Annotated in this window: 48 protein-coding genes and 1 tRNA gene (2 of these 49 only partly in view); 24 read left to right on the top strand and 25 right to left on the bottom strand. The window is 60.6% G+C overall.

Annotated features, from left to right (window positions below; all coding sequences use genetic code 11):
• From pqqF to BLT00_RS09140, 3 genes are all read right to left on the bottom strand, one after another.
• Positions 1-1,484, bottom strand: the 5' portion of a protein-coding gene (pqqF, locus tag BLT00_RS09130; protein ID WP_092146389.1) for a pyrroloquinoline quinone biosynthesis protein PqqF. 958 nt of this gene lie to the left of the window's left edge; 1,484 of the gene's 2,442 nt are visible here — the first part of the coding sequence; its start codon is at positions 1,482-1,484; its stop codon lies beyond the left edge, outside the window.
• Positions 1,485-1,546: 62 nt separating this feature from the next.
• Positions 1,547-2,341, bottom strand: a complete 795-nt coding sequence (locus tag BLT00_RS09135) for a carbon-nitrogen hydrolase family protein (protein WP_092146391.1) — start codon at positions 2,339-2,341, stop codon at positions 1,547-1,549.
• 12 nt (positions 2,342-2,353) lie between these two features.
• Positions 2,354-4,036 carry a flavin monoamine oxidase family protein gene (locus tag BLT00_RS09140; RefSeq protein WP_063324094.1) on the bottom strand — a complete coding sequence of 561 codons (1,683 nt, stop codon included), beginning with the start codon at positions 4,034-4,036 and terminating at the stop codon, positions 2,354-2,356.
• 359 nt (positions 4,037-4,395) lie between these two features.
• On the opposite strand from BLT00_RS09140, the gene BLT00_RS09145 reads away from it, so the two are divergent.
• Entirely contained in the window at positions 4,396-4,761 is a 366-nt protein-coding gene (locus tag BLT00_RS09145) for a type II toxin-antitoxin system RelE/ParE family toxin (protein ID WP_092146393.1), read from the top strand.
• Entirely contained in the window at positions 4,754-5,068 is a 315-nt protein-coding gene (locus BLT00_RS09150) for an XRE family transcriptional regulator (RefSeq protein WP_092146395.1), read from the top strand. Before BLT00_RS09145 ends, BLT00_RS09150 begins: the two co-directional genes overlap by 8 nt.
• A gap of 121 nt (positions 5,069-5,189) precedes the next feature.
• Here the strand turns inward: BLT00_RS09150 and BLT00_RS09155 are convergent, their stop codons facing one another.
• Together BLT00_RS09155 and BLT00_RS09160 are read right to left on the bottom strand one after the other, a co-directional pair.
• Positions 5,190-5,651, bottom strand: a complete 462-nt coding sequence (locus tag BLT00_RS09155; protein WP_060743121.1) for an Lrp/AsnC family transcriptional regulator — start codon at positions 5,649-5,651, stop codon at positions 5,190-5,192.
• A gap of 35 nt (positions 5,652-5,686) precedes the next feature.
• Positions 5,687-8,026, bottom strand: a complete 2,340-nt coding sequence (locus tag BLT00_RS09160; protein WP_256572765.1) for a hypothetical protein — start codon at positions 8,024-8,026, stop codon at positions 5,687-5,689.
• 359 nt (positions 8,027-8,385) lie between these two features.
• On the opposite strand from BLT00_RS09160, the gene BLT00_RS09170 reads away from it, so the two are divergent.
• Positions 8,386-8,637 (top strand): helix-turn-helix transcriptional regulator, encoded by a 252-nt coding sequence (locus BLT00_RS09170; protein WP_175456234.1) that lies wholly within the window; start codon positions 8,386-8,388, stop codon positions 8,635-8,637.
• Positions 8,637-9,833, top strand: a complete 1,197-nt coding sequence (locus BLT00_RS09175) for a type II toxin-antitoxin system HipA family toxin (protein WP_092146401.1) — start codon at positions 8,637-8,639, stop codon at positions 9,831-9,833. Before BLT00_RS09170 ends, BLT00_RS09175 begins: the two co-directional genes overlap by 1 nt.
• A gap of 58 nt (positions 9,834-9,891) precedes the next feature.
• On the opposite strand, the gene BLT00_RS09180 is transcribed toward BLT00_RS09175, so the two are convergent.
• The 5 genes from BLT00_RS09180 to rpsU form a co-directional block, all read right to left on the bottom strand.
• Positions 9,892-9,968 (bottom strand) — tRNA-Ile (locus tag BLT00_RS09180).
• A gap of 15 nt (positions 9,969-9,983) precedes the next feature.
• A complete protein-coding gene (locus BLT00_RS09185) occupies positions 9,984-13,727 on the bottom strand; it encodes a bifunctional diguanylate cyclase/phosphodiesterase (RefSeq protein ID WP_092146403.1) in 3,744 nt (1,247 codons plus the stop codon).
• Positions 13,728-13,854: 127 nt separating this feature from the next.
• The gene (rpoD, locus tag BLT00_RS09190) at positions 13,855-15,702 is read right to left on the bottom strand and encodes an RNA polymerase sigma factor RpoD (RefSeq protein ID WP_063324103.1); all 1,848 of its coding nucleotides are present in this window, start codon (positions 15,700-15,702) and stop codon (positions 13,855-13,857) included.
• A gap of 67 nt (positions 15,703-15,769) precedes the next feature.
• Positions 15,770-17,728 carry a DNA primase gene (dnaG, locus tag BLT00_RS09195; RefSeq protein WP_092146405.1) on the bottom strand — a complete coding sequence of 653 codons (1,959 nt, stop codon included), beginning with the start codon at positions 17,726-17,728 and terminating at the stop codon, positions 15,770-15,772.
• 480 nt (positions 17,729-18,208) lie between these two features.
• Positions 18,209-18,424: a 30S ribosomal protein S21 gene (gene rpsU, locus BLT00_RS09200; RefSeq protein ID WP_002551877.1), complete on the bottom strand. Its 216-nt coding sequence runs from the start codon at positions 18,422-18,424 to the stop codon at positions 18,209-18,211.
• 199 nt (positions 18,425-18,623) lie between these two features.
• Between rpsU and tsaD the strand changes: the two genes are divergently transcribed.
• Entirely contained in the window at positions 18,624-19,649 is a 1,026-nt protein-coding gene (gene tsaD, locus BLT00_RS09205) for a tRNA (adenosine(37)-N6)-threonylcarbamoyltransferase complex transferase subunit TsaD (RefSeq protein ID WP_092146407.1), read from the top strand.
• An 8-nt stretch (positions 19,650-19,657) separates the two neighbouring features.
• On the opposite strand, the gene plsY is transcribed toward tsaD, so the two are convergent.
• Positions 19,658-20,227: a glycerol-3-phosphate 1-O-acyltransferase PlsY gene (gene plsY, locus BLT00_RS09210; protein ID WP_003206189.1), complete on the bottom strand. Its 570-nt coding sequence runs from the start codon at positions 20,225-20,227 to the stop codon at positions 19,658-19,660.
• Between the two features lie 74 nt (positions 20,228-20,301).
• Here plsY and folB point away from each other — a divergent pair, with 74 nt between their 5' ends.
• Together folB and folK are read left to right on the top strand one after the other, a co-directional pair.
• Positions 20,302-20,655 (top strand): dihydroneopterin aldolase, encoded by a 354-nt coding sequence (gene folB, locus BLT00_RS09215; RefSeq protein WP_003206187.1) that lies wholly within the window; start codon positions 20,302-20,304, stop codon positions 20,653-20,655.
• Positions 20,646-21,164, top strand: a complete 519-nt coding sequence (gene folK, locus BLT00_RS09220; RefSeq protein WP_057449623.1) for a 2-amino-4-hydroxy-6-hydroxymethyldihydropteridine diphosphokinase — start codon at positions 20,646-20,648, stop codon at positions 21,162-21,164. Before folB ends, folK begins: the two co-directional genes overlap by 10 nt.
• Before the next feature lie 80 nt (positions 21,165-21,244).
• Here the strand turns inward: folK and BLT00_RS09225 are convergent, their stop codons facing one another.
• The 11 genes from BLT00_RS09225 to BLT00_RS09275 all read right to left on the bottom strand — a co-directional run bounded on the left by BLT00_RS09225 (position 21,245) and on the right by BLT00_RS09275 (position 35,304).
• On the bottom strand, positions 21,245-22,471 hold the full coding sequence (locus tag BLT00_RS09225) for a multifunctional CCA addition/repair protein (protein ID WP_092146409.1): 1,227 nt from the start codon (positions 22,469-22,471) through the stop codon (positions 21,245-21,247).
• 63 nt (positions 22,472-22,534) lie between these two features.
• Positions 22,535-24,100: a SpoVR family protein gene (locus BLT00_RS09230; protein ID WP_063324107.1), complete on the bottom strand. Its 1,566-nt coding sequence runs from the start codon at positions 24,098-24,100 to the stop codon at positions 22,535-22,537.
• Positions 24,097-25,368, bottom strand: a complete 1,272-nt coding sequence (locus BLT00_RS09235) for a YeaH/YhbH family protein (protein ID WP_025215799.1) — start codon at positions 25,366-25,368, stop codon at positions 24,097-24,099. Before BLT00_RS09235 ends, BLT00_RS09230 begins: the two co-directional genes overlap by 4 nt.
• A 113-nt stretch (positions 25,369-25,481) precedes the next feature.
• A complete protein-coding gene (locus tag BLT00_RS09240; RefSeq protein ID WP_003206178.1) occupies positions 25,482-27,404 on the bottom strand; it encodes a PrkA family serine protein kinase in 1,923 nt (640 codons plus the stop codon).
• Positions 27,405-27,704: 300 nt separating this feature from the next.
• The gene (gene glpE, locus BLT00_RS09245) at positions 27,705-28,034 is read right to left on the bottom strand and encodes a thiosulfate sulfurtransferase GlpE (protein ID WP_003206176.1); all 330 of its coding nucleotides are present in this window, start codon (positions 28,032-28,034) and stop codon (positions 27,705-27,707) included.
• Between the two features lie 32 nt (positions 28,035-28,066).
• A complete protein-coding gene (locus BLT00_RS09250; protein ID WP_003206174.1) occupies positions 28,067-28,942 on the bottom strand; it encodes a symmetrical bis(5'-nucleosyl)-tetraphosphatase in 876 nt (291 codons plus the stop codon).
• Positions 28,942-29,322: a Co2+/Mg2+ efflux protein ApaG gene (gene apaG / locus BLT00_RS09255; protein ID WP_003206172.1), complete on the bottom strand. Its 381-nt coding sequence runs from the start codon at positions 29,320-29,322 to the stop codon at positions 28,942-28,944. The genes BLT00_RS09250 and apaG overlap by 1 nt, the downstream gene beginning before the upstream one ends.
• Positions 29,323-29,437: 115 nt before the next feature.
• The gene (gene rsmA / locus BLT00_RS09260; RefSeq protein ID WP_092146411.1) at positions 29,438-30,256 is read right to left on the bottom strand and encodes a 16S rRNA (adenine(1518)-N(6)/adenine(1519)-N(6))-dimethyltransferase RsmA; all 819 of its coding nucleotides are present in this window, start codon (positions 30,254-30,256) and stop codon (positions 29,438-29,440) included.
• Complete coding sequence (pdxA, locus tag BLT00_RS09265; RefSeq protein ID WP_063324110.1) at positions 30,253-31,242, bottom strand: 4-hydroxythreonine-4-phosphate dehydrogenase PdxA; 990 nt, start codon at positions 31,240-31,242, stop codon at positions 30,253-30,255. Before pdxA ends, rsmA begins: the two co-directional genes overlap by 4 nt.
• A complete protein-coding gene (gene surA / locus BLT00_RS09270) occupies positions 31,239-32,555 on the bottom strand; it encodes a peptidylprolyl isomerase SurA (protein WP_139197732.1) in 1,317 nt (438 codons plus the stop codon). The genes pdxA and surA overlap by 4 nt, the downstream gene beginning before the upstream one ends.
• Positions 32,536-35,304 carry an LPS-assembly protein LptD gene (locus tag BLT00_RS09275; protein ID WP_063324111.1) on the bottom strand — a complete coding sequence of 923 codons (2,769 nt, stop codon included), beginning with the start codon at positions 35,302-35,304 and terminating at the stop codon, positions 32,536-32,538. The genes surA and BLT00_RS09275 overlap by 20 nt, the downstream gene beginning before the upstream one ends.
• A gap of 130 nt (positions 35,305-35,434) precedes the next feature.
• On the opposite strand from BLT00_RS09275, the gene BLT00_RS09280 reads away from it, so the two are divergent.
• The 3 genes from BLT00_RS09280 to BLT00_RS09290 are packed head-to-tail and all read left to right on the top strand — an operon-like array spanning position 35,435 to position 37,897.
• Complete coding sequence (locus BLT00_RS09280) at positions 35,435-36,460, top strand: aminoglycoside phosphotransferase family protein (RefSeq protein ID WP_092146413.1); 1,026 nt, start codon at positions 35,435-35,437, stop codon at positions 36,458-36,460.
• Positions 36,457-37,128 (top strand): N-acetylmuramate alpha-1-phosphate uridylyltransferase MurU, encoded by a 672-nt coding sequence (murU, locus tag BLT00_RS09285; RefSeq protein ID WP_092146415.1) that lies wholly within the window; start codon positions 36,457-36,459, stop codon positions 37,126-37,128. The genes BLT00_RS09280 and murU overlap by 4 nt, the downstream gene beginning before the upstream one ends.
• A gap of 1 nt (position 37,129) precedes the next feature.
• Positions 37,130-37,897, top strand: a complete 768-nt coding sequence (locus BLT00_RS09290; RefSeq protein ID WP_072342471.1) for a TerB family tellurite resistance protein — start codon at positions 37,130-37,132, stop codon at positions 37,895-37,897.
• Positions 37,898-38,069: 172 nt separating this feature from the next.
• Here the strand turns inward: BLT00_RS09290 and BLT00_RS09295 are convergent, their stop codons facing one another.
• Positions 38,070-39,062, bottom strand: coding sequence for an alpha/beta hydrolase family protein (locus tag BLT00_RS09295; RefSeq protein WP_092146417.1), 993 nt, complete (start codon positions 39,060-39,062; stop codon positions 38,070-38,072).
• Positions 39,063-39,136: 74 nt separating this feature from the next.
• On the opposite strand from BLT00_RS09295, the gene BLT00_RS09300 reads away from it, so the two are divergent.
• From BLT00_RS09300 to trpE, 10 genes are all read left to right on the top strand, one after another.
• Positions 39,137-41,533, top strand: coding sequence for a PAS domain-containing sensor histidine kinase (locus BLT00_RS09300; protein WP_092146419.1), 2,397 nt, complete (start codon positions 39,137-39,139; stop codon positions 41,531-41,533).
• Positions 41,534-41,657: 124 nt separating this feature from the next.
• Positions 41,658-42,287 carry a response regulator gene (locus BLT00_RS09305; protein WP_003206156.1) on the top strand — a complete coding sequence of 210 codons (630 nt, stop codon included), beginning with the start codon at positions 41,658-41,660 and terminating at the stop codon, positions 42,285-42,287.
• A gap of 256 nt (positions 42,288-42,543) precedes the next feature.
• The gene (locus tag BLT00_RS09310) at positions 42,544-43,668 is read left to right on the top strand and encodes an ABC transporter ATP-binding protein (RefSeq protein WP_092146421.1); all 1,125 of its coding nucleotides are present in this window, start codon (positions 42,544-42,546) and stop codon (positions 43,666-43,668) included.
• Positions 43,669-43,717: 49 nt separating this feature from the next.
• Positions 43,718-44,761, top strand: coding sequence for an ABC transporter substrate-binding protein (locus BLT00_RS09315; protein ID WP_003206153.1), 1,044 nt, complete (start codon positions 43,718-43,720; stop codon positions 44,759-44,761).
• 226 nt (positions 44,762-44,987) lie between these two features.
• Entirely contained in the window at positions 44,988-46,235 is a 1,248-nt protein-coding gene (locus BLT00_RS09320; RefSeq protein WP_018607201.1) for an ABC transporter permease, read from the top strand.
• A gap of 13 nt (positions 46,236-46,248) precedes the next feature.
• Positions 46,249-47,073, top strand: a complete 825-nt coding sequence (locus BLT00_RS09325; RefSeq protein WP_063324119.1) for an ABC transporter permease — start codon at positions 46,249-46,251, stop codon at positions 47,071-47,073.
• A gap of 139 nt (positions 47,074-47,212) precedes the next feature.
• The gene (locus tag BLT00_RS09330; RefSeq protein ID WP_063324120.1) at positions 47,213-48,361 is read left to right on the top strand and encodes an iron-containing alcohol dehydrogenase; all 1,149 of its coding nucleotides are present in this window, start codon (positions 47,213-47,215) and stop codon (positions 48,359-48,361) included.
• A 78-nt stretch (positions 48,362-48,439) separates the two neighbouring features.
• The gene (rpe, locus tag BLT00_RS09335) at positions 48,440-49,114 is read left to right on the top strand and encodes a ribulose-phosphate 3-epimerase (protein WP_063324121.1); all 675 of its coding nucleotides are present in this window, start codon (positions 48,440-48,442) and stop codon (positions 49,112-49,114) included.
• Entirely contained in the window at positions 49,111-49,929 is an 819-nt protein-coding gene (locus BLT00_RS09340; RefSeq protein ID WP_063324122.1) for a phosphoglycolate phosphatase, read from the top strand. The genes rpe and BLT00_RS09340 overlap by 4 nt, the downstream gene beginning before the upstream one ends.
• A 70-nt stretch (positions 49,930-49,999) precedes the next feature.
• A complete protein-coding gene (trpE, locus tag BLT00_RS09345) occupies positions 50,000-51,481 on the top strand; it encodes an anthranilate synthase component I (protein ID WP_092146423.1) in 1,482 nt (493 codons plus the stop codon).
• A 126-nt stretch (positions 51,482-51,607) separates the two neighbouring features.
• Here the strand turns inward: trpE and estP are convergent, their stop codons facing one another.
• Complete coding sequence (estP, locus tag BLT00_RS09350; protein ID WP_092146425.1) at positions 51,608-53,515, bottom strand: esterase EstP; 1,908 nt, start codon at positions 53,513-53,515, stop codon at positions 51,608-51,610.
• 411 nt (positions 53,516-53,926) lie between these two features.
• Between estP and BLT00_RS09355 the strand changes: the two genes are divergently transcribed.
• From BLT00_RS09355 to BLT00_RS09370, 4 genes are read left to right on the top strand one after another with little or no spacing between them, the layout of a single operon-like run.
• Entirely contained in the window at positions 53,927-54,520 is a 594-nt protein-coding gene (locus tag BLT00_RS09355) for an aminodeoxychorismate/anthranilate synthase component II (RefSeq protein ID WP_063324125.1), read from the top strand.
• A gap of 9 nt (positions 54,521-54,529) precedes the next feature.
• The gene (gene trpD / locus BLT00_RS09360) at positions 54,530-55,579 is read left to right on the top strand and encodes an anthranilate phosphoribosyltransferase (protein ID WP_092146427.1); all 1,050 of its coding nucleotides are present in this window, start codon (positions 54,530-54,532) and stop codon (positions 55,577-55,579) included.
• A complete protein-coding gene (gene trpC / locus BLT00_RS09365; RefSeq protein ID WP_092146429.1) occupies positions 55,576-56,412 on the top strand; it encodes an indole-3-glycerol phosphate synthase TrpC in 837 nt (278 codons plus the stop codon). Before trpD ends, trpC begins: the two co-directional genes overlap by 4 nt.
• Positions 56,413-56,415: 3 nt before the next feature.
• Entirely contained in the window at positions 56,416-57,117 is a 702-nt protein-coding gene (locus tag BLT00_RS09370) for a lipoate--protein ligase family protein (protein ID WP_092146431.1), read from the top strand.
• On the opposite strand, the gene crp is transcribed toward BLT00_RS09370, so the two are convergent.
• Positions 57,114-57,671, bottom strand: partial view of a cAMP-activated global transcriptional regulator CRP gene (gene crp, locus BLT00_RS09375; RefSeq protein WP_060740379.1) — the 3' portion only. 87 nt of this gene lie beyond the right edge of the window; only the last 558 of its 645 coding nucleotides appear in the window; the start codon falls outside the window, past its right edge — the gene reads right to left on this strand; it ends in the stop codon at positions 57,114-57,116. The two genes, BLT00_RS09370 and crp, sit on opposite strands and share 4 nt — an antisense overlap.

Below are 57,671 nucleotides of genomic sequence, written 5' to 3' on the forward strand. Positions count from 1 at the left end.
GCCTGGCGAGCATCCTCTCGCACATCCTGCAGGTGCCGGTCGAGCCTGGATTGAAAGTCCTGCGGTGTCTGGGTCGCCAGTTGCCAGCGCAGGTACACCGCGCCTTCACGACCGTTGTCTGGCAGCGCCTGGCTGAACTGCATGGGTGAGCGTTCCCGACGCCCCCGGGAGCGGTCCTGGGCGAAGGTTCGCAAGCCGCGGTGGGCGCTGGTCTGGCCGCGTATCAGCCCGGCGCGGGGCGCTTCGCTTGGCGTTTGCAGGAACGGATTGGGTGTGGGCAGTTGCCAGGGTTCCACGACGTTATCGGCGGGGTGCAGTTGCCTGAGGATTTCCCTGAGCCTCACGAGGTCGTTTGCCAACAGCGGCCCGTCACGTCCTTCACCGTCCCAGCGGGCCACCTGCAAGGCCGATCCTGTCTCCTGCCGACGCTGCAACAGTGCGGTGAACTCCTGGCGCAACGGCGCCCAGTCGTCCTGGGCGGCAAAGAACCCCAGCCAGTCGTGCAGCAGCGGCTGGATTTGCGCCGATGCCAGAGCGTTGGCGTGCTTGACTTCGATGTGCAGCAGCGCCTGCCCGGCAAACTCATACAGCGCGGTGGCCTTGAGGCTGTCAGCCAGGCCGCGCTGACGCAACGTGGCGAGCAAGCCGCCCGGTTTGCTGGAGTTCAGCCACATACAGAGAAAGTCCAGGGCTTGAGGCGAGGCGGCCGGTAAATCTTCGAAGGCGAACAGCAGATCAAGGCAACCCTCGCGGGCCTGTTGATAACTTGTCGGGGACGATGCCATCAAACTTGGTGGTGCCGGCCTGGCAAGCGCTTCACCGCCAGGTAGGTGCCTGCCGAACTGTTCAGCCAGCGCTTTCAAGGCGTCGATGCTTTGCGGGCCGGCCAGGCTCAAGGTCATCTGGCCGCTCTGGTAAAAGCGGCGATAGAAGTCGTGCAAGGCGCTTTGGAATTCGCTTTGCGCCACCGCGAGGCTGTCGCGATTGCCGGCATGAAAACCCCGCAGCGGATGGGTCGCCGACAGGCCGTCGTGCAGGGCAAGCTGGCGCTGGGCTGCTGCATCCTGGGACCAGGCGATGAACTCGGCGTGCAGCACTTCTCGTTCGCGCAACTGATCGGCCTCATCCAGGCGTGGGTGAGTGAGCATGTCCCCCAGCCGTTCCAGTCCCTCGGCGAAGGTTGCGGGTGGCAATTCGAAGAAAAAATCCGTGGTGCGTTCGCTGGTGCGTGCATTGACCTGGCCGCCATGGCGCTGCACATAGGCCATCAGGTTCTCCCCAGCGGGAAAACGCTCGGTGCCGAGGAAGAACAGATGCTCGAGCAAGTGCGCCAATCCCGGCCAGGCCAGGGGCGCGTCATGGCTGCCAGCCGCGACTCGCAGTACTGCAGCGCTGCGCTTGAGGCCTGGGACGTGACGCAATGTCACCCGCAAGCCGTTGGCCAGGGTTTCAGTGTGGGGGCGGAGGGAGTCGGGGGCCGGCATGAGCGCTTCCAGAACAAAGATGCGCTCATGCTAGCGGATTAGGCCGCGTTCTCAATCCTCAATCAGTGTTTGTGCAGGTCGTCGTAAAGCTCAGGGCGGCGATCATGCAGGTAGTTGTAGGCCGCGCGGGAGTCGTCCATCAGTTGTCGATCCAGTTCTGCGACGATCAAGGCCTCATCCAGCCCTGCAAGCGCCGGGCGGCTGCCATTCGGCGCGGCGATACTGCTTTGGCCACAATACTGCAATTCACCTTCGTGGCCGCAGTAGTTGGCGTACGCCACGAAACACTGGTTCTCGATGGCCCGGGCCCGCACGGTGACGTCGGCGATGAACTCGTAAGGTTGCATGTTGGCGGTCGGCACCAGGATCAGCTCGGCGCCGGCCAGGGCCAGGCGTCGGGCATTTTCCGGAAATTCCAGGTCGTAGCAGACCAGGAGGCCAAGCTTCCAGCCATTGAGCTCCACGATGGGCAATGCGGCGTCGCCGGCGCTGAACATGGCGTGATCAAGGTCGCCGAACAGGTGGCTCTTGCGGTAGTTGGCCAGGCGCTCACCCTGGGGGTCGATCAGCTGCACGGCGTTGTAGATCTGCCCGTCTTCGCCGCGCTCAGGGTAGCCGTAGACAATCGCCAGGCCGGCGGCCTTGGCAATGCGGGCGATCTGTTGCGCCCACTCGCCGTTGTAGACCTCGGCCAATACATTCACCGCGTCGACGCCGATGTTGTAGCCGGTCATGAACATCTCCGGCAGCACCAGCACATCGGCGCCCCTGGCTTCCAGCGCCACCTGGTGCAGGCGGTGCAGGTTGCCGGCCGGATCCAGTGGCAGCGGTGGGCATTGGTAGAGGGCTACGCGCATCGAAAACTCCTTTTATTCGGGCAGGGCGATCGGACCGATCTCGTGGAACACATCACCAGGACCCGGGTTCTCGGCGTGAGTTTCACCGCCGAAGTGCTTCATGATTCCCCACACGGCATTGAGTGAGGTCTGTACCGCGCCTTCGACCCAGGCCGGTGTCCATGAGACGTCATCACCGGCGATAAAGATCCCGCGTTGTTCGGCCGGCATGTCGTCCTGCATGAAATGCGCATACATACGCTGGTTGTAGCGATAGTGGCCGGGCAGGGCGCCCTTGAACGCGCCGAGGAAATGCGGGTCGGCTTCCCAGGACACGGTAATCGGATCGCCGATGATCCGCGCGGCGATGTCCACCTTGGGATAGATTTTCTTCAGGGCATCGAGGGCCAGCTTCACGCGTTTTTCCACCGGGTGCGGGAGCATTTTCAGCGCGTCGCTCATCCAGGAATACGATAGGCAAATCACCCCTGGCTTGTCGTCCCCGTTGTCGAACAGGTAGGTGCCACGGGTAAGACGGTCGGTCAGGGTCATGCTCATCAGGTCGCGGCCGGTCTCGGGGTCCTTGTCCTTCCAGAATGGCCGGTCGACCATCACGAAGGTCTTCGACGATTGCATGTAGCGGGTGCGGTCCAGGGCCATCCACATTTTTTGCGAGAACAGCGCTTCTTCACATTCGATCTGGGTGGTCAGCAGCCAACTCTGGCAGGTGACCAGCACAGCGGCGTACTCGCGGGTGTTGTCCCAGACGTCGGTCACGCTGAATCGGCCATCGGCCGCACGGGCAATGCGCTTCACACCGCTGCGTGGGGCACCCAGGTGCAGTGAATTCAGGCTGGTCCCTTGCGGCCAGTGCGCGCAGCGTTCCGGCACGTGGTTCCAGATGCCGTGGGGCACCTGCTCGACGCCGCCGACCACCAGGTGCTGGTGGTCGTCGCAGTTGGTCATCACGACCCGGAAGATTTCCAGCATCGAATTGGGGAAGTCCGAATCCCAGCCGCCGGTGCCGAAACCGACCTGGCCGAACACTTCGCGGTGCTGGAAAGAGAGCTTGGCGAAGGCCTTGGAGGTGGCGACGAAGTCGTAGAAGGTGCGGTCGTCCCACAGTGGCACCAAGGTGTTCCACAGCGCCTTGAGGCGTGGCACGTCGCGGTCGCGGATCGCCTGCTGGATGTCGCCGAAGCGCGAGCCATCCTCCAGCGCATCGGCCCAGGCGTCGGCGACTTCCTGGAACAGGGCGGGGAGGTCCGCCAGTTTCTGTGCGTAGTAGGTCTGGCCTTCCAGGTCGATGACCGTGCTGCCGGAAGCGGGGGTCAGCGGGTTGGGAAATGGTTTGGTCTCCAGGCCCAGCTTGTCGACGTAATGGTAGAACGCGGTGGAGGACACCGGAAAACGCATGCCGCCCAGCTCGGCGATCACCCCTTCGGCACCATTGAACGCTTGTGAGCGCAGGCGCCCACCCATCTTCGACGCCTCGTAGACCACGGGTTTGAGACCCAGCTTCATCAGCTCGTACGCCGCCACCAGGCCGGCGATCCCGGCCCCGACAATCGCCACTTCGGTACCGTGGTTGTGGGCGGGTATGCTGCCCAGGCCAGCCGGATGCTCGATCCAGTCGTCAAAGGCGAAAGGAAAGTCCGGCCCGAAAATGGTGATGGGCTTCTTACCGTCTGCTGGGTGGCGATTGTTCTTGTTCATGGCTGACCTTGATGGGCGACTCGACGCGGTGTTCGCGTCTGAGTATAGGAAAGATGCCAGCCATTCTAGGGAGGGTGGAACACGTTAATAAGACACAATATGTCGTCGTTTTGAGCGTATTGCAGTCATTTTGATCTATTCATAAATCATAATGACGAAACCTGTCCACTGTGGGGGCGAGCTAGCTCGCGATAGCGGTGCGTCAGTCAATGAAGGTGCTGAGTGAATTAACACCATCGCGAGCTCGCTCCCACAGAAACGCGCCCTAACAATTGTCTGCGCGATCAACAGCAACAGATACCCGCCGAAACTCCTATGGTTATTCCCTTGAGGTTATATATCCTGGGTGGCATATTTGTATGAAATGGGACGTTGAATACACTGACGAATTTGAGTTGTGGTGGGACCGTCTCAGTGAGTCAGAGCAGGACTCGGTACAGGTTTCGGTGATGCTGCTCGGCGATACCGGGCCGTATCTGGGCTTTCCTCACACCAGTGATATCAAAGGTTCGCGTCATGGCAACCTTCGTGAGTTACGGGTGCAACATGCAGGTAGGCCTTATCGTGTGCTCTATGCGTTTGATCCACGACGCTGCGCCATCCTGCTGATCGGGGGAGACAAGACCGGCCAGGACCGTTGGTATCAGCAATATGTGCCTTTGGCCGAACGCCTCTATGACGAGCATTTGGAAGTATTGGAGAGAGAGGGCTTTGACCATGGCTAAGAAATTTTCCGATTTGATGGCGCGTCGTTCGCCTGACTCCCAGGCGCGTGCACAGGCTCTGTATCAGCAGTTGCGTGCAGAAATGCCGTTGCACGAGTTGCGTCAGGCACAGGAGTTGAGCCAGGAGGCCTTGGCCAAGACACTGCATATCAACCAGGCGGCAGTCTCGAAAATGGAGCGCCGTACAGACATGTACATCAGCACATTGCGCAACTACATCCGGGCCATGGGGGGGGAGTTGGAGATTATCGCGACCTTCCCGGAGGGGCAGGTCAGGATCGAAAATTTCTCCCATCCAACACCGTAACTTACGTTGTTCCCAGTGGGAGCGAGCCTGCTCGCGATAGCGTCGGTTCAGTCAGCACTTTCATGGACTGACAGACCGCCATCGCAAGCAAGCTCGCTTCCACAGGTCAAGTACGCAGGGCTTAGACTGGCTGGCCTCGATCGATCTTGCTGCTGAGGATGATCGAGGTGGTGGTTTTTTCCACGCCGTCCACGCTGCCGATCTGGTCCAGCAACTGGTCCAGCTGTTCCGGCGAGTCCGTGCGCAACCAGGCGACATAGTCGAACTCACCGCTGACCGCGCACAGTTGCTGTACCTGGGCCATGGCGCTCAAGCGTCGCAGCACGTCCTTGCCGGAACGCGGCTGGACCTTGATGCCGACGTAAGCCTGCAAGCCGCCGTCAATCACCCGTTGGCCCAGGCGCACGCCATATCCGGTAATCACCTTGGTCTTTTCCAGGCGCGCCAAGCGCGAAGTTACGGTTGTCCGGGCGATACCCAGCTGCCGGGCCAGCATGGCGACGCTTTCCCGGGCATTGATTTGCAGGGCCGCGATCAGTTGGCGGTCGATTTCGTCGAGGACGGGAGGGCGGGTGTCAGGCAAGGTGGGCTCCGGCGGGGGCATCGGTGGCGAGCATGTTACAGGCTCTCGCGTTCGAAATAGCCAATGGCGGGTAAGGTCAGCGCTCGCCAGGCAGGGGCCAGGTGTACTTGCGAAGACCTGAGCCAGAAACCGTCCTGGCACACCAGCTGTTCAGCGGGCGCTTGCAGCAAAAGGGTCAGAGGCAATGACTGTACCGAACCTGGGTCGTCATTGTCCTCTGCTTCCCAATCGCGCTCGAAACACCGTACATGCAGCTGTTCGTCGTCGAAGCTTTCAAACAGCGGCCGATTGCCCAGCCACTGCGGATGCACCCGCAACGTGTGTTCCTGGACATCCAGGAGCAGCAATTGCCAGCCTCGATAACTGCCACACTGTTCTGTCACATCGGTTGCCATGCAGGTCAGGGCCAGGTAACGGCTATCCGTCGACCAGATCATCGACGGTGCCAGATCAACCAACGCGCAGCCTGAGGCTGTCAGCAAATGGCCTCCGAGCCGGGGCGCCTGTGCACGCACCCAACTGTCGGCATATTCCGTTTCGCTGCCGAACAGCCAGGCGGCATCCTGATGGTCGGGGGCAGGCTGGATGAAGTCACCGTCGGCGTTGGCCACTTGCGGACAATCCACCAGGCGCCAAGGGGCAACGCTGTGCAGGTGTGTATCGCTCACCTGCAGCTCCACGGTGTTGTAGAACAGCCGGGATTGTTCGTCGGATTGAAAGAACGAAGGGACGCTATCGCTCTGCGGCGCGGTGATGTTGAAGCGTTGCAGTGCGCTGCTCTCCAGGTCTTGATCAAGACGTCCGGCAACCACTGCCAGGCTCAGCCGGCCGGCGCGGAAATCGAGCAGGCGGGCGACCCACATCGCGGGCCCCTGCAGCAGCTGTCGTTCCTTCAGATCGGCGACCACCCCGTGGGTTGCGACCGTCGTGGCACCGTCGAAGGGCAGCAGGGCCAGGTAACGCCCGCAATCGGAGACCCGATGATCCAACAACCAGCGGCCAGGTAATTGCCAGTCGCCGATCTGACAGCGATAACCGCCCAGCCCATCGGGATTATCGCCAAGCCAGGTCAACCGCGCGCGCACCCCGTCCTGCATCGGCTGCGTCTCGATGTACGAGTCACCGCGCTGGCCTTGGCTGTCCAACGGCATGGCGATGGTCATGCGGGTCAGCGCAAATTCGCCAACCTGCACGCGACCTTGGGCGTCATGATCGACCTGGATCTCGGTATCGCCGTGGATGCTGTCCAAGCGGTAGCCATAACGCCCGGAGCCCGGTCGCGGATAGTCAAGGTACGAGCCTATCTGCACATGGCTTGCGTCGAGACCCAGCAGCTCGTGCCAATAGAAGGACGGTTCTGTTTCGCTCTTCACCCACGGCGAGGGCAGGGCGCGCCAGCCCAGGTCCAGCTGCCACAGCCAATACTGGTCGCCGTCTGCTTGAGGGGGTTGTTCCTGGGCCAGACACACCATGGCGCGTTGATCGCTGCTCCATACCAACGGCGCATCGGCCGCCATCAACAGGCCGGACGGTTGCCCGTTGACGCTGATGGCGTAGCGCGGTGAAACCAGCGGTTCCAGCGGCTGGGCCAGGTCGCGAAATGTCGCGGGCAAGGCAATGTCGCCCCGCAGGCAGTGCTGGCCGTCCGCAGAACGCCGCTCGAAGGCATGTTGAACCTGCTCGGGATGCCAATCGGAGTCCAGCCACAGGTCGGCGAAGGCGACCAGGTGGGTAACGCTGGCCGTCTGGAGCAACTCATCCAGTCGGATTTCGCGAACGCTGTCGTCCACCAGCGGGCTATGGCGCCCGCTCAACACGCCGAGATCAAAAGCGTCCAACTCCCAGAGTTCGCTGTCGGCACAGCGGTACACCTGGCGCTGTTGACGATCGAGGACGACCAGCCCCCAGTTCTGCCGGGACGGTACGGTCGCCGCAAAATAGCGCCCGTCGCGGGAGAACATGGACGAAGAGCCAAGGCCTTGCAGGAGCACGCCGTCGGGGAACAGGTAGTCACAATAAGTGGGGCCACCCATGGCGATTTCACTGTGGTTGAACACCCGGATCGGCTCGCCTTCAGGCGTCAATTGCGGCTCGCTTCCACCCCAAGCACTGGCGCCTTTGCAGGAAACGGACGCCAAACCCAGGCGCCGCTCCCAGGCACTGACACACACCAGGCCGCCGCCGATGCTGGCGATGGCCGCCAGGATGCCCCACCACTCAGGCAAGGCCCGACCCACACTGAAACCCAGGCCGAACACGGCGCCGACGATCAACCTGCCACAGACTCGCCCGGCCGACAGAAAACCGAATCGTGCGGCAAACCCCATCAGCAGGCCGAAGAACAACACCGCCAGCAAAGCCAATGGGGGAGGCAATATCGTGACGAAAAAAGCCGGCACCAGCAGGATGCCGAGTTGCCAGAACAGTTCAAGAAACAGTCGGGAGAGGCTGGGGCTGGCGATGATGGAGATCTCGCTTGAGGAGGTTGAACGGGCCTCGCCCGTCGTTAATTCCCCAGAGTATTACTTCCAGGTGAGTCGAGGAACAAGGAAAGGGGGCGGCCAGTTGCCAAAGTTGCTATCGCGGTCAAGCAACGGAGAGCTTTTGAAGTCGATTCGGGGGACGGATGTTCCGGTGAAAGGTGAGCACGTTAACTTCGAGGGCATATCTGCTTTGATTTTTTGGGAAGTTAGGTATACGTTACATTTAATCTTATTTGTCTTGTATACATAACATGGATTATTCCCTCATCCTCATGCGTCTGGGCGAGCAGGTTCGCAAGCGCCGCCGCAATCGCGGCCTGACCCAGGCCAATCTCGCTACCTTGGCAGGTGTCACTCGGCAGAAGGTCATTGCCATCGAAAAGGGTGACCCGTCGGTGGGGATGCTTGCCTATGCACGAGTCCTGGGGGCCCTGGATTGTGAGTTCGCCGTGGTACCGGCTGCGATGCCTACGCTTGAGGAAATCCACGGAGTGTTCGACTGATGACGACCTTGCTACGGGTAGCAACACCTGAAGGTGATAGCGGGAGGATCCTCTCCAGCACTGGAGACTACCTGTTTCGTTATCGCGAAGATGCTGATGCACAGGCGGCAATCAGTTTATTGATGCCTGTGCGTCTGGATGAATACCGTCATCGAGAGCTGCACCCGATCTTCCAGATGAATCTGCCCGAAGGTTACGTCTTGGAGCAGCTACGCAACCGTCTGGCCAAGGTGACGAACGTCGACCCCATGCTGCTGCTTGCACTGTCTGGCAGTAGCTCGCCTATCGGGCGGGTGGAGGTGAGTTCACCGGAGGTCGATGCGCTTCTACTACGCCAACAATTTCCTGGAGAACGGCTGGAGGAAATCCTGGCCTGGGATGGTGCGCAGGACATTTTTGCCGACTTGGTGGATCGTTACGTTCTGCGTGCCGGGATATCGGGCGTGCAGCCCAAGGTGCTCGTTCCAGAGCGTCAGGATGGTGCTGCGCAACGGTTTACCTCGAAAACCTCCGACCTGATTATCAAGAGCGGCCGGGACGAATTTCCGGGGCTGGCGATCAATGAGTTCCTCTGCATGTCTGTAGCCAGGGAGGCCGGGATCAAGGTGCCGGAGTTCTACCTTTCCGATAATTCCAAGCTGTTCGTTATGCGTCGCTTCGATCGAGACGAGCAGCTCAACCCCATCGGCTTCGAGGACATGGCCGCATTGATGGGGCTTGCTGCGGGGCAAAAGTACAGCAAGAGCTATTCAGCCATTGCCAAAGCCATCCGTCTGTTCTGCCCGTCTGAGAAAGTGCAGGACTCCCTGGCCCATTTATTTGCCATCGTGGCCTTGAGTTGCATCGTCGGCAATGGTGACGCCCATCTGAAGAACTTCGGGCTGCTCTATTCCGACCCTACCCAGCGCGACGCGCGGTTGGCGCCTGCCTACGACATCGTCAACACCACGGCCTATATTCCAAGAGATGTATTGGCCCTTGATCTGGTCGGCAACAAGTCGCTATTTGCCTCGCGACAGGGCCTGTTGGACTTCGCTCGGGTATGTGATGTTGTCCGGCCAGAAGAAGTAATCCGCAAACAGTTGCAAGCACTGGAACAAGTGCTGGCCCGCTCGACTGAACTTTGTGAACAGGCACCGAATGTGGTCGCAGCCATCAGGCAGTGCGCAGAGCCGTTTATGAAGACCTTCGCCTAGGGCGCAAGAGTCAACAGGCTCAAGAACGTAAAAGCCGCGCAATGCGCGGCTTTTTGTATGGTGGGCCCACACGGACTCGAACCGTGGACCAAAGGATTATGAGTCCTCTGCTCTAACCAACTGAGCTATAGGCCCTCAGTAGGTCGCGGATTATAGCGACGGTTTCTCGGCTGTGCTATCCGAAAAATCCGATACGCGCACACGAAGAAACGTTGCGGCAAATTCCTCGGCGCACAGGGGCAGGCTGACGATGTAGCCCTGGATCTGTTCGCAACCTTCCTCGGTCAGGAATTGCTGTTGGGCCAGGGTTTCGACGCCCTCGGCGATAATGGTGAATTGCATGCTGCGGCCCAGGGCGATGATTGCCCGTACGATGGCCGCGTCGTGGGGGTCGTCGGGCAGGCCGCGGACGAAGGATTGGTCGATCTTGAGGATGTCCAGTGGCAGGCGCTTGAGGTAGCTCAGGGAGGAATAGCCCGTGCCGAAGTCGTCGATGGCCAATTGCACGCCGAGTTTTTTCAGCTGGTGCAGCACTGTCAGGGCCTCTTCGGCCTGGCTCATGATGAAGTTTTCGGTAATTTCCAGTTGCAATAAGCCGGGTTCGAGCTGGTGCTCTCGCAGCAGTTGTTCGATGCGCCCCAGTAGATTGGGTTGACGCAACTGGGCTCCGGCCAGATTGACCGAAAGAGGGCCGAGGCTGTCGTAGGCGTCATTCCATTCACACAGCTGCCGGCAGGCGCGCTCCAGTACCCAGTCGCCGATTTGCAGGATCATGCCGTTCTCTTCCGCCAGGGGGATGAAGTGTTCCGGCGGAACGTCGCCAAACGTGGGGTGCGTCCAGCGGATCAATGCTTCGGCACCTACCAGTTGGTTGTCGACGAGGCTGATTTTGGGTTGGAAGGATAATGACAACTCGTTGCGTTCAATCGCCCGCCGTAGCTCATGCTCCAAGGCCACTCGCTCGCTGGCCTGGGCGGTGAGGTCGCGGGTATAGCTTTCCACCCGGTTGCGTCCCTTGGCCTTGGAACGGTACATCGCCGCGTCGGCATTCTTCACCAGCGTGGCGACGTCGCAGCCGTCCTGCGGGTAGAGGCTGGTACCGATGCTGGCACTGATGAAGAACTCGTGCTCGCCGGCCTGGAACGGAGCGGCAAAACAGTTCAACAGTTTTTGGGCGATGTGCTCCGCATCGCTGGGCTGTTGCAGGCCCGGCAGCAGGATAATGAACTCGTCGCCGCCCAGGCGCGCCACGGTGTCGATGTCGCGCAACTGCTCGCGCAAGCGCACGGCAATGCCCTTGAGCAACAGGTCGCCGACCGGGTGTCCGAGGCTGTCATTGATGTGCTTGAAGCGGTCCAGGTCCAGGAACAGCACGGCACCCTGGCTACCGTTTTCCTGCTGGCCATTGAGAGCTGCCAGCAAGCGGCTTTCGAACAGCGTGCGATTCGGCAGGCCGGTCAGCGGGTCGTGGTGGGCCTGGTAGTCGAGACGGGCCTGGGCGTGTTTGAGGCTGGAGATATCGGCGAAGACCGCGACGAAATGGGTGATCTGTCGGTCCCGATTGCGCACCGCGCTGATGGTCAGCCAACTGGGGTACAGCTCGCCGTTCTTGCGCCGGTTGGAGATCTCTCCTTGCCAGTGCCCTTCGGCCGTCAACTGATGCCACATCGCGGCGTAAAACGCGCTGTCGTGCAGGCCGGAAGCCAACAACCGGGGCGTATGGCCCAAGGCTTCGGTTTCGCTGTAGCCGGTGATTTCGGTGAAGGCTCGGTTTACCGCGCTGATGTGCTGTTGCGTATCGGTGATCAGCACGCCTTCGGCAGTGCTTTCGAACACGGTGGCGGCCTGTTGCAGTTTCTCCTGCATGAGATGGCGTTCGGTGATGTCCCGGGCGATGGTCAGCATGCAGTTTTCGTTGCCGATGGGCAGCGGGCGACTGGAGACTTCGCAGAGCCGGATCTGCCCGTCGTTGCGACGGATGTGGCAGCTGAAGTCCCTGACGAAGCCGTCCCGCTTCAGCAGGTCGAGCATCTGCTTTCGCTCGTTGAGGTTGACCCAGATGCCCAGGTCCAGGGTAGAGCGGTCCACCGACAGGGCACTGTTGAAACCGGTAATGCGACTGAAGCCTTCGTTGACTTCGATCAGCAGGCCGTCGCTTTGCCGGGACAACAGCAGGCCATCGGGCGAGGCGTGGAACGCCTTGGCAAACTTCTCTTCGGATGTCTGCAATTGCTGCTGGGTTTCCTTGAGCTGGCTGATGTCCCGCACCACCACGACCAGGGCTGGCGTCGTGTCGAGGTCGAAGGGCTCGGCGGAGATCAGCCCGGTGAACACCTGGCCATTGCTACGGCGGAAGGGCATTTCCAGGTTGCGAATGCTACCGGCCTGCAAGCGCTGCAACAGGCCCGGCCCCACGCCCTGGATGCCCCAGATATTCAGTTCGGTTGCGCTGTGTCCCACCACCTCGGCGGCGCTCAGGCCGATCTGCTCTTCGAAGGCCTTGTTGACCTCCAGCAGGCAACCGTCCAACAACCGTGCAATCACCAGGATGTCCGGGCACTGGCGGAACACCGAGGCAAATTTCTGCTCCGAAAGGCGCAGGGCTTCCTCGGTGCGCTTGGCTTCGCTGATGTCGATCATTAGCCCACGCATCACCGGTTCGTGCCCGTGTTCGATGAGGCTGACAATATCGCGCACCCACAGGCAACGGCCATCGGCAGTGATCACACGATAATCGATGCAGTGGTCGCGACCCGCCAGCACTTCATGATCGCAATAGGTCTGGGCACGGATCAGGTCGGCGGGATGAATGATGTTGCGCCAGAAGCCCGGTATCAGCCAATGGGAAAGGGGATAGCCCAGCAAGTCTTCGGCGTGGGGCGAAACGTAGCTGTAAGTGAAGTCGCTGACCCTTGCCTCCCAGGCGATGGCCGACAGGCTCTCCACCAGACCACGGTAATGGTATTCACTGCTGCGCAGCTCCTGTTCCAGCTCGACCCGCCGGGCGATTTCCGAGCTGAGTCGGCGGTTGATGCGAATCACCACTGCCAGTATGCCGACCAGGAGCAGCAACGCAGGCAGGCCGTAAAGCAGCAAGTCTGACCAGAGCTGGCGGTAGTCGTGCACATTGCCGACCCACTTCTGCTGGATCTCGGCAACTTCGGCGGGGCTCATGTCCGCCATGACCTTGTCCAGGATGCCCACCAATATCTTGTTGTCTCGAGGGACGGCCATTGCCAACTGATAGCGATACGGCGTTTCCCCGCTGACATAAAGGCCTTCGAGCTTGAGTTGACGCAGGCTCCAGACGCTGGAGGCCAGATCGCCCACTACCGCGTCCACCTCGTCGGTCGCCAGGGCTTGCAGGGCTGAACTGACGTTGGGCAGCGCCACGAGGTTCAGGTCGGGGTGGTGGTTGCGCAGCAATTCATGGGGGGCATAGTTCTCCACCACGGCTATTTTCAGCCCGTACAGTTCCTTGAGGTTGTGCGGCTGGGCGCCACCGCGGTGGGCCAGGATGACGATGGGGAAATCCAGGTAAGGGCGGGTAAATGCCAGGTAGTTCTGACGCTCCGGTGTAGACATGATGCCCGGCAAAAGGTCTATCTTGCCCTGTGCGACCTGCTCCAGCACGGCGGTCCAACTGACCGGCTCGATGGGTGTGAGCTTGATGGCCAGCCGTTCACGAATGATGTCGACGTAGTCGGCGGCCAAGCCCTGATAGCGGCCCTGGTCGTCACGAAACTCAAACGGCGGCCATGAGGCATCGACACCCAGGCGCAGGTCGGGGTGGTCCTTGAGCCAGCGGAGCTCCTCGTCGGTGAGCGTCAACGCGCCAGCTGTTGCGGTCCAGGTCATCAATGACAGCAAAAGCGCGGCCGTCAGTCTGGGCATCACTGTCTCGTCATGGCTTGGTGAGGATGATTCGAGTGTAGACGGGCAACAGGGTGCTGAGGAGCGTAGCGAAGGGGATTTTATCTGTGCATAGCAAAACCCCCGGCAGGGCCGGGGGTTTTGAAGGTCACTCGTCGAGGAAGGAGCGCAGATGCTCGCTTCGCGTCGGGTGGCGCAGTTTGCGCAACGCCTTGGCTTCGATCTGACGAATCCGCTCACGGGTTACATCGAACTGCTTACCGACTTCCTCAAGGGTGTGGTCGGTATTCATGTCGATGCCGAAGCGCATGCGCAGTACCTTGGCTTCACGGGCAGTGAGGCCGGAGAGTACTTCGCGAGTCGCTTCCTTGAGACTCTCGACAGTGGCGACATCGATCGGAGACTGCATGGTGGAGTCTTCGATGAAGTCACCCAGATGGGAGTCTTCGTCATCACCGATCGGGGTTTCCATGGAGATCGGCTCTTTGGCGATCTTCAATACCTTGCGGATCTTGTCCTCGGGCATTTCCATGCGTTCGCCCAGCTCTTCCGGCGTCGGTTCGCGACCCATTTCCTGCAGCATCTGCCGGGAAATACGGTTGAGCTTGTTGATCGTCTCGATCATGTGCACCGGGATACGGATGGTGCGGGCCTGGTCGGCGATCGAGCGAGTGATCGCCTGACGGATCCACCAGGTGGCATAAGTCGAGAACTTGTAGCCGCGACGGTATTCGAACTTGTCCACCGCCTTCATCAGGCCGATGTTGCCTTCCTGGATCAGGTCGAGGAATTGCAGGCCGCGGTTGGTGTACTTCTTGGCGATGGAGATCACCAGACGCAAGTTCGCTTCGACCATCTCTTTCTTCGCGCGACGGGCCTTGGCCTCGCCGATCGACATGCGACGGTTGATGTCCTTGATCTCGGCGATGCTCAGGCCAGTCTCGGCCTCCAGCGCACTGAGCTTCTGCTGGCAGCGAACGATGTCCGGTTGCAGGCGGGCAATGGCTTCAGCGTATTTGCTCTTGCCCTTGGCCAGCGCATCGGTCCAGCTTTCGTCGACTTCGTTGCCAGGGAACTGGCGCAGGAAATCGGCACGCGGCATGCGGGCATCACGCACGCAAAGCTGCATGATCGCGCGCTCTTGCTGGCGCAAGCGATCCAGGGCGCTGCGAACACGTTCGACCAGGCCTTCGAATTGCTTGGGTACCAGCTTGATCGGCATGAACAGCTCGGCCAGTGCCAACAGCTCGGCAATCGCCTGCTTGTTGTTGCGGCCATGCTTTTTCAGCGCCTTGCGGGTGATTTCCATCTGGTCGGCCACAGCGCCGAAACGCTGTGCTGCGATGATCGGATCCGGACCGCTTTCGGCTTCTTCCTCGTCGTCGCTCGCTTCGGCGTCGTCGTCATCGGTGTCGTCGTCGGCCTTGACGGCTTTCGCGTCGATCGGTGGCGGCACTTCGGCGGCAGGCGGCGCAATGCCGTCGTCCGGATCGATATAACCGCTCAAGACGTCGGACAGGCGGCCACCTTCGGTGGTGACGCGGGTGTACTCGGAGAGAATATGGTCAACCGTGCCAGGGAAGTGCGCGATAGCGCCCATCACTTCACGGATGCCTTCTTCAATACGCTTGGCGATTTCGATTTCGCCTTCACGTGTGAGGAGCTCTACCGTACCCATTTCACGCATGTACATGCGCACGGGGTCCGTGGTGCGACCAATGTCGGTCTCGACCGCTGCCAACGCTGCGGCCGCTTCTTCAGCGGCCGCCTCGTCGGTATCGGCGTCGGCCAGCATAAGGGCATCCTTATCTGGAGCAACCTCGAATACGTTGATCCCCATGTCGTTGATCATGCGGATGATGTCTTCCACCTGTTCCGGATCTGAAATATCCTCCGGCAGGTGGTCGTTGACCTCCGCGTAAGTCAGGTAGCCCTGCTCACGACCCAATAGGATCAACTCTTTGATACGAGACTGCTGTTGCGCTTTTCCGGACATAACACCCTATCCACTGAAGGTCTTGGCGGGCAAAAAACAAGCCGAGGATTATACCTGAGCTGTGACCTCACGCGCCAGTTGAGGTCGGGTTTGATGCGCAAACATTGCGGCTGAGTAAGTCGCGCAATTGGTTTTTCTCTTCGCTGGTCAACTCGCTCTGGCGAGCTTTTCGCAGAAGTTGTTCCAGGTTTCGCTCGCGTTGGCGGGCGGACAAGCTAGTAATGGTGTCGAAAAACTGTTGTTCAAGGTTATCTCCCTCAATCAGCCATTCCTTCTCGGCCAGGGCCTTCAACAGGCGCCCCTGCTCGGTGCCGTGCCACCGTGCAATCAACTGGAAAGAGTTTAGCTTGGGGTTCTTCTGCACGGCTTCAAGGAGTGCGACCAGCAATTGCGTATTGCTGTGGTCCTCGGCGGCGAAGTGCCCGGCGTCCTCTACTTTTTCCGCCAGTTGCGGGTGATGCAGCAAGGTGCGCAAGGCGGCCAGTGTTGGTGGTTCGACGGCGGCCGGCACGCGCGGGGCACGTGGCTGGTCGCGATCGCCGCGCTTGCCGTTCTTGTCCCAGGGTTTCTTGTCCCATTTCTTGCCGCCACTGCCGGGTTTTTTCGGTGTCCATTCCTGCTGGGGGGCGTAATCCTGCTGAGGTTGATGATAGTCGGCGAAATCCGGCATCGCGTCGTAATCGATGCCCGGGTCGTAAGCCGGTGGCGCCTCCTGGGGGGCGCTGTGCACCAGTTGATTGACCGCTTCACTGTTCAGGCCGGTGATCTCGCTCAGGCGCTGGCGCATGAGTGTGCGCAGGTTGGCGCCGGGCACCTTGTCGATCAACGGTGCCGCGAGGGTGGCCATGTGGGCCTTGCCTTCGAGGGAGCGTGGATCGGCTTCTTCGGTCAATTGCTGGAAAAAATAGTCGGCCAACGGCTGTGCGTGCTGGTTGATCCGCGCACGGAACGCATCGGTGCCTTCGGAGCGCACCAGTGTGTCCGGGTCCTCGCCCTCGGGCAGGAACAGGAAGCGTGCCCGCCGGCCGTCCTGCAGGCACGGCAAGGTCGCTTCCAGGGCGCGCCAGGCGGCGTTGCGACCGGCCTGGTCGCCGTCGAAGCAGAACAGCACGTTGGGCACGACGCGAAACAGGCGCTTCATGTGCTCTTCGCTGGTGGCCGTGCCCAGGGTCGCCACAGCGTTGCGCAGGCCTTGTTGGGCCAGGGCAATAACGTCCATGTAGCCTTCGACGACAATGATTTCATCGAGGTTGCGGTTGTTCTTGCGTGCTTCGTACAGGCCATAGAGTTCCTGGCCCTTATGGAACACCGGGGTTTCCGGGGAGTTCAGGTATTTCGGCTTGTCGTCGCCCAGCACCCGGCCACCAAAGGCGATGATCCGTCCGCGCGTGTCGCGGATCGGAAACATGACCCGGTCGCGGAAGCGGTCGTAGCGCTTGCCGGTTTCGGCATTTTCAATCAGCAGGCCGGCGTCGATCATGGCGCGCTGTTGCAGCGTATCGCTGCTTAGGTGCTTGTACAGGTTGTCCCAGCCGGGCGGGGCGAAGCCGAGGCCGAAGTCCCGGGCGATTTCGCCGGTCAGGCCGCGGCCCTTGAGATAATCCACCGCAGCCTTGCGTGCCGGATGGCTTTTGAGGGCCTGGCGATAAAAATCCGCCGCCGCCGTCAGCAGTGGGTAAAGCGGAGAATCGGTCGGTTGGCGTGGCTTGTGCTGTCGACCGCTTTCCTCCCGGGGTATTTCCATGCCGGCGGCTTTGGCCAGTTCTTCGACGGCCTGGGGGAAGTCCAGGTTGTCGTGGTCCATGATGAAGCCGAGGGCATTGCCGCCAGCGCCGCAGCCGAAGCAATAGTAGAACTGCTTGTCGGGGCTGACGCTGAAAGAAGGCGTTTTTTCTTTATGGAACGGGCAGCAGGCCGTGTAGTTCTTGCCCGCTTTCTTCATTTGCAGGCGAGAGCTGGCCACGTCGACGATGTCGGTGCGGTTCAGGAGGTCGTCAATAAAGCTCTGGGGAATCAGCCCGGCCATGGCGTTCTCATCATCACTGCGCGAAATATGGACCCGAAATCGGCAGGCGTAACCGGGTCTGGGTTTGAGGCACGCTAAATCGGTGGCTCGACCGGGTCGTCTGCATCATCGCTGTCGGGAAGTGTATCTGCCGATAATCCACTGACGTTAATAACTATCAGTATTCGACTGTTTGAATGTGTTGCGCTGAGTCCGGTAACGGCTGTTCAGGCCTCGGATAGCTCATGAAGCGGACACGCAGGCAGGTGCCTTGGGCTGATCGTCGTTAGAGGAATCAGGGTGTGCTCGTCGGTAGCCTTGGAAGGCTCGTCAGGAAAGACGTGCACCGCTGGCAAAAGAGCCAGGTCTGACGCGGTGAAGCAGGTTGTCTATGTCGCGTCTGCGACATTTGACAGTGAAGCATCAAGCGTTATTCCGCAAATGCCATAAGCCCGGCTTGAAGGCCGGGCTTGGCAGAAGCTTGCTACGGACGTCTGTGTATTAGTACAGGCGTACGGCGCGGCGCTGTTCGCGCTGAACTTTCTTGGCGTGACGCTTAACAGCGGCTGCTGCCTTGCGCTTACGCTCAGAAGTCGGCTTCTCGTAGAATTCGCGGCTACGAACTTCAGCCAGAACACCGGCTTTTTCGCAGGAGCGCTTGAAACGACGCAGAGCTACGTCGAAGGGTTCGTTCTCTTTTACTTTGACGGCTGGCATCCAGAGCTACCTTCATTCATTACCGGGGTCAACATCCTCGCGGCAAAAGAGCACTTGAAGACGTCGGTTTTTAAGGGTTGCGGATGTTAACCCCTCAACGCTCGGAATGCAAAGCCTCTGATCGAAAACCGCTGGTCGGGGCACAACGCGGCGACTATTATGCGCGCCTTCGAATTCAGCCTCTACAAGGCGCAAACCCATGCTAGTACTGGGATTAGAAACCTCCTGCGACGAAACCGGTGTCGCACTTTACGACAGTGAACGTGGCCTGCTGGCCGATGCGCTGTTCAGCCAGATCGACCTGCACCGTGCCTACGGCGGGGTGGTGCCTGAGCTTGCCTCCCGCGATCACGTCAAGCGCATGCTGCCCTTGATCCGTCAGGTCCTGGCCGAAGCCAACTGTGTGCCGACCGAGATCGACGGCATCGCCTACACCGCCGGCCCGGGCCTGGTGGGCGCGTTGCTGGTGGGCGCCTCCTGTGCCCAGGCGCTGGCCTTTGCCTGGGGGATTCCGGCCTTGGGCGTGCATCACATGGAAGGTCATCTGCTGGCGCCGATGCTGGAGTCGCAACCGCCGCAATTTCCGTTCGTCGCTTTGTTGGTATCGGGCGGTCATACGCAGCTCATTCGAGTCGATGGCATCGGCCAATACGAGTTGCTCGGCGAGACGCTCGATGATGCTGCCGGCGAAGCGTTCGACAAAACTGCAAAAATGATGGGCCTCAATTATCCCGGTGGGCCGGAAATTTCCCGGCTTGCGACGCAAGGGGTCGATGGGCGTTTCGTGTTCCCACGGCCGATGTGCGACCGTCCCGGCCTGGATTTCAGTTTCAGCGGGTTGAAGACCTTCGCCCTGAACACCTGGCAGCAGTGCGTCAGCGCCGGGGACGACAGTGAACAAGCCCGTTGCGACATCTCGCTGGCGTTCCAGCAGGCCGTGGTGGAGACTTTGACCATCAAGTGCAAGCGTGCCCTCAAGCAGGCCGGGCTCAAGCGCCTGGTGATCGCGGGCGGCGTGAGCGCGAACAAGGCCTTGCGGACATCGCTGGAGAAAATGCTCGGCGACATGAAAGGCGACGTTTACTACGCCCGACCGGAGTTCTGTACAGATAACGGCGCGATGATTGCCTTTGCCGGTTGCCAGCGCTTGCAGGCCGGCCAGCACGAAAGCCTGGCGATCAGCGTACAGGCGCGCTGGCCGATGGAGCAGTTGGCGCCCCTGTGAAGCGTCATTTAAAAATGCCGTTCGCGCCCGGCGAACAGGTCGCGTAGATTGCCCCGGTGACGCCAGACGATCAGCGCAACCAGCGCGGTCATCGGTAGCAAGGCCGCCGGTTCCTGCCAGGCCAGCAACGGCAGGGTCAGCGGCGTGGCGATCAGCGCGGCCAGGGAACTGGTGCGGGTCAGGTAGAACGTCAGCAGCCAGGCACAGACAGCCAGCAGGGCGGCGGGCGGGTACAGGCCCAGCAGCATGCCGGCGGCGGTGGCGACACCCTTGCCGCCACGAAAGCGAAAGTACAGCGGGAATAGATGGCCGATGACGGCGCAGACGCCAATCCAGGCCTGTTGCTGCAACGAGAGCCCTGCGAGGCTGGCGATCAATACCGGGACAAGGCCTTTGCAGAGGTCGCCCAGCAGGGTCAGGATGGCGAGTTTGCGTCCGGCCAGGCGCAGCATGTTGGTGGCGCCGGCATTGCCTGAGCCACTCATTCGCGGATCCGGGCGACCGGTCAGGCGGCTGAGCAAAATGGCGAAGGACAGCGAGCCGAGCAGGTAGGCGAGAATCGCCAGTAACCAAAACATGCTAACTATTCCGGGCGAGGACGCCCTGATTCTAACGGCGCATTGCGCCCTTGTCGTGCTGCGGAGAAGAGTGCTTGGACAGAGTGTTTATCGAGGGCCTGGAAGTCGACACGGTAATCGGGGCCTACGACTGGGAGCGAGGCATCCGACAGTGCCTGCGGCTTGACCTGAGCTTCGCCTGGGACAACCGTCCGGCCGCCGCGGGCGACGACCTGACCCTGGCACTCGACTACGCCAGCGTATCGTCGCGCATCCAGGCATTTGCCGAACAGGCGCAGTTCCAATTGGTCGAGACCTTTGCCGAGCGACTGGCCCAGGAGCTCATGGATGAGTTCAAGATCACCTGGCTGCGTCTGAAATTAACCAAGCCTGGCGCCGTACCGGCGGCCAGTGGCGTTGGTGTGGAGATCGAGCGCGGATGTCGCTGACTCAGGTTTTTCTCGGGCTCGGCAGCAATATCGAGCGCGAAACCCATCTGTGCGCCGGTCTTGAAGCCTTGGCCGGTTTCCTGGTGGACATCCGCTGTTCGGCCGTGTTCGAGAGCCAGCCGGTGGGTATCAAGAGCGGGCCATTCTTCAATTTCGTCGTCTCGGCCTTCACGGATCTGCCGCTGATGGAGCTGGATCGTCGTCTCAAGTTCATCGAGGCGGACAACGGTCGCTATGCGCCGGACCGCAAGGGGCTGCCGCTGGATATCGACGTGTTGTTGTATGGCGAACAGGTCGGCAACTTCGATGGATTGATCTTGCCGCGTGCGGAAATCCTCAAGAACGCCTTCGTCCTATGGCCTTTGTCGTTGATCGCGCCGGATCGGATTCACCCAGGCGTCGGCAAAAGCTTCGCCACTTTGTGGGAAGAATCGCAGATCGACCAGGTGCTGGCGCCAGTGGCTTTCGAATGGCGTGGCCAGCAGCTTACGCCATCGAATCTGCTGTGAGGCGCCTGCCGTCATCGCGAGCCTGCTCGCGATGGCGGCGTTACATCCGGCCGGAATGCGAACTGACCTGAAAACGCCCGTCAGCTCGCCGCCTCCTTATAGGCCTTCAACGCCTTGAGGCGCTCGCGCTTGATCGCCTCACCCAGCTCCGGTCCCTTGAAGCCTTTCTCCAGCAAGGGCTGCACCGCCACTGCGCGGGCTGCTGCCGCAGCGCCCCGCAAATAATCAGCCTGTGGATAACTTCTGTCTTCAAGCCCTTTGCGCCCCCGCGCATCCATCTCACAGGCTGCGATGAATTCCTCGAAGCGCTGAGGACGACGGTACACATCGAAACTCTGCAGCAGCTCAAGCAAAGTGGACGCCTTGAGCTCAAGCGCGCGATGACCATGGGTGTGGTATTGGCCTACCAGTAACGCCAATTCCTGACAGTCGCGGGGCGCCTTGAAGCGCTCGTTGACCGCTTTGATCAGCTTCAACCCCGTGTGCTCATGGGCGATGTGTCGCGGCCATTCGTGTTGGGGCGTCAGGCCTTTGCCCAGGTCATGGAGCAGGCAGGCCCAGCGGACTGTCAGCGGTTGTTGGTGCAGGGCGGCTTGTTCCAGCACGCTCAGGGTATGGACGCCGGTGTCGATTTCCGGGTGATGGGCTTCAGGCTGGGGTACGCCAAACAGCGCATCGACCTCTGGCATCAGGACCTTGAGGGCCGTGCAGTCGCGCAAGACCTGGATAAATACCTGCGGCTGTTTTTCCATGAGGGCGCGGGAAATTTCTTTCCAACTGCGCTCGGCCGTCAGTGCTTCCAGCTCGCCGGACTCGCTGAGTTGGCGCATCAGTTCAAGGGTTTCGTCCGCCACCTTGAAGCCCAGCGGAGCATAACGCGCGGCGAAGCGGGCAACCCGCAGGACTCGGAGCGGATCTTCGGCGAAAGCGGGGGAAACGTGGCGTAGCACCCGGGCTTCCAGGTCGCGCTGGCCGTGGTACGGATCGGTCAGGTTGCCATGGTCATCTTCGGCCATGGCGTTGATCGTCAGGTCCCGGCGAACCAGGTCCTGCTCCAGGGTCACTTCAGGGCTGGCATGGAACACGAAGCCGCCATAGCCTCGGCCGCTCTTGCGTTCGGTGCGGGCGAGGGCGTACTCCTCGCCGCTCTTTGGGTCTAGGAATACCGGAAAATCGGCTCCCACCGGGCGAAACCCCTTGGCGAGCATTTCCTCGGCGGTGGCACCCACCACGACCCGATCGATGTCGGTGACGGGAATGCCTAGCAGGCGGTCGCGAACGGCGCCGCCGACTTTATAGATCTGCATAAAAAACCTCCGTTGGTCCGACAGGATAACCTGTGCGTCGGACGTCCGGAGGCGAAAACGGGATCAAAGATGAATGACGGCCAGGTCCAGGCGACCGTAGTCTCCTTCGGCTTGTTCGCCTCTGGGGGGTACGTGATGGGTTTTCATCACCTGGTCGCCTTGCAGGGTTTCCAAGTGGATGTCGAAACCCCAGAGGCGATGCAGGTGCTTGAGCACTTCGTCGGTGGAGTCGCCCAGTGGTTTGCGGTTGTGTGCCTGGTGCCGCAGGGTCAGCGAGCGATCCCCGCGGCGGTCAATGCTGTAGATCTGCACATTGGGTTCGCGATTGCCCAGATTGTACTGCGCCGCCAGGGTTTCGCGAATGATGCGGTAGCCGCCCTCATCGTGAATGGCAGGTACCAGCAGGTCATCTTTCTGATCGTCATCGAGGATGCTGAACAGTTTCAGGTCGCGGATCACCTTGGGCGAGAGGTACTGCAGGATGAAACTTTCGTCCTTGAAGCTGCTCATGGCGAATTTAATGGCGGACAACCAGTCCGAGCCGGCAATTTCCGGGAACCAGCGACGATCTTCCTCGGTGGGGTTTTCGCACATGCGCCGGATGTCGCGGTACATGGCGAAGCCCAGTGCGTAAGGGTTGATACCGCTGTAGTACGGGCTGTCGAAGCCAGGCTGGAACACCACGCTGGTGTGGGACGTCAGGAACTCCATCATGAAGCCGTCTGTGACCAGGCCCTCGTCGTACAGGTCGTTCATCAGCGTGTAGTGCCAAAACGTGGCCCAGCCCTCGTTCATGACCTGGGTTTGGCGCTGTGGATAGAAGTACTGGGCGATCTTGCGCACGATGCGCACGATTTCCCGCTGCCACGGCTCCAGCAGCGGCGCATGTTTTTCAATGAAATAGAGAATGTTCTCCTGGGGCTCGGCAGGGAAGCGGGCATTGTCTTTTTCGTTGTACTTGTCTGCACCTTTGGGAATGGTGCGCCACAGATCGTTGATCTGTTTTTGCAGGTGCTCTTCGCGATCCTTCTGGCGCCGGCGTTCTTCTTCGGCGGAAATCGGATACGGCCGCTTGTAGCGGTCCACGCCGTAGTTCATCAGGGCGTGGCAGGAGTCCAGCAGGTCCTCCACCGCGTCGATACCATGGCGCTCCTCGCATTGCATGATGTACTGCTTGGCGAACACCAGGTAATCGATGATCGAGCTGGCATCGGTCCAGGTGCGGAACAGGTAGTTGCCCTTGAAGAAGCTGTTGTGCCCATAGCAGGCATGCGCCACCACCAGGGCCTGCATGCAGATGGTGTTTTCTTCCATCAGGTAGGCGATGCAGGGATCGGAGTTGATGACGATCTCATAGGCCAACCCCATCTGGCCCCGGCTGTAGGATTTCTCGGTGCTGAGGAAGTGCTTGCCGTAGGACCAGTGGTGATAGCCCAGCGGCATGCCGACTGACGCGTAGGCGTCCATCATCTGCTCGGCGGTGATCACCTCGATCTGGTTCGGGTAGGTGTCGAGGGCATAACGGTCCGCGATACGGCTGATTTCGCGGTCGTAGGCCTTGATCAGCTCGAATGTCCATTCGGAGCCGGTGGAAATAGGCTGGCGCTTCTGCTCTTTTTTGGCGGTCATGTCACTAACCTGCGCTGGAAGAGTTCACGGAAGACCGGGTAGATATCCCCGGCCGAGACCAATTGCTGTTGGGCAAATGTGTCGGAAAAAGCTTCGGCAATCCGTTCGTATTCGTACCACAAGGCCTGGTGTTCGCGTGGAGTAATTTCCACGTAGGTGTAGTACTGGACGAACGGCATGATCTGGTTGATCAGGATGTCACGGCAGATCGGTGAATCGTCGTTCCAGTTGTCGCCGTCCGACGCCTGGGCTGCATAGATGTTCCATTCGTTGGCGGGGTAGCGCTCCGCCATGATCTCCTGCATCAGCTTCAGGGCGCTGGAGACGATGGTGCCGCCGGTTTCCCTGGAGTAGAAGAATTCCTCTTCATCCACTTCCCGGGCGCTGGTGTGATGGCGGATGAACACTACATCGATCTTGTCGTAGTTCCGTTTCAGGAACAGGTACAACAGGATGAAGAAGCGCTTGGCGATGTCCTTGGTGGCTTGGGTCATGGAGCCGGAGACGTCCATGAGGCAGAACATCACCGCCTTGGAGCTGGGGTTTGGCTGTTTCACCAGCAGGTTGTACTTGAGGTCGAACGTGTCGAGGAACGGTACGCGATGGATGCGGGCGCTGAGTTTCTCGATTTCCGCTTCAAGGTCCTGGATGTCGCCAAAATTGTCGGGTTCTTCGCGTTTCAGGCGGGCCAGTTCTTCCTTCACCTCGCGTAGTTTTGCCCGGCTGCTGCCCGACAGCGCGATACGCCGGGCGTGGGCTGAGCGAAGGGTGCGGATGATGTTGATGCGTGATGGATTGCCTTCGTTGCTGATACCGGCACGCACGGTCTTGAAGGTGTCGGTGCCGGTCAGGTTACGCTTGACCAGGTTCGGCAGCTCCAGGTCCTCGAACATGAACTCCAGGAATTCCTCCTGGGTGATCTGGAACACGAACTCATCCATGCCTTCGCCGGAGTTACCGGCCTTGCCGGGTCCCTTGCCGCCGCCTCCGCCCTGGGGACGGGGGATGTGCTCGCCACTGGTGAATTCCTTGTTGCCGGGGTGCACGACGGTCTGTTTGCCACCGCGACCATGGTGAAGCACCGGCTCGTCGATGTCGCGACCGGGGATACTGATCTGTTCGCCGTGTTCCATGTCGGTAATGGAACGCCGGCTGACCGCCTCTTCGACGGCCTTCTTGATGTGGTCACGGTAACGCCGCAGAAACCGCTGGCGGTTCACCGTGCTCTTGTTCTTGCCATTAAGGCGTCGGTCGATCACATAGCTCATAGGCCCCTCCGGGGGAGCTTCAAGTCGTAAGCCTCAAGCTGCAAGGGGCGTGGCGTCGAGCCATGGGCTCAACGCCGTTCCCTTACAGGCTGTAGCTAGAAGCTTGCCGCTGCTTACTGCGATTTCCGGACCCGCAGATACCACTCGGAGAGCAGTCGTACCTGTTTGTCGGTATAGCCACGTTCGACCATGCGTGTGACGAAATCGTTGTGTTTTTGCTGATCCTCCTTGCTGGCCTTGGCGTTGAAGCTGATGACTGGCAGCAGGTCTTCGGTGTTGGAGAACATTTTCTTCTCGATGACCACCCGCAGCTTTTCATAGCTGAGCCAGGTTGGGTTCTTGCCGTTGTTGTTGGCCCGGGCGCGCAATACGAAGTTGACGATCTCGTTGCGGAAGTCCTTCGGATTGCTGATGCCCGCCGGTTTCTCGATTTTCTCCAACTCCTCGTTGAGGGCCACGCGATTGAGGATTTCGCCGGTTTCCGGGTCGCGGTATTCCTGGTCCTGGATCCAGAAGTCTGCGTACAGCACGTAGCGGTCGAAGATGTTCTGGCCGTACTCGCTGTAGGACTCCAGGTACGCCGTCTGGATTTCCTTGCCGATGAACTCGATGTAGCGCGGGGCCAGGTATTCCTTGAGGAAACGCAGGTAGCGCTCGCGGGTTTCGGCCTGGAATTGCTCTTGCTCGATCTGCTGTTCCAGCACATACAGCAGATGAACCGGGTTGGCCGCGATCTCGTGAGGGTCGAAGTTGAAGACCTTGGACAGGATCTTGAACGCGAAGCGTGTGGACAGCCCGTTCATCCCTTCGTCGACCCCCGCATTGTCGCGGTATTCCTGGATCGACTTGGCCTTCGGATCGGTGTCCTTGAGGTTTTCACCGTCGTACACGCGCATCTTCGAATAGATGTTGGAGTTTTCCGGTTCCTTGAGGCGCGACAGCACGGTGAACTGGGCAAGCATCTTCAGGGTGTCGGGTGCGCAATGGGCCTTGGACAGCGAACTGTTGAACAGCAGCTTGTCGTAGATCTTCACCTCATCGCTCACTCGCAGGCAGTACGGCACCTTGACGATGTAGATCCGGTCGATGAAGGCCTCGTTGTTCTTGTTGTTGCGGAAGGTATGCCATTCCGATTCGTTGGAGTGGGCCAGCAGGATGCCGGTGAACGGAATGGCCCCCAGCCCCTCGGTGCTGTTGTAGTTGCCTTCCTGAGTGGCGGTCAGCAGCGGGTGCAGCACCTTGATGGGCGCCTTGAACATTTCGACGAATTCCATCAGGCCCTGGTTGGCCCGGCACAGTGCGCCCGAATAGCTGTAGGCGTCGGCGTCGTTCTGTGGGAATTCTTCCAGTTTACGGATATCGACCTTGCCCACCAGGGCGGAAATATCCTGGTTGTTTTCGTCACCCGGTTCGGTCTTGGCCACCGCGATCTGGTTGAGGATCGATGGGTAGAGCTTGACCACCTTGAACTGGCTGATGTCACCGCCGAACTCGGCCAGGCGCTTGGTTGCCCAGGGCGACATGATGGTATTGAGATAGCGGCGTGGAATGCCGAAGTCTTCCTCGAGGATCGCGCCATCTTCAGTGGCGTTGAAAAGCCCTAGAGGCGATTCGAACACCGGTGAGCCCTTGATGGCGTAGAAGGGCACTTTTTCGATCAGTTGCTTGAGCTTCTCGGCCAGGGACGATTTACCACCACCCACGGGGCCGAGCAGATAAAGGATTTGTTTCTTCTCTTCCAGGCCTTGGGCGGCGTGGCGGAAATAGGACACGATTTGTTCGATGCATTCTTCCATCCCGTGGAAGTCCGCAAAGGCCGGATAGCGGCGAATCACCTTGTTGGAAAAAATTCGCGAGAGCCTCGAGTTGGTCGAGGTATCCAGCAGCTCCGGTTCTCCGATGGCCAGCAACAGACGCTCCGCAGCCGATGCATAGGCACTGCGGTCCTGCTTGCAGAGTTCGAGGTATTCCTGCAGCGAGTATTCCTCCTGCCGCGTGGACTCGAAACGTTGCTGGAAGTGGCTAAAAATGCTCATGACGTCACCTCGCTCGATACGTGGAGCCGGTGTCGGATCAATCAGTCGATGCTGGACAGCCGCTGGGAACCCAGTTGCCGTTTTACCCCCCAGAATGCTTTCAAGCATGCAGGCTCTTGAAAGCTGACTCCCGATGACCCGCGCGCCGGTGTACCGGCTCTCCCCTGTTTTGGATGGCCTGAGGCTAAGGATAGTTCGGAATCGCGGAGGTAAAGGTGGAATACGTAATTAGTTATGGCAGACCGTTCGTCTGCCATCGCTCAAGCCCACGGTTCACGCGGGCTTGGACGGCATAAAAAATTATTCGTGATTGTCTTGCGCTGTTTCTGAAGGATAGGTCGCACGCCACAACTCAAAGCCGCCGTCCAGGCTGTAGACGTCGCTGAAGCCCTGGCTGACCAGATAGGCGGCTGCGCTCTGGCTGGAGTTGCCGTGATAGCAGACCACGACCGTAGGCGCATCGAGGTCGGCGGCACGGATGAAGTCGGCGATGGAATGGTTATCCAGATGCCGGGAGCCACTGATATGCGAAGCCGCAAAAGTGGCTGGGTCGCGGACGTCGACGACGACCGCGCCTTGCTCGCGCAGGGCCTGGGCCTGTTCCGGGGGGATGCGTTTGAATTCGCTCATGAGGGGCTCCTGTAGCTGAAGCGCAACGCCGGTCAAACGGCAGTGCCGGCCGGCAATGGTGCAGTGGTCGGGTGATGGGTTTTGGCGTGGCCCTGTTCATCGCAATCGCAATGCAGTTGCTCGCCAGTGTCGACGTTCATCAGGGTCATGGCGCTGCCCCACACGCAACCGGTATCGAGGGCGAAGACGCCGGGTTCGTCGGATTGGCCGCCGAGTGCGGCCCAGTGCCCGAAAATGATCTTCAGGTTACGGGTCTTGCGCTCACTGTGCTTGAACCAGGGGGCATAGCCGGGCGGCGCCGTCTCGATACCTTCCTTGCCCTTGAGATCGAGCTTGCCGTCGCGGGTGCAGAAGCGCATGCGCGTGAAATAATTGGTGATGACGCGAAGACGAGCGCTGCCGGTGAGGTCGTTGTCCCACTTGACCGGCTCGTTGCCGTACATGCCGTCCAGGTAGGGGGCGAACAGGTTGTCGTCACGCAATGCCTGTTCGACTTCGCCAGCGCACTTGAGCGCCTTGCGCAGGGACCACTGGGGCGGGATGCCGGCATGGACCAGTGCAAGGTTGCGCGCCTCGTCGTAGTGCATGAGCTTCTGCTGGCGCAACCACTCCAGCAGTTCAACGCAATCGGGGGCGTCGAGAATTTCGCTCAAGGTGTCGGATTTTTTCAGGCGCTCGATGTTCTGCCAGGCAGCCAGCAGATGCAGGTCGTGGTTACCGAGCACGCACACCAGCGACTGGCGGATGCTGTAGAGAAAGCGCAACGTCTCAAGGGACTGCGGGCCACGGTTGACCAGGTCGCCCACCAGCCACAGCGTGTCTTTTTGAGGATCGAAAGCAACGCGCTCCAGCAAGCATTTGAGCGGGTCGAGGCAGCCTTGCAGGTCACCGACCGCATACGTGGCCATTAGTGCAGGGCTCCGGGCACGGCCAGGCGAAAGGGTTTGATGACGGCGTCGAAGCGTTTGCCGTCCTCGGCCAGCATCTGGTAGGTACCCTGCATGGTGCCGACCTTGGTCGTCATCACCGTGCCGCTGCTGTAGCTGTGGCTCTTGCCTGCATCGATCAACGGCTGCTGGCCGACCACACCTTCGCCACGCACTTCTTCGACATGGCCATCGCCGTCGGTGATGATCCAATGCCGTGACAGTAGCCTGGCCGGCAAGGAGCCGTTATTGCGCACGGTAATGCTGTAGGCGAAAGCGAAGCGGTCATGCTCGGGTTGCGACTGTTCTGCCAGAAAACGGGTGGTGACGCTGACGTCGACCTGGTAACGAGGATCGGACATGCAAAAAGGCCTTAAAAACGAAGCGGGACGCGGGCGCGACTCAGGAGATCAGTCTAGGCCAAGTATCGGGTAGTAGACCAGACTGGCGTACTGCCCGATAGCGATCGTCACCCGTTCAGTTGGCGTCGACTTGCGGGGCGACCTGTTCACTGAGTTTGTCGGCCAGGCGCACGAACGCTGCCAGGTCCAACTGCTCTGGGCGCAGGCTGCCATCGACGCCGGCGGCTTCGATTTCGGTGCTGCTGAGCAATAGTTTCAAGGTATTGCGCAAGGTCTTGCGGCGCTGGTTGAACGCTTCGCGTACCACCCGCTCCAGCAGGCGATGATCCTTGGCCGGGTGCGGCAGGATGGCATGGGGCACCAGGCGGACAATGGCCGAGTCGACTTTCGGCGGCGGGTTGAACGCGCCCGGGCCTACGTTGAACAGGTGTTCGACCCGGCAATGGTACTGGACCATGATCGACAGGCGACCCCAGTCACCACCGCCAGGACCGGCGGCGAGGCGCTCGACCACTTCTTTCTGCAACATGAAATGCATGTCGCGGATCAGGCCGGCGTTGCTCAGCAGGTGGAAGATCAGCGGCGTGGAGATGTTGTACGGCAGGTTTCCCACCACCCGCAGGCTGTTCGGTGCAGCGTTCAGGCTATTGAAGTCGAACTTCAGCGCGTCGCCCTGGTGCAGGCTGAAATTGCTTCTGCCGGCGAACTGCTGGTTGAGGATCGGCACCAGGTCCTTGTCCAGTTCCACCACGTCCAGTTGTGCGCCGCTGTCGAGCAGGCCCTCGGTCAGGGCGCCTTGGCCCGGGCCGATTTCCAGCAGGCGGTCGTCGGGCTTGGCCCGGATCGAGCGCAGGATACGATCGATCACGCCGGCGTCATGCAGGAAGTTCTGGCCGAAACGCTTGCGCGCGCGGTGTTGGTATTGCTCGGTCATAAATGGGTCTCGGCCATCTGGTAGGCGGTTTCCAGCGCGACTTGCAGGCTGCCGGTATCGATCTTGCCGCTGCCGGCCAGGTCCAGGGCAGTGCCATGGTCCACGGAGGTGCGGATGATCGGCAGGCCCAGCGTCACGTTGACCGCCGCGCCGAAACCTTTGTACTTCAGCACGGGCAGGCCCTGGTCGTGGTACATCGCCAGCACCGCGTCGCAGTGCTCCAGATATTTTGGGGTAAACAGAGTGTCGGCAGGCAGCGGGCCACGCAGGTCCATGCCCTCGCTGCGCAGGCGCTCCAAAGTGGGTTCGATGATGTCGATTTCTTCACGGCCCAGGTGTCCGCCTTCGCCCGCGTGGGGATTGAGCCCGCAAACGAGGATGCGCGGCCGGGCGATGCCGAATTTTTCCTGCAGGTCGGCGTGCAGGATGCGCGTGACCCGCTCCAGGCGTTCCGGGGTGATGGCGTCGGCGACGTCCCGCAAGGGCAGGTGAGTGGTCACCAGGGCCACACGCAGCCCACGGGTAGCGAGCATCATCACCACTTGCGCGGTGTGGGTCAGGTCCGCCAGGAATTCGGTGTGCCCGGAAAAGGCAATCCCGGATTCGTTGATCACGCCTTTGTGCACCGGTGCGGTGATCATGCCGGCGAACGCACCGTCCAGGCAGCCCTGGCCGGCGCGGGTCAGGGTCTCGAGGACGAACGCGGCGTTGGCCTTGTCCAACTGCCCTGTGACGACCGGAGCACCCAGGGGCGTATCCCAGACATACAGGCTGTTGGCGGGCGCCGGGACGTCCGGCCAGGCCTGCGAGGTCACGGGCAACAGGTTGACGACCAGCCCCAGTTGCGCGGCCCGCTCAAGGAGCAGGTCGCGACTGGTGATGGCAATCAGGGGGTGTGGCTGGGCTTGCGAGGCGAGCAGCAGGCACAGGTCGGGACCGATGCCGGCTGGTTCGCCGGGGGTCAGCGCGAAACGCTTGGGTTTCACTGCGCTGCCTGGTCTGCACCAGGAAGTTTGATTTCAACGTAGGCTTCGTCGCGAATCTGACGCAGCCAGGTTTGCAGCTCTTCGTCGTATTTGCGGTTGCGCAAGACAGTCATTGCCTGCTGTTCGCGAGCCTGGGTGGTGCTGTCAGTGGCGCGGCGGCCAAGGACTTCCAGCACGTGCCAGCCATAAGGGCTCTTGAACGGCTTGGACAACTGGCCTTGCGGCGTGTCAGCCATGACCTGGCGGAACTCGGGAACCAGTGCATTGGGGTCAACCCAATTCAGGTCGCCGCCGTTGAGGGCCGAGCCCGGGTCTTCGGAAAAACTCTTCGCCAGTTCAGCAAAGTCTTCGCCCGCTTCGATGCGGTCGTAGAGTTTCTCCGCCAGGCGCTTGGTCTCGGCTTCGCTGCGAATCTCGCTTGGCTTGATCAGGATGTGGCGAACATGGACTTCGTCACGGACCTGGGTTCCGCCACCGCGCTTTTCCAGCACTTTCAGGATAATGAAGCCGCCCGGGGTGCGTGCTGGCTGGGTGATGTCGCCCACGGCCATGGCGCTCAGTTCACGGTCGAACGGAGGCGGCAGTTGAGCGGGTTTTCTCCAGCCCATGTCACCGCCTTCCAGGGCGTTGTCGCTGCCCGACTTGGCAATGGCCATCTGACCGAAATCAGCGCCTTGCTTGAGTTGCTGGTAGACATCCATTGCCTGGCGATAAGCGCTCTGGATCGCTTCGGAGTTGGCGCTTTCCGGGGTTGGAATCAGGATGTTCGCCAAGTGCAGTTCTTCGGAAAGCTGCATCTTGCCCAGGTCCGAGGCGAGGAAGTTTTTCACTTCCTGCTCCGACACCTGGATGCGTTCGGCCACACGGCGCTGACGCACACGGCTGATGACCATTTCGCGGCGGATCTGATCACGGGCGTCCTCGTAGGAGAGGCCGTCGCGAGCCAGGGCGGCGCGGAACTGGTCGATGCTCATGTTATTGCGCTGGGCAATGGTGCCGACGGCCTGGTTCAGTTCTTCATCGGTGATGCGAATGCCGGAGCGTTCGCCGATCTGCAACTGCAGGTTTTCGACGATCAGGCGTTCGAGCACTTGCTGGTCCAGCACGCCCGGAGGCGGCAGGCCTCCGCCGCGCTTGGCGATGGTTTGCTGCACTTCATGGACGCGCTGGTCCAGCTGGCTCTGCATGACCACGTCGTTGTCGACGATGGCCACCACTTTATCGATGGACTGTACCGCGGCGTTGGCCGCGGTACCCAGGAACAGCGCGCCCAGCATCAGCGGGCGCAGACAATCAGAAAGCTTGGTCTTCACGTTCACGATAACCTTGGATGCCTTTGTCGAGGAAGCTCTCTACCTTGGCGCCGGTCAGGCCGCCGAGTCCCTTCAGAACAATTTGGAGGAAGATGCCGTGGTCGCCTTTTTCGTTTTCCGGGGCGGCTTGACTGAACTCTTCGTAGTCGACCCAGTAACGGTTGATCAGGCGCAGTTTCCAGCAGCAATTGTCGTATTCGAAACCACCGAAGGCTTCCAGGGTACGGTTGCGGTTGTAGTCATACTGCCAGCGGCTGATGAGGTTCCACTGTGGCACGATCGGCCAGATGACCGAGAAGTCGTGCTGCTTGATCTTGTAGTAGTCCTTCACATAGTCCGCATCGCCCGGGCGACCATAGTCGCCACCGCCCACTTGCCATTGGCCGGTCGCCTCGTCGTAGCGGACCTGGTCGTTGCGGTAGCGGTAACCGGCATTGATGACCTTGTTCGGGTTGTCTTCCGGCTGGTAATGGAACATCGCGCTACCCGAGCGGGGGCTGCGGGTGTCCGGGTCCCAGTTGTAGGTCGCAGTGGTGCGCCAGTCGCGGTTCCAGTGGTATTCGTATTCCAGTGCGTACGGAGAAACGTCCGACTTGGCGTCTTCTCGAGTATCGAAGTCAATGCCTGGCAATTGGACTTTGCGATCCTTGAAATAAAACGCCTGGCCGACGGCGAGACGTTGGCGCTCAAAGCCGTTCTCTTCAATCCAGCGGCTGGTCACGCCCAAGGACAACTTGTTCTCGTCCCCGACACGGTCAGAGCCGGTGAAGCGATTGTCGCGAAACAACGAGGAATAGCTAAAGGTCGATTCGCTGGTATCGAAGATAGGAATGTCGCTCTGGTCCTTCTCGGGTACATAGAGATAGAACAGGCGTGGTTCCAGGGTCTGACGATAGTTGGTGCCAAACCATTGCGTGTTGCGGTCGAAGTACAGACCGCTGTCGATGCTGGCGATAGGGACACTGCGGTTTGGCGTGCTGTCGTAGCCGTTTCCAACGACGCTCTTGCCCGTACCATCCAGATCCAAATCATATTGGGTGTATTGGTACTTGAGGGACGGTTTGAGATAGCCATAGGACGCGGTCATCGGCAGGCTCATAACCGGCGCGAGGTTCATGCGATTGCCGTTAGCCCGTGCCAGGCCGCGAACGTTGGTATCCAGCCACGGCTCGACGTTGCCGTCCTCATCGGTATAGTTGCCAGTGCGCAAATCACGGTCAAACCGCACCAACTCTGTCTTGTATGCGAAATCCAGCCCATACGGGTGCTCCGGCAGAGCACCGCTGAACGTAATCTGGGGCAGGCGGTTGTACGGTGTGATCTTCGAAATCGTCGCCAACTGGTAGGCCTGTGCATTCAAGCGGGCAACGTAGTTATCCCCCCGATAGCTGACGATCCCTTGCTGATTGACGCGATCATTGGTCTCGATACCAATCTGATCGCTTTTAAGATCCTGGAAATAGTAAGGATCGCTGATCTTGGTGTAGTCGACTTCCGTCAGCACGCGCGAGTCGAGGCCGCCCTTGTGCTGCCAGTTATACATGTAGCGGGTCTTGTCGTAGTCGCTTTGCCCGCTGCGCTCATCGTCCTCGTCGTTGAGGTACGCAGCACCGAACTGACCTTCGCTGGATTTGGTCAGGTAGCGGAATTCGCCTTCCATCAACAGGCCGCGCTTGGCCATGTAGCGCGGATACAACGTGGCATCGTAGTTCGGCGCCAGGTTGAAGTAGTACGGGGTGACCAGCAGGAAGCCGGTGTCGCTGCCGCTGCCGATGGTCGGCGGCAGGAAGCCGGACTGGCGACGGTCGTCGATCGGGAAGTAGATGTACGGTGTGTACAGGACCGGGAAGTCCTTGACCCGCAGCGTCACGTTGGTCGCGGTACCGAAGCCGGTGGCCGGGTTCAGGGTGATGTTGTTGCCCTTGAGCGTCCAGGCGTTGCTGTTCGGTTCGCACGTGGTGTACGTACCGTCCTTGAGACGGATGATCGCATTCTCTGCACGCTTGGCGTACAGCGCGTTACCGCGAATACGCGACTTGTGCATCACGTATTCGGCGTTGTCGACCTTGGCTTCGCCGGTGTCCAGCTGTACATCGGCATGGTCGCCGACGATCAGTGCACCGTTGTCGCGAACGCGGACGTTACCGCTCAGCTCACCGCGGTTCTCAGCCTGGTACAGGCTGGCCTCGTCGGCCTCGACCTGCATGCTGCCCTGGCGCATGACCACGTCGCCGGCCAGCGTCGCCACCTGTTCTTCCTGTTGATAGCGCGAAGCCTTGGCGCCGAGGAAGGTAGGAGCGTCGCTCTTGGCCGTCTTGTCGTTCATGCCAGGACGGGTCGGCTCGATATAGGCACCCGAGCAGTAAGGGCCGGTTTCAGCCAATTGCGCCGGGGTAAGGTTCTCCCGTGGAACCCAATCCAGGTGACTGTAGTCTGCACTGCGCGACTTCAGGCCGCGGCCCTTGGCTTCGGTAACGAGCATCGGCTTTTCGCCGGCTTCCTCGCCCGAGCTGCTGTCGGCCGGAGCCGCGCCGCTGTCGGAAACCGCACTGCCGTCATGCACGGGACGCGGCGGCAACGCGGCGGCCGGTGTCTTGGGTGCACAGTCCCAGGCACCCGAAGCGGAGACGGAGCAGTCATACTGCTGCGCCGCGACGACGAATGAAGAGGCCAGGGGTTGCAGGGCCAGCAGACTGCCGGTGACCAGCAACGGAAATTTTTTACGAAACGCGGGGGATTTCAATGCCATCTTATTAGTCCGGGCTTCCTGCGTGCCATCTGCCCGCGGTGTGGGCCGCACGCCTCTCGATGGTCTGAAAAAGATGCTGGATAATAAAGCATGACCCGCTTGACGGCTAGCGCCGTCGGAGACCCTTGCAATGCCCGACCAAGATGTACGCTTGCAACACCTGAAAGTTTGGCTCGATGAACAACTGCCGATCCTTTTCACTCAACAGGGCTGGGGCCCCGTACCCCCGGCCACGTTGACCGCCGCCAGCAGTGACGCGAGTTTTCGGCGTTATTTCCGCTGGGAAGGCGAGGGTCGCAGTTTGATCGTAATGGATGCGCCACCGCCCCAGGAAAACTGCAAACCCTTCGTGGATATTGCTTTTTTGCTGGCGAAATCCGGCATTAACGTGCCAAAAATTTATGCCGAAGACCTTGAGCGCGGCTTTCTTTTGCTCAATGACTTGGGCAACCAAACCTATCTGGACGTGATCAACGGCGAAAATGCCGACGATTTATTCCGCGATGCCCTGCAAGCCTTGCTGGCTTTCCAGCAACTGCCAATGGTTGCGCCGTTGCCGAGCTACGATGTCGCGTTGTTGCGTCGGGAGCTGGAATTGTTCCCCGAGTGGTACGTCAAGCGCGAGCTGGGGATTGAATTGGATTCGGCCCAGCAGCAGCTCTGGCAGCAGGCCAGCGAGCTGCTGATCGACAGCGCCCTGGCCCAGCCCAAAGTGCTGGTGCACCGGGACTACATGCCACGCAACCTGATGCTCAGCGTGCCGAACCCCGGCGTGCTGGATTTTCAGGATGCCGTCTATGGTCCCGTTACCTACGACGTGACCTGCCTGTTCAAGGACGCTTTCCTCAGTTGGCCCGAGGCGCGCGTGCGCGGCTGGCTGGAGAGTTACTGGCAGCAGGCCGGCGCCCTCGGCATTCCCGTGCAGCCGGACCTCGAGGACTTCCTGCGGGCCAGCGATTTGATGGGTGTGCAGCGTCATCTAAAGGTCATCGGGATCTTCGCGCGCATTTGTCATCGTGATGGCAAGCCACGCTACCTCGGCGATGTGCCGCGATTCTTTGCTTATATAGAAGCGATCATTGCCCGCCGTCCGGAACTGGCGCCGCTCGATGAACTTCTGGGCAGCCTGCGGCAATCGGCCGGAGCAACGGCATGAAGGCGATGATTCTGGCGGCAGGCAAGGGCGAACGCATGCGCCCCTTGACCCTTACCACGCCAAAGCCGTTGATTCGCGTCGGTGGTGTTCCCTTGATCGAATACCACTTGCGGGCGCTGGCCAGGGCCGGATTCACCGAGATCGTGATCAATCACGCCTGGCTCGGTCAGCAGATCGAAGATCACCTGGGGGATGGTGCACGGTTTGGCGTGAGCATTCGGTTTTCCCCTGAAGGCGAGCCGCTGGAAACCGGCGGTGGAATCTTCCGGGCCTTGCCGCTGCTGGGCGATGAAGCGTTTGTGGTGGTGAACGGCGATGTCTGGACCGACTACGACTTCAGCGCTTTGCGCCGGCCGCTCGAAGGGTTGGCGCACCTGGTGCTCGTCGATAATCCCGAGCATCACCCAGACGGCGATTTCGTCCTGGTCGACGGAAAGGTTCACGATAGGCACGCCCCTGCCGACAACCTGACCTATAGCGGCATCGCCGTTCTGCACCCGCGGTTGTTCGACGGTTGCGCGGAGGGTGCGTTCAAGCTCGCACCGCTGTTGCGCGCGGCCATGGCCGAGGGACGCGTCAGTGGCGAGCACCTCAAAGGGCATTGGGTCGATGTCGGCACCCATGAACGTTTGGCGCAGGTCGAAACCTTGATAGAAGCGAGCGGTTGATATGTGGTGGCCAGGGACTCTGATTGGAGCCGGGGCGGGCTTTGCCATAGCCAGCATCCCGGGGGCCATGCTTGGTGCGTTATTAGGACAAGCGTTGGATAGGCGCCTAAACGTGCAAAGCTGGGAGCAGCTTCGTGAGCGTCTGGGCGGGCGCCCAGCGTTGCGCAACGATGAACTGTTGTTTGTGTTGCTGGGGCGTTTGGCGAAAAGCGATGGGCGTGTGGTCGACGGTCACATCCAACAGGCTCGCCAGGAAATGCGGGCCCTGGACCTGAGCGAATCGGCGCAACGCCGGGCCATCGCTGCATTCAACCGGGGCAAGTCTGGAGATGTCCGCCTACGCGGTTATCTGCGCCGCCTCAGCACCCAGCCGCATGCGGCGGAAGGCGTGCTGCGGGCCTGCTGGCGAATGGTTTGGGCTGATGGCAAGGCGGGCGTCGGCGAGCGTGAATTGATTGCCCGGTGGGGCAAGTGGCTGGGCTGGACCCAACAACAGGTCCAGGCATTGGCCAGCGATTACGAACCGCACAAACTGTCGCTGCCCAGCAGTGGGGTGACGTATCAGGAGGCGTTGCGTTTGCTGGGCGTTTCCGCCACGAGTGAACCGTCGCAGATCAAGCGAGCCTACCGACGATTGCTCAGTCGCCACCATCCGGACAAGATTGCCGGCAGCGGGGCAACGCCCTTGCAGGTGCGTGAAGCCACTGACAGGACTCGGGAGTTGCACAACGCCTATCGCTTGATACGGGAACGGCGGAATTTCCGGTAGCGCTACTATCCCCTGTGGCGAGGGAGCTTGCTCCCGTTCGGCTGCGCAGCAGTCGCAGTCCGGGTCTTTATGAAGAACCGCAGTGCTCGCTTTGGGGACCGCTTCGCGCTCCAGCGGGAGCAAGCTCCCTCGCCACAGGAGGGTGGGCGCCGACATCCCGAACGGGTCAGCCTTACTCCCCCGCCTTCTGCGGATTCAACCAACCCCGGACCCGACGAAACAGCTGCTCCTGCTCCGCCGCCGGGTTCGGCAGGGCCTTGAGGGACACCTGGCTGAAGGTCGAGCCTTTCAAGCGTTTGCTCGCCTGCAAGCGCTCCAGCGCCGCGTTTCGATCCAGCGGCTTGTCCATGTAGAAAATGTCGGCGGTCGCCAGTTTCAAGGTCGAGGTCAGTTCGGCCAGGGCCGGCTTGGCGGTGGCCGGGGTCTGGGCGGCCACCATCACGAAGCGTTCGACTTGTGAGGGCTGCTTTTCACTCAAGTAGCGCGCTGCCCAATAAGCGCCAGTGCCATGGCCCAGCAGCACGATACGGCGTGCGCTTTGCTGTTCGGCGTAGGCCAGGGCTGCATCGATACGGGCGAAGATGCGCTCGGCGTCGGCCTTGGCATGTTCTTCATCGGTTTGGTCGACGACGGGATCTGCCGCATCGGCTTCGCCGCCTGCGGCCTGTTCGATCGGCGCCGCAGTGGTGGCGTCCGGTGCTGCGGCAGCGGTGTCGGTCGGCTTGGTCTCTGGCGGTGTTTCTACCACACGCGGTGCAATGACGTCGCTTTGCAGGTCCGGCAGGGTGATACTCAGGCTGCTCCACTCAACATCTGGCAATTTTTTCCGCAAAGGGCCGATAGCTTGAGGCCAGTCAGCTGTTTCGCCGGCGCCGGGGATTATGATGACTGCGCCTCTGGGGTCGCCGGTATTGGCCGGTTTCCACAGTGCCAGGAAGGCATCGCTGCCGGTCTGTAACTGTTGTTGTTCCTGGGCCGGGACTCTTCGTTCAAGTGCGGTCGCCTCTTCCTGGCTACGCTCGAGCAAGGGTTGGCGCTCGACGGGTTTTTCCTCGGCAGGTTGCTGCGCGGCGGGCGCCGTTTCACTGGCCTGTACAGAAAAGGCACTTGGCAGGATCAGCGACAGGCACAATGCTGGCAACGCCAGGCGATAAACAGAGGGCATTGGATATTCCATGACCAGAAGTATTTCCGGCAGCCTAATGGGTTGGTCAGTATTTGTCAGTGCATGAGACTTCGATGATGCGTTTTTGCTGCCTGTGGGTTATCGGCTGTTTATGGCTTCCCTTGATGGCGTGGGCCGCGCCCGCACCGTCGACGCATGGGGTGCAATTGAATGCGGGACAGCGCCAATGGTTGGTGCAACATCCGCAATGGCGGGTCGGCCTGGTATTGCAGGCGCCCTATGCCCAATACGACCGGCGCCTGCAGCGTTTGTCCGGCACTAACGTCGAGTTGATGCAATGGCTGGGCAAGGCGTTGAACGTCGAGCTCACCTGGCGCAATTTCCAGGACCTGGCACAACTGGAAGCAGCGGTGCGCGCCGGCGAGGTGGACGTAGCTCCGGGCCTGACCCAATCCCCGGGCGGGCTCAAGCTCTGGCAGTTTTCCGATCCCTATATGCGAGTGCCGCAACTGATCGTCGGCGCCCAGAAGGGCGCCGAAGGGGTGGAGTTGGAAAAACTCGACAGCCAGGCCCGGGTCGCGGTGCGCATGCCCAGCGCGACGGCCGATTACCTGCGCAGCAACTACCCGACGCTGAATCTGCAAGGTGTGCCGATGGAGCGCGAGGCCCTGCAATTATTGCTGACCCAGCAGGCTCGATACGCGGTGGTCGACGAGGCACAGCTCGGGCGGTTGATGGTCGAGCCCGAATTCGCCGAGCTGGCGGTGGTGGGCGACATCGGCCTGCCGCAGTTGCTGCGGGTTGCCACACGCCGGGACTGGCCGGAACTGGCCGAGATCATCGACCGCGGTTTGCAGGCGATCCCGGCCAAGGCGCTGGAGCAATTGCACAGCCGTTGGCTCAAGCCAAAATATCCACGCCTGACCGAGACCCCGGGCTTCTGGCAGAACTTGACCCTATTGATTCTGGCCCTGCTGCTCAGCAGCGTCTCCATCGTGTTCTGGCAGCGCCGCCAGCAACGCGCACTGGAGCGTCGTCTGCGTGCCGCGAGGGAGGACATCGCCCAGCGTACGGCCAGCGAAGAAGCCTTGCGCCTGACGCAGTTTTCCATCGATCAAAGTACGGTCGGCATCCTCTGGGTCAATTGGGACAGTCACGTGCGTTATGCCAACCGAGCGGCTGAAACCATGCTCGGGTATGCCTCGGGCGCCATCATCGACCGCCCCTTGATTGACTTCGAGCCGGGTTTGCACATGGATCGCTGGCTGAACCTGTGGAAGCGCGCCCGGGCCAGTGAAGATGGGCCGCAGAGTTTCGAAACCGAATGCGTGCGAGCCGATGGCAGCATCTTGCCGGCTGACGTTTCTCTGAGCTTCCTGCGCTTTCGCGACGCTGAATACCTGGTGGTCTACCTCAACGATGTGACCGAACGTCGACGTGCGCTGGCGGCGTTGCGCGAAAGCGAAGCGCGGTTGCAAGGTATTGCCGCTAATGTGCCAGGCCTGGTCTTTCGCCTGGAGCGGGCGCCGGTGACCGGCCAGATCGACTTTGCCTACATCAGCGAAGGCAGCGAAAGCCTGGTGGGTTATTCCCCTGCAACCCTGGCCCGCAGCGACACCGGGCTGCGCAGCCTGGTGCACCCGCAGGACAAGGCCGATTACCACCGCACTCAGGACCAGGCGCTGGACACCGACAGTGACTGGTCATGGCAAGGCCGCATCCTGACCCGCGAAGGCCAGGAGCGCTGGGCCGAGATCAAAGCGATCACCCGCCGTCTCGAAGATGGCGCCTATGTCTGGGACGGAATCGTCTGGGACATCACCGAAAGCAAGCGCATCGAACTGGAGCTGGCCAGCTCACGGGAACAGTTGCGCGAATTGTCAGCGCACCTGGAAAGTGTGCGGGAAGAGGAAAAGGCGCGCATTGCCCGGGAGGTCCACGACGAGCTGGGCCAGATGCTGACGGTGTTGAAGCTAGAAACATCCATGTGCGAATTGGCCTACGCGCAACTCGACCCGGGCCTGCATGAGCGGCTTAATAGCATGAAGCGCCTGATTGCTCAGTTGTTCCAGCTGGTGCGGGATGTGGCAACGGCGCTCCGCCCGCCGATCCTGGATGCTGGCATTGCCTCGGCCATCGAATGGCAGGCTCGGCGTTTCGAGGCGCGTACGCAGATCCCATGCCTGGTGCAGGTGCCGGACAACCTGCCGGCCCTGAGCGACGCCAAGGCCATTGGCCTGTTCCGGATTCTCCAGGAAGCGCTGACCAACGTGATGCGCCATGCCCAAGCGCATACTGTAGAGCTGACGCTGGTTCAGGAGGGCGACGAATTGTGTCTGACCGTCAGCGACGACGGTGTAGGATTTATTGCCGATACGAGTCGGCCAACCTCCTTTGGCCTGGTCGGCATGCGTGAACGAGTATTGATCATGGGCGGGCAGTTGACCCTGGAGAGTGAGCCGGGGGAGGGGACGACCCTGTCGGTGCGGGTGCCGTTGCATGAGGCCTGATGGGGTGGGTTGCCTGGGCGGGCCCAATCGCGAGCCAGCTCGCTCCACATTGATTGAGATGTACACATACGCCCTGCGGGAGCGAGCTTGCTCGCGATGAGGGATCCTGAATCTGGAGAACAATGTGATCCGTGTACTGGTAGCCGAAGACCACACCATCGTCCGTGAAGGCATCAAGCAACTGATCGGCCTGGCCAAGGACCTGGTGGTGGTAGGGGAGGCGAGCAATGGTGAGCAGTTGCTCGAAACCTTGCGGCATGTGCCCTGCGAAGTGGTGCTGCTGGACATTTCCATGCCCGGCGTCAACGGCCTGGAGGCGATCCCACGGATCCGGGCGCTGAACAACCCGCCGGCCATCCTGGTGCTGTCGATGCATGACGAAGCGCAAATGGCCGCCCGTGCCCTGAAGGTCGGCGCCGCCGGCTACGCGACCAAGGACAGCGACCCGGCCCTGCTGCTCATGGCGATTCGCAAGGTCGCGGCCGGCGGACGCTATATCGACCCGGACCTGGCCGACCGCATGGTCTTTGAAGTCGGCCTGACCGACACGCGACCGCTGCACTCGCTGCTGTCCGAGCGTGAATTCTCCGTCTTCGAACGCCTGGCCCAGGGCGCCAACGTCAACGATATCGCCCAGCAACTGGCCCTGAGCAGCAAGACCATCAGCACCCACAAGGCGCGGCTGATGCAGAAGCTCAACATCACCTCATTGGCTGAGTTGGTGAAGTATGCGATGGAGCACAAGTTGCTCTGAGCTTCAGCGCTCCCACAAGGTTTTGTCTCGGCATATCCATTTGCGACACACGCCAACAGCGCTTTTTGCCCCTGCTTGCAGCTTGCCGCTCATCACTTGCCGCTGCCCTTATCCAATCCCGTCATCCCTGTAGGGCAATCCCTACCCCGACTCTTCCATCCGGCTGAGGTGATTCTCTCCTGCGCCCCGATTTGCGCAGGCCCCAGGCTCCACTAGGCTTGACTCACAAGCAGTCATCAATACAAAAGGTGCGGGTATGAGCCAGGTCGATTCAAGCGCGGGGGCCAGTGATGTGCTGGTCAGCTTTCGTGGTGTGCAAAAGAGCTACGACGGCGAGAACCTGATCGTCAAAGACCTCAACCTGGACATTCGCAAGGGCGAATTCCTGACCCTGCTCGGGCCTTCCGGCTCCGGCAAGACCACCAGCCTGATGATGCTCGCCGGGTTTGAGACCCCAACCGCCGGTGAGATCCTGCTGGCCGGGCGCTCGATCAACAACGTGCCACCGCACAAGCGCGACATCGGCATGGTGTTCCAGAACTACGCCTTGTTCCCGCACATGACCGTCGCCGAGAACCTGGCGTTCCCGCTGACGGTGCGTGGCCTGAACAAGAGCGACGTGAGTGATCGGGTCAAGCGCGTCTTGAGCATGGTCCAGCTGGACAGCTTCGCCCAACGCTACCCGGCGCAATTGTCCGGCGGCCAGCAACAACGGGTAGCCCTGGCCCGGGCGCTGGTGTTCGAACCGCAGTTGGTGTTGATGGACGAACCCCTTGGTGCGTTGGACAAGCAGCTGCGTGAACACATGCAGATGGAAATCAAGCATCTGCACCAGCGCCTCGGCGTCACCGTGGTGTACGTGACCCACGACCAGGGCGAAGCCTTGACCATGTCTGACCGCGTGGCGGTATTCCACCAGGGCGAGATCCAGCAGATCGCCCCTCCGCGCACACTGTATGAAGAGCCGAAAAACACCTTCGTCGCCAACTTCATCGGCGAAAACAACCGTCTCAACGGTCGTCTGCACAGTCAGACCGGCGACCGCTGCCTGGTGGAATTGGGACGCGGTGAAAAGGTCGAGGCATTGGCGGTGAATGTCGGCAAGCCTGGCGAGCCGGTGACCCTGTCGATCCGCCCGGAACGGGTGAGCCTCAACGGCGCAAGCGAACAATGCATCAACCGCTTCTCAGGGAGGGTGGCGGAATTCATCTATCTGGGCGACCACGTCCGGGTTCGCCTGGAAGTCTGCGGCAAGAATGACTTCTTCGTGAAGCAACCGATTGCCGAGCTCGATCCCGGGCTGGCCGTTGGCGACGTGGTTCCGCTTGGCTGGCAAGTCGAGCATGTGCGTGCGCTCGATCCCCTTCTAGAGGCGAATTGATCGCCCCCTGCTGTACCAACACCAACCCTGCACGTGGAGAGAACAATAAATGTTGAGATCCCTGAAGTTCACAGCCCTGACACTGGGCATGATGGGTGCGGCAAGCGCGATGGCGGCGGGCCCGGACTTGACCGTGGTGTCTTTCGGCGGGGCGAACAAGGCGGCTCAGGTCAAAGCCTTTTACGCACCGTGGGAAGCGGCCGGCAATGGCAAGATCGTGGCTGGCGAGTACAACGGCGAAATGGCCAAGGTCAAGGCCATGGTCGATACCAAGAGCGTTTCGTGGGATTTGGTAGAAGTCGAGTCCCCGGAATTGTCCCGTGGTTGTGACGAAGACATGTTCGAACAACTCGATCCGGCCCTGTTCGGCAAGGCCGAAGACTACGTCAAGGGCGCCATCCAGCCTTGCGGCGTGGGCTTCTTCGTGTGGTCGACCGTGCTGGCCTACAACGCCGACAAGCTCAAGACCGCGCCGACCAGTTGGGCGGATTTCTGGGACACCAAGCAATTCCCAGGCAAACGTGGCCTGCGCAAGGGCGCCAAGTACACGCTGGAATTCGCCTTGATGGCCGATGGCGTAGCGCCGAAAGACGTCTACAAAGTACTGGCTGGCAAAGACGGCCAGGATCGCGCCTTCAAGAAGCTCGATGAGCTCAAGCCGAACATCCAGTGGTGGGAAGCTGGCGCCCAGCCGCCGCAGTACCTGGCTTCCGGTGACGTGGTCATGAGCTCGGCCTACAACGGCCGGATCGCCGCGGTACAGAAAGAAAGCAACCTGAAAGTGGTGTGGAACGGCGGTATCTACGACTTCGACGCTTGGGCCATCCCACGTGGCCTGGACAAGACCCGCGCCGAAGCTGCGAAGAAATTCATCGCCTTCTCGGTGGCGCCGCAGCAGCAGAAGACCTATTCGGAAAACATCGCCTACGGTCCGGCCAATACCCAGGCTGTACCGTTGCTGGCCAAGGATGTCCTGAAGGACATGCCGACCACCCCGGAAAACATCGCCAACCAAGTGCAGATCGACGTCAGCTTCTGGGCTGACAACGGTGAGCAACTGGAGCAGCGCTTCAACTCCTGGGCGGCCAAGTAACCAAAGCGTCCATGGGTGAACGGGCTTTGTGGCGAGGGAGCTTGCTCCCGCTTGAGTGCGCAGCACTCACAAAATTGGCGTTGCCGACAAAATTTTGGGGCCGCTTCGCAGCCCCGCGCGAGCAAGCTCGCTCGCCACAATGACTCGCTTGCACAGGTTGCGGTTTCAAAAGAACAGAGGTGGCCCGCCGCCTCTGTAACGATCAAAAAGATTTGCGGAGTTCGCCATGGCCATCGCCGTTCCACTGAACGCGGGCACCAGCCCCACCCTCAAGCAACGGCTCAAGCATGCCGAGCGGATCAACCGCTGGAAGGCCCAGGCCTTGATCGCGCCGCTGGTGTTGTTTCTGTTGCTGGTGTTCCTGGTGCCGATCGTGGCGCTGCTGTTCAAAAGCGTCAGCAACCCGGAAGTGGTGGGCGCCATGCCTCGCACTGTCGCCGCCGTCGCTGCATGGGACGGACGTGGTTTGCCGGGCGAGCCGGTGTACAAGGCTGCCAGTGAAGACCTGGCCGAAGCCCGCAAGAATCAGACCTTGGGCGACTTGTCCAAGCGCCTGAACATGGAACTGGCCGGCTATCGTAGCCTGCTGACCAAGACCGCTCGGGCGTTGCCGTTTGCCACCGAGCCGGCTTCCTATAAAGAAGCCTTGGAAAACCTCGATGAGCGTTGGGGCGACCCGGCGTACTGGCAGGTGATCCGCCGCAACACCAGCGACGTTACCCCGTATTACCTGCTGGCGGCCGTCGATCACCGCATCGATGACCTCGGCGAACTGGCCCCAGCTACCCCCGACCAGGCGATTTACCTGGATATCTTCACTCGCACGTTCTGGATGGGCCTGGTGATCACCGCGATCTGCCTGGTGCTGGCTTATCCGTTGGCCTACCTGCTGGCTAACCTGCCTTCGCGCCAGAGCAACCTGCTGATGATCCTGGTGCTGCTACCGTTCTGGACCTCGATCCTGGTACGCGTCGCCGCATGGATCGTGCTGCTGCAGTCCGGTGGTCTGATCAACAGTGCGCTGATGGCCATGGGCGTCATCGATAAGCCCCTGGAGCTGGTGTTCAATCGCACCGGCGTATACATCTCCATGGTCCACATCCTGCTGCCGTTCATGATCCTGCCGATCTACAGCGTGATGAAGGGCATCTCGCCAACCTATATGCGTGCGGCGATTTCCCTGGGCTGTCACCCGTTCGCCAGTTTCTGGCGGGTGTACTTCCCGCAGACCTATGCCGGGGTCGGTGCCGGTTGCCTGTTGGTGTTCATCCTTGCCATCGGCTACTACATCACGCCGGCGCTGCTGGGCAGCCCGAACGATCAGATGGTCAGCTACTTCGTCGCGTTCTACACCAACACCAGCATCAACTGGGGCATGGCCACGGCGCTCGGCGGGCTGCTGTTGCTGGCGACCATCGTGCTTTATCTGATTTACAGCTGGCTGGTGGGCGCCAGTCGCCTGCGCCTGAGCTAAGGGGAGATCGAAAATGGTGAGTCCTTACATGTCCCCCGTCGAGCGGGTGTGGTTCTACTGCTTGCGCACACTCTGCGGGCTGATTCTGTTGTTCCTGATCCTGCCGGTGCTGGTGATCATTCCACTGTCGTTCAACTCCGGCAGTTTCCTGGTGTACCCGCTGCAAGGCTTTTCGCTGCAGTGGTACCACGATTTCTTCGCCTCGGCCGAATGGATGCGAGCGCTGAAGAACAGCATCATCGTGGCCCCGGCGGCGACGTTGCTGGCGATGGTCTTCGGCACGCTCGCGGCCATCGGCCTGACCCGTGGTGACTTCCCAGGCAAGGCGTTGGTGATGGCCCTGGTGATTTCGCCGATGGTGGTGCCGGTGGTGATCATTGGCGTGGCCAGTTACCTGTTTTTCGCACCGCTGGGGATGGGCAACAGCTTCTTCTCGCTGATCGTGGTCCACGCCGTGCTGGGTGTACCGTTCGTGATCATCACGGTGTCGGCGACCCTGCAGGGGTTCAACCACAACCTGGTTCGGGCCGCTGCCAGCCTGGGGGCTTCGCCACTGACGGCGTTTCGTCGGGTGACCCTGCCGTTGATCGCCCCGGGTGTGATCTCCGGCGCACTGTTCGCCTTCGCGACGTCGTTCGATGAAGTGGTGGTGACCCTGTTCCTGGCCGGCCCCGAGCAGGCAACCTTGCCACGGCAGATGTTCAGCGGCATCCGCGAAAACCTCAGCCCCACCATCGCGGCGGCGGCGACCCTGCTGATTGCCTTCTCGGTGATCCTGTTGCTGACCCTGGAGTGGTTGCGTGGGCGTAGCGAGAAGCTGCGTACTACCCAAGCCTGACGAATATGGGAGCGAGCAAGCTCGCTCCCATAGGGCCTCATCCACAGGCTCCTTATCGCATTCATGGGCTGAATGGCAGACAACCTCCAATACCGAGCTATCCTTGTGCCAGCCCATACTCGAATAAGAGGCCGCGCACATGAGTCTTTCCTCATTCAAGATCGCCCATAAACTGATCACCGGTGCTGCTGCCATCGAGCAACTGGCTGCGGAGTTGACGCGCCTGGACGTCGACAACCCGCTGATCGTGACCGATGCGGCGTTGGTCAAGTCCGGCACCGTGGAACTGGCCTTGCAACATCTGGGCGGACGGGACTACGAGATTTTCGACCGGGTGATGCCGGACCCGGAAATCGCCATTGTCGAGGACTGCATGCAAGCCTATCGCGACGGTGGTCATGATGGCCTGATCGGTCTCGGTGGTGGCAGTGCCATCGACATTGCCAAGTGCGTGGGCGTCTATGCCGGGTACCACGGCGAGCTGCAGGATATGTTCGGCGTCGATCAGGTGCCGCGCAAAGGCCCGCCCATGATTGCCATCCCCACCACGGCCGGTACCGGTTCGGAAGTCACCAACGTGGCGATCCTCTCCGACAAGGCCGCGCAGCTGAAAAAAGGCATCGTCAGCGATTATCTGTTGCCGGACGTGGCGCTGGTCAGTCCGCAGATGACCCTCACCTGTCCGCGCGGCGTCACGGCTGCCAGTGGCGTTGATGCGCTGGCACACGCCATCGAGGCCTACCTGTCGCTCAATGCTTCGCCAATCACTGATGCCCTGGCCATCGGCGCAATCAAGCTGATCAGCCGCGCGCTGCCCAAGGCCTATGCCAACCCGGCTCACCTGCAAGCCCGGGAAGACATGGCCACGGCCAGCCTGATGGCCGGCATGGCATTCGGCAATGCCGGGGTTGGGGCGGTCCATGCACTGGCTTATCCATTGGGCGGGCGTTTTCACGTGTCCCATGGCGTCGCCAATGCTATGTTGCTGCCGTACGTCATGACCTGGAACAAGATGGCCTGTGTCGAGCGCATGCGTGACATCGCCGAGGCCATGGGCCTCAAGACCGCTCACCTGAGCGACCTTGAGGCGGCCGATGAGGCTGTGGAGGCGATGATTACGCTGTGTGCTGCCGTGGAAATACCCCAAGGTCTCAGCAGCCTGGGCGTGACCGAGGACGTGATTCCATCCATGGCGGTGGAAGCGGCGGGAATAGAACGGTTAATGCGCAACAATCCACGCAAACTGAGCGCCGCCGATATCGAGAAGATCTACCGCGCGGCGTATTGATCGATTGCCACGGTGGGCGCGCCAAATCTTGAGGTATACAATGCGCGCCATCGTGATTTCGCTCAAAACAGGTGCGTCATGCAGCCCTTCGCTATTGCTCCGTCGATTCTCTCTGCCGACTTCGCCCGCCTGGGCGAGGAAGTGGACAACGTTCTGGCCGCCGGGGCCGACATCGTGCACTTCGATGTCATGGACAACCACTACGTACCCAACCTGACCATCGGTCCGATGGTCTGCGCGGCGCTGCGCAAGTACGGCGTCACCGCGCCGATCGACGCGCATTTGATGGTCAGCCCGGTGGACCGCATCGTTGGTGACTTCATCGAAGCCGGCGCTACCTACATCACTTTCCACCCTGAAGCCACGCAGCACATTGATCGCTCCCTGCAATTGATCCGCGAAGGCGGTTGCAAGGCCGGCCTGGTGTTCAACCCGGCGACGCCCCTGGACGTGCTCAAGTACGTGATGGACAAGGTCGACATGATCCTGCTGATGAGCGTCAACCCTGGCTTCGGCGGGCAGAAGTTCATCCCGGGCACGCTCGACAAGCTGCGCGAAGCCCGTGCGTTGATCGATGCCTCGGGGCGTGACATCCGCCTGGAAATCGACGGTGGTGTGAATGTGAAGAATATCCGTGAAATCGCCGCGGCCGGCGCCGACACGTTTGTCGCGGGTTCGGCCATCTTCAACGCACCGGACTACGAAGAGGTGATTGCACAAATGCGCGCCGAACTGGCCCTGGCGCGCCCATGAGCGGTTTCGAGCAGCTGTTCCCCGGCAGCTTGCCGCGTCTGGTGATGTTCGACCTCGATGGCACATTGGTCGATTCGGTCCCGGACCTCGCGGCGGCGGTGGACACGATGCTGCTCAAGCTTGGACGCCCGCCTGCCGGCCTCGATTCGGTACGCCACTGGGTCGGCAATGGCGCGCCGATGCTGGTGCGCCGGGCCCTGGCCAATGACATCGATGCCCAAGGTGTCGATGATGCCGAGGCCGAGCGGGCGCTGGCGTTGTTCAATGAAGCCTACGAAGACAATCACCAACTGACGGTGGTCTACCCCGGCGTGCGCTCCACCCTCAAGTGGCTGCAAAAGCAGGGCGTGGAAATGGCCCTGATTACCAACAAACCGGAGCGCTTCGTTGCGCCGTTGCTGGACCAGATGAAAATCGGCCGCTATTTCCGCTGGATCATTGGCGGCGATACCTTACCGCAGAAAAAGCCTGATCCGGCCGCGCTGTTTTTCGTGATGAAAATGGCCAACATCCCGGCCTCTCAATCCTTGTTCGTCGGCGACTCGCGCAGCGATGTGCTGGCGGCGAAGGCGGCAGGGGTCAAATGTGTGGCACTGAGTTACGGCTACAACCACGGCCGCCCAATCGCCGAAGAATGTCCTGCCCTGGTAATCGACGATTTGCGCCTGTTAATTCCCGGTTGCCTGGACCCGGCCGCTGAGATAACGTTGCCCGACGCTGTTCAATCCTCTTCTGGAAACGCCATCGTGGTGGTCACTCGCAAACTCTGGATGAAAGTCATGAAGGCCCTGGCCCGCTGGCGTTGGCGCACCTGACGTGATCCCGGCCGGTTATCCGGCGCGTTTGCATACCTGACTGTCAGCTCCTCTTGCCACGAGGCACCCCATGAACCGCGAAGAATTCCTGCGTCTAGCCGCTGCCGGCTACAACCGCATCCCCCTTGCCTGTGAAACCCTGGCTGACTTCGACACACCGCTGTCGATCTACCTCAAGTTGGCCGACCAGCCCAACTCCTACTTGCTCGAATCGGTGCAGGGCGGTGAGAAATGGGGCCGTTATTCCATCATCGGCCTGCCGTGCCGCACGGTGCTGCGGGTCCATGACCATCGCGTCAGCGTGACCCACGACGGTGTCGAAATCGAAAGCCTCGAAGTTGAAGACCCGCTGGCGTTCGTCGAAACCTTCAAGGCCCGCTACAACGTGCCGACCATCCCCGGCCAGCCGCGCTTCAACGGTGGCCTGGTGGGGTATTTCGGCTACGACTGCGTGCGTTACGTGGAAAAACGCCTGGGCACCTGCCCGAACCCCGATCCGCTGGGCGTGCCGGATATTTTGCTGATGGTGTCCGATGCGGTCGTCGTTTTCGACAACCTCGCCGGCAAGATGCACGCCATCGTCCTGGCCGATCCGTCCCAGGAAGATGCCTACGAGCAAGGTCAACAAAGCCTGCAAGCACTGTTGGAAAAGTTACGTCAGCCGATCGCTCCGCGTCCCGGCCTGGACTTCAGCAAGCAGTCGGCGACCGACCCGGTGTTTCGTTCCAGTTTCACCCAGGACGATTACGAACGGGCCGTCGATACCATCAAGGAGTACATCCTCGCGGGTGACTGCATGCAGGTCGTGCCGTCGCAACGGATGTCCATCGACTTCAAGGCGGCGCCCATCGATCTCTACCGGGCGCTGCGCTGCTTCAACCCGACGCCCTACATGTACTTCTTCAACTTCGGCGACTTCCATGTCGTGGGCAGTTCGCCGGAAGTGCTGGTGCGTGTCGAAGACAACCTGATCACCGTACGGCCGATCGCCGGCACTCGCCCCCGTGGCGCTACGGAGGAAGCTGACCGGGCCTTGGAAGAGGATCTGCTGTCGGACGACAAGGAAATCGCCGAGCACCTGATGCTGATTGACCTGGGGCGCAACGACACCGGGCGGGTCTCGGAAATCGGCTCGGTGAAGCTCACCGAGAAGATGGTCATCGAGCGCTATTCCAACGTGATGCACATCGTCTCCAACGTCACCGGCCAGTTGAAGGCCGGGCTGACGGCGATGGACGCCTTGCGGGCGATCCTGCCAGCGGGCACCTTGTCTGGCGCGCCGAAAATCCGCGCGATGGAAATCATCGACGAGCTGGAGCCGGTCAAGCGGGGCGTGTACGGCGGGGCCGTGGGTTACTTCGCCTGGAACGGCAACATGGACACTGCCATTGCCATTCGCACTGCCGTCATCAAGAACGGTGAACTGCACGTACAGGCCGGCGGCGGTATCGTCGCCGACTCGGTGCCGGCGCTGGAGTGGGAAGAAACCCTGAACAAGCGCCGGGCCATGTTCCGCGCCGTGGCGCTGGCCGAGCAGACTTCGAACGATTGAAAACCCTTCGACAACTCGATCAGTGTGTGGGAGCGAGCTTGCTCGCGATGAGGCCGTCATATTCAACCAACCAGTTGACTGACAGTCCGCTATCGCGAGCAAGCTCGCTCCCACAGGTTTTCTCGATCAGAAGTCCAGGCTGACGCCCAGGCTTACCCCTTGCTGGGTCATGTCATCATCCTTGCGCAGTGTATAACCACCCCGTAGCGCCAAGTCGTTGGTCAACTTGTGGCTGACCCCCAGGCTCAGGCGATTGAGGTGGCTCTGTGGCGTGTAGCCTTCCAGTGTGAAGTCATTGGCCGGCAGGCTGTTGAGGGCAATGTTGACCTTTTGCGTGTCGTCTTCGTACTCGCGTTCGTGGGCATACTCGCCAAACACCTGGGTCTGGCGGGTGATGTTGTATTTGCCCTGCAAGCCAATGCCCAGGCGTTTCGAGTCGCGGGTCTGGTCATCGAAGGTCAGGGCCGTGGAGCGGTTGCTCTTTTCCGAGTAGCCGTCGACTTCCACCTTCGCATAGTCAGCGCTGATAAACGGCGAGAGGTGCCATTCGCTGCCCGGCTGGGCAATGTCGTAGCCCACCCGCGTGCTGAATGCCCAGAGATGGCCGTCGGTGTCGCCTTTCTCCTGCGCTTCGTTGACGCCCAGGTCGAACTTGCGCTCCAGGTTGTCGTAGTCGAGCTTGCCGCCGGTCAGTGCCGCATCGGCCCACCAGCGGTTTTGCTGGAACTGGGCGAAAGCGGTCGCCAGGTAGCTATTGAGTTTGTACTTCGAATCGTTGTGGCCTGCTTCCATGTCCTGGCGGTAGAGGCCGGCGGCGACACCTACGCGCCACGCGTCGTTGAGGCGATAGCTGCCGCCAATGTTCAGGCTGTAGCCACTGCCATCGGCGCTGGCGCCGCTGTCCTGGCTGTCCATGTCCAGATGCTGACCACCGCCGGCCACGATGGCCCGCCATTGACCGACGGCCTGCCAGTTCTCCCAGTCCGATTGCCACTGGCTGCGTAACTCGTCCTGGTGAGCGCGCAGGGTCGAGTGGGCCATTTCCGGCAGCAACGTCAGCTCCCATGGTGCCGCGAGCAGGGAATAGGCGTAGTCGGCGATCAGTTTCTGTCCGGCTTCGGTCGGATGGACCGCGTCGTTGTAGATCAGCTTGGTGGGATCAGGCGTGGCGCTGTTGATGCCGTAGGTGGCGTTTTCGGTGCAGCCGTTGCCGCTGAAGCAGGTCGCGGTGAGATTTTCTCCTGTGGCGAGGCCGAATCTTGCCGGGTCGGCGAAGCTTTCCTTGAGCAACAGCGGAATGTTCAATGGGATGATTTCAGCGTCGATGCCTTGCAGTCGCGTGATCAGCTGCTGGTTGAACTGGTTGCCCAGTTGCGAAAAGAAGTCTTGCGAAGGGCTGCCGTTGAGGAAGGGCGTCAGGCCCAGGTCGGGTAACAGCCAGACCATCACATAGCGGGCACCGGCCGTTTGCAGCGCCTGGACACTGCTGGCCAGACGGTTAGCGGCTTTACTCGCTTGCTCGGGGGTCAGCACTAGGCCTTGTAGGAAGTCGTTACCACCACCGGAAATGTAATACAGCGCATTTGGATCGGCGCGCAAGCCATTGGACTGCAGGTAGCCAGGACGGCTGCGCTCGCCGGTGTCGGACACGCCGGTAATCGATTTGAGGATCTGGTCGGTGCGATAACCGCCCACCGCCCAGTTGTTGCCGTCCGCCAGCCCCTGGTCGGCGCGGACCGCCGAAGTGGAAGCGGCAGTCTCGTCGGCGGAATAACCCAGGCGCCCACCGAGCAACTGGGTGGAGTTGGCGGAGTAGGCCTCGCCGCTGCCGTCGGTATAGATCGGACCGGTTCGGTTGGTATAGCGGGCTGTCGAGCCGGGCGGGCCGTTCGGGTCGGCGAGCTGGCCGGCGTCGTTGAGGCTGTCGCCGAACACGATGAACTTGGAGTAAGGGTTGGGGGCGGCGCTCGCCTGGGCGCAGGCCATCGCCAGCAGGCAACCGGCAATCGGTACGAACAACGTCTTCTTTATCATGGGAAAGTCCGTTTTTATCTTATTTTTGTTAGAAAACGAAACGACAGTACCAAAAACTTCCGGCATTTTGCCATCCATCTTGAACGTCGCGATTGTTTCAAAGCCCTTCGGGATCGCCCATATTGCGTGCTCCGCCCAGCTAAGCTACTGTGCCGGGACGTATGAACGAGACTTTCCCTGTGTCGATTGTCAGCAAACTTCTGGATCAAATGATCAAGGCACACGCCCGCTGGCGTTGGCGCGCCTGAACATTCTCCGCCGGCTTCGCCGGACCTGTACCGATTTGCCTTCTTTACCCGCTTGTAGAGCCGCTTCGCAGGGGCATCACTTGCCTCGCCAAGCGCAGCAGCGTGCGGGTCATTCTCTGAAGGCTTTATTTAAAGTCAGTGAATTCAATAGGTTGCTTACGCCATGTTGCTGATGATCGATAACTACGACTCTTTTACCTACAACGTTGTGCAGTACCTCGGCGAGCTGGGCTCCGAGGTCAAGGTCGTGCGCAACGACGAATTGACCATCGCCGAAATCGAAGCCCTCAAGCCTGAGCGCATCGTGGTTTCGCCCGGCCCATGCACGCCGACCGAAGCGGGCATTTCCATCGACGCCATCAAGTATTTCGCCGGCAAGCTGCCGATCCTCGGTGTCTGCCTGGGGCACCAGTCGATCGGCCAAGCGTTCGGCGGCGACGTGGTACGCGCCCGACAAGTCATGCACGGTAAGACTAGCCCGGTATTCCACGAGGACAAGGGCGTGTTCGAGGGGCTGAATCATCCGCTTACCGTAACCCGCTACCATTCCCTGGTGGTCAAGCGCGAAACTCTGCCCGACTGTCTGGAGTTGACGGCCTGGACCCAGTTTGAAGATGGCTCGGTCGATGAAATCATGGGCCTGCGCCACAAGACGCTGAATATCGAGGGTGTGCAATTTCATCCCGAGTCTATTCTCACCGAACAGGGCCACGAACTGTTCGCCAACTTCCTCAAACAAACCGGCGGCACGCGCTAAGGACTTTTCATGGATATCAAGACAGCCCTGAGCCGTATCGTCGGCCATCTCGACCTGAGCACCGACGAGATGCGCGACGTGATGCGCGAAATCATGACCGGCCAATGCACGGATGCACAGATCGGCGCGTTCATGATGGCCATGCGCATGAAGAGTGAGAGCATCGATGAAATCGTGGGTGCGGTTTCGGCGATGCGTGAGCTGGCGGACAAGGTCGAACTCAAGACGCTGGACGGTGTGGTGGATGTGGTCGGTACCGGCGGTGACGGCGCCAATATCTTCAACGTTTCCACGGCCTCGTCGTTTGTCGTCGCGGCGGCCGGTTGCACCGTTGCCAAACATGGCAATCGGGCAGTTTCCGGCAAGAGCGGCAGTGCCGATCTGCTGGAGGCAGCGGGCATTTACCTGAACCTGACGCCGGTCCAGGTGGCACGCTGTATCGATAACGTCGGCATCGGTTTCATGTTTGCCCAGACCCACCATAGCGCCATGAAACACGCCGCCGCGCCGCGCCGCGAGCTGGGGCTGCGTACGCTGTTCAACATGCTCGGCCCGCTTACGAATCCGGCCGGCGTGAAACATCAGGTAGTCGGTGTGTTCAGCCAGGCGTTGTGCCGACCATTGGCTGAAGTCTTGCAACGCCTGGGCAGCAAGCACGTACTGGTGGTCCATTCGAAGGATGGACTGGATGAGTTCAGCCTGGCGGCGCCTACATTCGTGGCCGAGCTAAAAAATGATCAGATCAGCGAGTATTGGGTCGAACCTGAAGACCTCGGTATGAAGAGCCAGAGCCTGCACGGGCTGGCAGTCGACGGCCCGGCCCAATCGCTGGAGCTGATTCGTGATGCCCTGGGGCGTCGCAAGACCGAGAATGGCCAGAAAGCCGCTGAGATGATCGTGCTCAATGCCGGTGCCGCGTTGTACGCCGCCGACCACGCCAGCAGCCTCAAGCAAGGCGTGGAGCTGGCCCATGATGCGCTGCACACTGGGCTGGCCAGGGAAAAGCTTGAAGAGTTGGGTGCATTTACCGCCGTATTCAAAGTGGAGAACGAAGGATGAGCGTGCCAACGGTTCTGGAAAACATTCTGGCTCGCAAGGCCCAGGAAGTGGCCGAGCGCAGCGCTCGGGTCAGTCTGTCCGAGCTGGAAAGCCTAGCGCGTTCAGCGGATGCGCCGCGCGGCTTTGCCCAGGCTCTGATCGATCAGGCCAAGAAAAAACAGCCGGCGGTGATTGCTGAAATCAAGAAGGCATCCCCCAGCAAGGGCGTGATTCGTGAACACTTCGTCCCGGCCGAGATCGCGCGAAGCTACGAGAAGGGCGGTGCTACCTGCCTCTCGGTGCTGACCGACGTCGACTTTTTTCAAGGCGCTGACGACTACCTGAAACAGGCGCGGGCGGCATGCAAGCTGCCAGTGATCCGCAAGGATTTCATGATCGACCCGTACCAGATCGTCGAGGCGCGTGCGCTGGGCGCCGACTGCGTGCTGTTGATCGTTTCCGCCTTGGACGACGTGAAAATGGCCGAGCTGGCGGCCGTAGCCAAAAGCGTCGGGCTGGATGTCCTGGTGGAAGTCCACGACGGTGACGAGTTGGAACGAGCCCTGAAAACCCTCGATACCAAACTGGTCGGCGTGAACAATCGCAACCTGCACACTTTTGAAGTGAGCCTGGAAACCACCCTGGACCTATTGCCACGCATTCCGCGCGATCGCCTGGTCATCACCGAAAGCGGCATTCTCAACCGGGCCGATGTCGAGCTGATGGAAGTCAGCGATGTGTATTCGTTCCTGGTGGGCGAAGCGTTCATGCGCGCCGAAAACCCGGGCGTGGAATTGCAGCGACTGTTCTTTCCTGAACGAGGCCTGCCGGTGAGCGGCTCGACGCTGGACTGATCCATGTCGCCTGTGATTTCCCTCACCGTCGAAGCTGGCCTGCAAGCCGAACAGGATCTGTTGGCCAGCATCTGCGCAGGCGACGCCGAGTTCGGCCTGCTGTTCTGGCAGCCCAACGACCGTGCGCTGGTCATGCCGCGCCGCTTGAGTCGCCTACCGGGGTTTGAATACGCTTGTGAAGTATCGGCTGCTCATGGCTGGCCTGTCTTGTTGCGTGAAACAGGTGGCGAACCGGTGCCGCAGTCGGTCGCTACGGTCAATATCGCCCTGGTCTACGCACCACCGCGCAGCGAAGGTGACCACGGACGTATCGAAACCGGCTATCGCCGGTTGTGCGATCCCATCTGTCAGCTGTTGGACGAGTTGGGCGGGGTGGCTTCGCTGGGAGAGGTGGAAGGGGCTTTTTGTGACGGGCGCTTCAACGTCAACCTCGACGGCCGGAAAATGGTGGGCACCGCCCAGCGCTGGCGCCAGAGCAAAGGGGGGCAGCGTCCGGTGGGGCTGGTTCATGGCGCGTTTTTGCTGGAGAACGAGCGCGAGTCCTTGGTCGCGGCAGTCAATCGCTTCAATGAGGCTTGCGGCCTGGAGCCGCGAGTGCGAGCCGAGAGCCATATTGCCCTGCATGAAAAATTCCCGGCGCCTCACGCGCTGGAGCGGCTCGACGCTTTGTACCGGGAGCTGCTGATCAATCTGCTGGGCGCCTAACGCGTTCCGAACACCACCATGGTCTTGCCTTTGACACTGACCAGGTTGCGCTCTTCCAGATCCTTGAGAACGCGACCGACCATTTCCCGCGAACAACCGACAATCCGACCAATCTCTTGGCGGGTCACCTTGATCTGCATCCCGTCCGGGTGGGTCATGGCATCGGGCTGCTTGCACAGTTCCAACAGGCAGCGTGCGACACGTCCGGTGACGTCAAAAAATGCGAGATCGCCGACCTTGCGGGTGGTATTGCGCAGGCGCTGTGCGATTTGTCCGCTGAGTACGTAAAGAATGTCCGGGTCTTGCAGGGACAGTTCTCGGAATTTGGCGTAGCTGATTTCCGCAACTTCACATTCAATCTTGGTCCGCACCCAGGCACTGCGTTCCTGTTCCTTGCCCGCCTGTTCGAATAACCCCAGCTCGCCAAAAAAATCCCCGGAGTTGAGATAGGCGATGATCATTTCCCGACCGTCGTCATCTTCTATGAGGATAGTGACCGACCCCTTGATGATGAAAAACAACGTCTCGGAACGATCTCCTGCACAAATGATGTT

Source organism: Pseudomonas sp. NFACC51, from assembly GCF_900103575.1.
GTDB classification, from domain to species: domain Bacteria; phylum Pseudomonadota; class Gammaproteobacteria; order Pseudomonadales; family Pseudomonadaceae; genus Aquipseudomonas; species Aquipseudomonas fluorescens_Q.

Excerpts from the sequence above, each read along its gene's own strand:
- BLT00_RS09135 (WP_092146391.1), bottom strand. The coding sequence starts at position 2,341 with ATGCGCGTAGCCCTCTACCAATGCCCACCGCTGCCACTGGATCCGGCC.
- BLT00_RS09140 (WP_063324094.1), bottom strand. The coding sequence starts at position 4,036 with ATGAACAAGAACAATCGCCACCCAGCAGACGGTAAGAAGCCCATCACC.
- BLT00_RS09145 (WP_092146393.1), top strand. The coding sequence starts at position 4,396 with ATGAAATGGGACGTTGAATACACTGACGAATTTGAGTTGTGGTGGGAC.
- BLT00_RS09150 (WP_092146395.1), top strand. The coding sequence starts at position 4,754 with ATGGCTAAGAAATTTTCCGATTTGATGGCGCGTCGTTCGCCTGACTCC.
- BLT00_RS09170 (WP_175456234.1), top strand. The coding sequence starts at position 8,386 with ATGGATTATTCCCTCATCCTCATGCGTCTGGGCGAGCAGGTTCGCAAG.
- BLT00_RS09175 (WP_092146401.1), top strand. The coding sequence starts at position 8,637 with ATGACGACCTTGCTACGGGTAGCAACACCTGAAGGTGATAGCGGGAGG.
- BLT00_RS09185 (WP_092146403.1), bottom strand. The coding sequence starts at position 13,727 with ATGCCCAGACTGACGGCCGCGCTTTTGCTGTCATTGATGACCTGGACC.
- rpoD (WP_063324103.1), bottom strand. The coding sequence starts at position 15,702 with ATGTCCGGAAAAGCGCAACAGCAGTCTCGTATCAAAGAGTTGATCCTA.
- dnaG (WP_092146405.1), bottom strand. The coding sequence starts at position 17,728 with ATGGCCGGGCTGATTCCCCAGAGCTTTATTGACGACCTCCTGAACCGC.
- rpsU (WP_002551877.1), bottom strand. The coding sequence starts at position 18,424 with ATGCCAGCCGTCAAAGTAAAAGAGAACGAACCCTTCGACGTAGCTCTG.
- tsaD (WP_092146407.1), top strand. The coding sequence starts at position 18,624 with ATGCTAGTACTGGGATTAGAAACCTCCTGCGACGAAACCGGTGTCGCA.
- plsY (WP_003206189.1), bottom strand. The coding sequence starts at position 20,227 with ATGTTTTGGTTACTGGCGATTCTCGCCTACCTGCTCGGCTCGCTGTCC.
- folK (WP_057449623.1), top strand. The coding sequence starts at position 20,646 with ATGTCGCTGACTCAGGTTTTTCTCGGGCTCGGCAGCAATATCGAGCGC.
- BLT00_RS09225 (WP_092146409.1), bottom strand. The coding sequence starts at position 22,471 with ATGCAGATCTATAAAGTCGGCGGCGCCGTTCGCGACCGCCTGCTAGGC.
- BLT00_RS09230 (WP_063324107.1), bottom strand. The coding sequence starts at position 24,100 with ATGACCGCCAAAAAAGAGCAGAAGCGCCAGCCTATTTCCACCGGCTCC.
- BLT00_RS09235 (WP_025215799.1), bottom strand. The coding sequence starts at position 25,368 with ATGAGCTATGTGATCGACCGACGCCTTAATGGCAAGAACAAGAGCACG.
- BLT00_RS09240 (WP_003206178.1), bottom strand. The coding sequence starts at position 27,404 with ATGAGCATTTTTAGCCACTTCCAGCAACGTTTCGAGTCCACGCGGCAG.
- glpE (WP_003206176.1), bottom strand. The coding sequence starts at position 28,034 with ATGAGCGAATTCAAACGCATCCCCCCGGAACAGGCCCAGGCCCTGCGC.
- BLT00_RS09250 (WP_003206174.1), bottom strand. The coding sequence starts at position 28,942 with ATGGCCACGTATGCGGTCGGTGACCTGCAAGGCTGCCTCGACCCGCTC.
- apaG (WP_003206172.1), bottom strand. The coding sequence starts at position 29,322 with ATGTCCGATCCTCGTTACCAGGTCGACGTCAGCGTCACCACCCGTTTT.
- rsmA (WP_092146411.1), bottom strand. The coding sequence starts at position 30,256 with ATGACCGAGCAATACCAACACCGCGCGCGCAAGCGTTTCGGCCAGAAC.
- BLT00_RS09275 (WP_063324111.1), bottom strand. The coding sequence starts at position 35,304 with ATGGCATTGAAATCCCCCGCGTTTCGTAAAAAATTTCCGTTGCTGGTC.
- BLT00_RS09280 (WP_092146413.1), top strand. The coding sequence starts at position 35,435 with ATGCCCGACCAAGATGTACGCTTGCAACACCTGAAAGTTTGGCTCGAT.
- murU (WP_092146415.1), top strand. The coding sequence starts at position 36,457 with ATGAAGGCGATGATTCTGGCGGCAGGCAAGGGCGAACGCATGCGCCCC.
- BLT00_RS09290 (WP_072342471.1), top strand. The coding sequence starts at position 37,130 with ATGTGGTGGCCAGGGACTCTGATTGGAGCCGGGGCGGGCTTTGCCATA.
- BLT00_RS09295 (WP_092146417.1), bottom strand. The coding sequence starts at position 39,062 with ATGCCCTCTGTTTATCGCCTGGCGTTGCCAGCATTGTGCCTGTCGCTG.
- BLT00_RS09300 (WP_092146419.1), top strand. The coding sequence starts at position 39,137 with ATGATGCGTTTTTGCTGCCTGTGGGTTATCGGCTGTTTATGGCTTCCC.
- BLT00_RS09310 (WP_092146421.1), top strand. The coding sequence starts at position 42,544 with ATGAGCCAGGTCGATTCAAGCGCGGGGGCCAGTGATGTGCTGGTCAGC.
- BLT00_RS09315 (WP_003206153.1), top strand. The coding sequence starts at position 43,718 with ATGTTGAGATCCCTGAAGTTCACAGCCCTGACACTGGGCATGATGGGT.
- BLT00_RS09320 (WP_018607201.1), top strand. The coding sequence starts at position 44,988 with ATGGCCATCGCCGTTCCACTGAACGCGGGCACCAGCCCCACCCTCAAG.
- BLT00_RS09325 (WP_063324119.1), top strand. The coding sequence starts at position 46,249 with ATGGTGAGTCCTTACATGTCCCCCGTCGAGCGGGTGTGGTTCTACTGC.
- BLT00_RS09330 (WP_063324120.1), top strand. The coding sequence starts at position 47,213 with ATGAGTCTTTCCTCATTCAAGATCGCCCATAAACTGATCACCGGTGCT.
- rpe (WP_063324121.1), top strand. The coding sequence starts at position 48,440 with ATGCAGCCCTTCGCTATTGCTCCGTCGATTCTCTCTGCCGACTTCGCC.
- BLT00_RS09340 (WP_063324122.1), top strand. The coding sequence starts at position 49,111 with ATGAGCGGTTTCGAGCAGCTGTTCCCCGGCAGCTTGCCGCGTCTGGTG.
- trpE (WP_092146423.1), top strand. The coding sequence starts at position 50,000 with ATGAACCGCGAAGAATTCCTGCGTCTAGCCGCTGCCGGCTACAACCGC.
- estP (WP_092146425.1), bottom strand. The coding sequence starts at position 53,515 with ATGATAAAGAAGACGTTGTTCGTACCGATTGCCGGTTGCCTGCTGGCG.
- BLT00_RS09355 (WP_063324125.1), top strand. The coding sequence starts at position 53,927 with ATGTTGCTGATGATCGATAACTACGACTCTTTTACCTACAACGTTGTG.
- trpD (WP_092146427.1), top strand. The coding sequence starts at position 54,530 with ATGGATATCAAGACAGCCCTGAGCCGTATCGTCGGCCATCTCGACCTG.
- trpC (WP_092146429.1), top strand. The coding sequence starts at position 55,576 with ATGAGCGTGCCAACGGTTCTGGAAAACATTCTGGCTCGCAAGGCCCAG.
- BLT00_RS09370 (WP_092146431.1), top strand. The coding sequence starts at position 56,416 with ATGTCGCCTGTGATTTCCCTCACCGTCGAAGCTGGCCTGCAAGCCGAA.